The organism is Achromobacter arsenitoxydans SY8, from assembly GCF_000236785.1.
Classification (GTDB): domain Bacteria; phylum Pseudomonadota; class Gammaproteobacteria; order Burkholderiales; family Burkholderiaceae_B; genus Achromobacter; species Achromobacter arsenitoxydans.
In genome coordinates this window covers 1-56951 of sequence record NZ_AGUF01000064.1, presented here as the reverse complement: position 1 = coordinate 56951, position 56951 = coordinate 1, and the positions used below count along the sequence as shown (strand labels likewise).

The window sequence follows — 56951 nt, the reverse complement described above, 5'->3', positions numbered from 1 at the left end:
AACGCTATTGCATGGGGTCGATCCGCGCCGTCAAGGGCAACCAGCTCGAAGACGCCTTTGCGCCCGCCGCCGAGTGCATTGCCCGCCTGAAGGCGCGCGGCGCCGACGCCGTGGTGCTGGGCTGCACCGAACTGCCGCTGGCCGTGCCGCACGCGCTGCGCCCCAGCCTGGGCGTGACGCTTACGGACTCCATCGACGCCCTGGCCCGCGCGGCGATCGCCCACTACCAAGCCGACCAGCCCGAACAGCTGATCGCGGCATAACGGAAGGCCTGCTGGCGACGGCCCGGCGACGGGACCGACCCCTCAAGCAAACGGGGCGCATCGAATGATGCGCCCCGTTTTTTTTGCCGCCAGGGGATCAACCGCCCAGATACGCCTTGCGGACCTTGTCGTTCACCAGCAGATTGGCGCCCGTGTCCTGCAGCACCACACGGCCGTTTTCCAGCACATAGCCGCGGTCGGCCACGCCCAGCGCCTTGTTGGCGTTCTGCTCGACCAGGAACACCGTGACGCCCTGCTCGCGGATTTCGCGGATGATGTCGAAGATCTGCGCGATCACCAGGGGCGCCAGGCCCAGCGTGGGCTCGTCCAGCAGCAACAGGCGCGGACGCGTCATCAGCGCCCGGCCGATCGCCAGCATCTGCTGCTCGCCGCCCGACATCAGGCCGGCGCGCTGGCTGGAGCGTTCCTTCAGGCGCGGGAACAGCCCGTAGACGTGGTCGATGCCGGCCTGGATCTCGTCGCGCTTGGAGAAAAATCCGCCCATCATCAGGTTCTCGGCCACGGTCAGGTCCTTGAACACCCGCCGCCCCTCGGGCGAAATGGCGATGCCATTGCGCATGATGTGGTGCGTGTCCTTGTGCGTGATGTCCTCGCCCTCGAACGTGATCTTGCCCTCGCGCGCCCGGGGGTTGCCGCAGACCGTCATCAGTAGCGTCGTCTTGCCCGCGCCGTTGGCGCCGATCAGCGTGACGATCTCGCCCTTGTTGACTTCCACCGACACGCCGTTCAGCGCCTGGATGGCGCCGTAGTACGTGTGTATGTTTTCCAGCTTCAGCATCATTCCTCCCCCAGGTACGCCTTGATGACGCGCTCGTCGTTGCGCACCTGCTCGGGGGTGCCGGTCGTGATGGGCTTGCCGTGCTCCATGACGAGAATGCGGTCCGAAATGCCCATGATCAGGCTCATGTCGTGCTCGATCAGCAGCACCGCGACGCCGAACTCGCGCCGCAACTGATCAATCAGGGACTGCAGATCGCGCTTTTCCTGGGGGTTCAGCCCCGCGGCCGGCTCGTCCAGCATCAGCAGGCGCGGCTTGGTGATCATGCAGCGCGCGATTTCCAGGCGCCGCTGGTGGCCATAGGCCAGGTTGCCGGCTTCGCGGTTGGCGAATTCGCGCAGACCCATGAAATCCAGCCATTGCGCGGCGCGCGACAGCGCGTCCGCTTCGGACTGGCGGTAGCCCTTCAGCTTGAGCAACCCTGGCAGCAGCCGCGCCTCGACCTGCGTGTGCTGCGCCACCAGCAGGTTTTCCAGCACCGTCAGCTGCTTGAACAGGCGCACGTTCTGGAACGTGCGCACCAGGCCGTGACGCGCCACCTTGTGGCTGGGCAGACCGGTGATGGACTTGCCGTCCATGATGATCTCGCCCGCCGTAGGGGCGTAGAAGCCGCCCACGCAGTTGAACACGGTCGTCTTGCCCGCCCCGTTCGGGCCGATGATGGCGAACACTTCGTCGGACTTCACCTCAAAGGCCACGCTGTCGACGGCCAGCAGGCCGCCGAAACGCATGGTGAGTCCGGATACTTTCAGCAATGCCTCGCTCATTTAGACAGCTCCACGTGGGGACGCTTCATGGGCAACAACCCCTGCGGACGCCACATCATCATCAACACCATCACCAGGCCGAACATCAGCATCCGGTACTCGGCGAACTCGCGCGCAAGTTCCGGCAGCACGGTCAGCAGGATGGCGGCGAGAATAACCCCGACCTGCGACCCCATGCCGCCCAGCACCACGATGGCCAGGATCAGCGCGGACTCGATGAAGGTGAAGGATTCCGGATTCACCATGCCTTGGCGCGCGGCGAAGAACGCGCCGCCGAAGCCGGCGAACATGGCGCCCAGCGTGAACGCCGACAGCTTGATCCGCGTGGGATTCAGACCCAGCGAGCGGCAGGCGATCTCGTCCTCGCGCAGCGCTTCCCAGGCGCGGCCGACCGGCATGCGGATCAGGCGCGTGGACACGAACAGCGTGATCAGCGCCAGAAGCAGCGCCATCATGTACAGATAGATCACCATGTCCTGGTTCTGGAATGTCAGCCCGAAGAATTCGTGGAACGTCGTGCCCCCTTCCGTGCTGGGACGGCGGGTCATTTCCAGCCCGAAGAACGTGGGCTTGGGGATCCCCGAAATGCCGTCCGGACCGCCCGTCAGCGTGTTCAGGTTGATCAGCAGCAGACGGATCATTTCGCCGAAGCCCAGCGTCACGATGGCCAGATAGTCCCCGCGCAGGCGCAGCACCGGAAAACCCAGCACGAAGCCGAACAGCGCGGCCATCGCCCCGGCGAACGGCAGCGCTTCCCAGAAGCTCCAGCCGCCCCAGTGATAGAGCAACGCGTAGGTGTAGGCGCCCACGGCGTAGAAGCCCACGAAGCCCAGGTCCAGCAGGCCAGCGAAGCCCACCACGATGTTCAGCCCCAGGCCGAGCATCACGTAGATCAGCACCAGCGTCGCGATGTCCACCGAACTGCGGCCCGCGAAGAACGGCCAGATCACCGCGATGGCCAGGACCAGCACCATGAGCGCCTTGTTGTTCTTGGCCGGCGCGGACGGCAAAGTCGGCAGTCCCGTCTTGAGCTTCTGGAACGGGATCGCCAGCCAGGGCCGCAGCAGCTGGAAGACAAACACGATCGCGGCGGCAATCGCCACCAGCGACCAGTTCGACTCCATCGTCGTGCGGGCGCCCTGGCGGATCAGTTGCAGGCCGAAGACCGGCGTGACGATGACCGCCGTCAGGACGGCCGCCATCGTGGCGTTTTTGAGATTGTTCTTGGACATCAGACTTTTTCCACCTCAGGTTTGCCCAGCAGCCCGGTGGGACGGAACAGCAGAATCAGGACCAGCAGCGAGAACGCCACGATGTCCTTGTACTGTGACGATATATAGGCGGCCGCAAAGGTTTCGGCCAAGCCCAGCAGCACGCCGCCCAGCATGGCGCCGGGGATGCTGCCAATACCGCCCAGCACCGCCGCCGTGAAGGCCTTGATGCCGGCCAGGAAGCCGATGAAGGGATTGAGCTTGCCGATGGTGATGGCGATCAGCACGCCGCCCACCGCCGCCAGGATCGCGCCCATCACGAACGTGAACGAGATCACGCGGTTGGTGTCGATGCCCAGCAGGTTGGCCATGTGCATGTCCTGCGAGCAGGCGCGCGACGCGCGGCCCATGCGGGAATACTTGATGAACAGCGTCAGCGCGATCATCAGCACCACCGTCACCACGATGATCATGATGCGCGAATACGGGATGGTGACGTCGAAGTCGGTTCCCATGTGGAACTGCACGGCGCCCGACACCAGCGAGGGCACGGCCATATCGCGCGCGCCCTGGCCCAGGGCCACCCAGTTCTGCAGGAAGATCGACATCCCGATGGCCGAGATCAGCGCCACCAGGCGGGGGCTGCCTCGCACGGGCCGGTAGGCGACCCGCTCGACCGAGAAACCGTAGATGCCGGTGACGGCAATGGCCACCAGCAGCATCGTCGCGATGATGAAGGGGGTCGGCAAGCCGCTGCCGGTGCCGATGGCGGTCAGGGTGACCAGGCCCACATAGGCGCCGATCATATAAATTTCGCCGTGGGCGAAGTTGATCATACCGATGATGCCGTAGACCATTGTGTAGCCGATGGCGATCAGCGCATAGATCGCTCCCAGGGACAATCCGTTGAAGAATTGCTGGGTAAGTTGGGGTATGAGGTCAGACATGATTCTCTTGCTCCAAATGGTTCCGGCCCCGGTTGAAAGACCCGGAGCCGGAAACCTGGGCGTATTTTATAAGGGCCTGCGGCCGCTGCCTTGCCGGCCGCACAGCGCTTTTGGCGCATCGCTACGCGGATTACGGCAAGACAGAGACGACAGGCCCTACACGCCGGCGGCATGCCGGCGGGATCGCGAGTTTACAGCTGGGTCTTCTTTCCGTCCTTGTCCCACTTATAGACGGCGAATTCAAAGTCCTTCAGATCGCCCTTGGCGTCGTATTCGACCTTGCCGATGCCGGTGTTGAACGTGGTCTTGTGCATGTAGTCGGCGACCTTGGCGGGATCCTCGCCCACGGCGTTGATGCTGTCGGCCAGGATCTGCACCGCCGCGTAGGCCGGCATCTGGAAGGCGCCGTCCGGATCGCGCTTGGCGTCCTTGAAGGCCTTGACGATGCTTTCGTTGCCCGGCAGCTTGGTGAAGTCGGCCGGCAGCGTGACCAGCAGGCCGTCGATGGCCGGGCCGGCGATGGCCACCAGATCCTGGTTGGCGGTGCCTTCCGGACCCATGAACTGAACCTTCAGGCCCTGTTCACGCGACTGGCGCAGCAGCAGGCCCAATTCGGGGTGGTAGCCGCCGAAGTAGACCAGGTCCACGCCCGCGGACTTGAGCTTGGTGATGATGGCCGAGTAGTCGCTGTCGCCGACGTTGATGCCTTCGAACAGGGCGACGTTGACGTTTTCCTTGGCCAGCGCGTCCTTGACCTGCGTGGCCACGCCCGAGCCGTAGGTCTGCTTGTCGTGCAGGACGGCGACCTTCTTGGGCTTGAGCGTCTTGGCGATGTAGCCGGCGGCGTACGGGCCTTGCTGGTCGTCGCGGCCGATCGTGCGGAAGAAGAAGTGCGGCTTGATGGTGTCGGTGACCAGCGGCGACGTCGCGCCCGGGGTGATGCCGACGATGCCCTCTTCCTCGTAGACCTTCACGGCGGCGACGGTCACGCCCGAGCACGCGTGGGCCACGGCGAACTTGGCGCCGGAATTGACCACGCGGTTGGCGGCGGGCACGGCCTGCTTGGGTTCGCAGCCGTCGTCGATCAGGATAGGTTCGAGCTTCTTGCCCTTGACGCCGCCCTTGGCGTTGATGGTTTCGATGGCGGTCAGCGCGCCGGCCTGGATCTGGTCGCCATATTGCGTGTTGGGACCGGTCATGGGCTGGGGAATGCCGATCTTGATCGTGTCGGCGGCGTGCGCGGCGCCAGCCAAGGCAAGTGCCCCAAGCGCCATGGCTACCGGGGTAAGGCGATTCAGAAACTTCATGCGGAGTTCTCCAGCGAGGTTTTGAGCGGCTCTGTCCAACGCGGTTTATCGGGAGAGTACCCCTGGGTCCGCATTGCCCGTCGCCGGCTTCTTGGGCAAAAACACGTGTGGGCGGTATTCTGAAAGCTAGCCGTCATACTGTCACTGCGTGTAATCCCCAATATTTTCCGAGACGCCATAAATCGTGACGCATGGGCGCCGCAAACCCGTGAAAACATGGGAGAAATCGCAAATTCAACGGCATTGAAGACTGGCGCCGGGCTGGGATTTGTGCTTGTCCATTTATATGAACAATCATTAATACGGCGTTTAAGTACGCATTTAAATACAGTACTTACACAGGTCTTACGGATAATCGCGGCGCATTAATAATTGGAATATTCGCCCCGCGACTTTTTGTGTTGTCCCAGGCGCAAAACTCGCCTTGCCGGGCAAGACGCCGGTGTCCGCCGGCGTCTGCGCCCCTCAAACGCTGGCCGGCCTGGCCAGGTTCCACATCAGCGCGCGGAACGGCGCCAGCATGCTGATATTGACGACCAGCTTGATCGCCAGATCGCCCATCATCCAGGTCACCCAGGGCGCGCCGCTGGCGGCGAAGGCCACGCTGAAGAACACGGCGGTATCCAGAATGGCCCCGAGCACGCCCGACGCCAGCGGCGCGCGCCACCAGCGCTGGTCGCGCAGCCGGTCAAACACCTGGATATCGACGAGCTGCGCGCAGATGTAGGCCAGCCCCGAGGCCAGCGCAATGCGCGGCGACGCCACCCACACCGACACCGCCAGCGCAGCCGCAAAGCCGAACCACACCACGCGACGCGCGGCGGCCGGGCCGAAGCGGCGGTTCAGCACGTCGGTGACCAGGAAAGCCACCGGATAGGACAGCCCGCCCCAAGTCAGCCAGTCATTGAGCGGCACCTGGACCAGGATGTTCGAGCCCACCACGACGACCAGCATGCACAGCACGGAAATTCCGAACTGCGTGCGCGTCATGGCCGGAAAGCGCGAGGTCGACGCATTCATTTGCCGAACTCCTCGGCCAGCTCGCGCGATCGGCGCGCGGCGGCCGCCATGGCGTCCTGCACGATGTCCGCAAAGCCGGCAGCCCCGAAGGCGTCCAGCGCGGCGGCGGTGGTGCCGCCCTTGGACGTGACGCGCTCGCGCAGCACCGACAGCGGCTCGGGCGATTCCGCAGCCAGCTGCGTGGCGCCGGCCAGCGTGCCCAGCGCCAGCGCCCTGGCCTGCTCCGCGGTCAGGCCGACCTTCTGTCCGCCGGCCACCAGCGCCTCAAGGAACAGGAATACATAGGCGGGCCCGCTGCCCGACAAGGCCGTCACGCCGTCCAGCGCCGCGTCGTCGGCCACCCAGACCACCTGCCCCACGCTGGACAGCAGCCGCGCGGCAAGTTCACGATCTTCCTGGCTGACACCCGGCAGCGCCGCCAGGCCGGTCGTGCCCGCGCCCACCAGGGCCGGCGTGTTCGGCATGCAGCGCACCAGGCGGCCGAACGGCGCCTGCGGCGAACCCAGCCAGCCGGCCAGCGTATCGGCGCGCAGGCCGGCGGCCACGCTGATCACCAGGGTGTCGTCTTGCAGCCACTGACGCGTGGAAGCCACAACGTCTTTCATGTTCTGTGGCTTGACCGCGAACACCCAAACGCGGCACCGCGCCAGGGCCTCTCCGGGGGCCGTCGCCGTGGTCATGCCGCGGGCCTGCCAGGCGGCGTGCGCATCCTGGTTTATGTCAATGACATGAATGTCCCCGGCGGCGCATACTTTGCCCGCCAGGCCAGCGGCCAGGGCGGCTGCCATATTGCCGCCGCCGATGAACGCAATCGAAAGTTCGTTTTTCATAGGCTGCGATTGTAAACGCTAGGCTTCCCAGGGAAGGATCGGGAAAATGTTCGTTCGCGCCTGAAACGCGCAATTTGACAGGCGTTTAGACTGATGTGAAAGTCACGGTTTTGTCACAAACAATTCATAAGGTGACGTGTTTCTGCGCCCGGACACCCCGGACGCAACACGCCCAACTGGAGAACCTTCATGCGATCCCACCGTATTGCCCTGACCTTTGCCGCCATCATGACGGCTTTCGCCGGCGCTTCCGCGCAAGCAGCCACCGAGATCCAGTTCTGGCATTCGATGGAAGGCGCCCTGGGCGACCGCGTCAATGGCCTGGTCGAGGAATTCAACAAGAAGAACCCCGACTTCGTGGTCAAGGCCGTCTACAAGGGCAACTACGGTGAATCCATGAACGCCGGCATCGCCGCGTTCCGCGCCGGCAATGCGCCGGACATCCTGCAAGTCTTCGAAGTGGGCACCGCCACCATGATGTACGCCAAGGGCGCCATCAAGCCGGTGCAGCAGATGTCCGAAGAAGTCGGCAACCCGATCGATCCGAAGGAATTCATCGGCGCCGTGGCCGGCTACTACTCGTCGGCCGACGGCAAGCTGGTGTCGATGCCCTTCAACAGCTCGACCGTGGTGTTCTACTACAACAAGGACGCCTTCAAGAAGGCCGGCCTGGACGCCGACAATCCCCCCAAGACCTGGGAAGAGCTGGCCGCAGCCGGCCAGAAGCTGAAGGCCGCCGGCCAGGAATGCGGCTACACGACGTCGTGGCCGTCCTGGACCCAGCTTGAAACCTTCTCGGCCTGGCACAACGTGCCGTACGCCACCAAGGACAACGGCTTCGGCGGCCTGGATGCGCGCATCGCCATCAACACCCCGCTGCACGTGCGCCACCTTGAAAACCTGGCCAAGCTCGGCAAGGAAGGCGTCTTCATGTACGGCGGTCGCGGCGACGAGCCCAACTCGCTGTTCATCAGCGGCAAGTGCGCCATGATCACCGGTTCGTCCGGCCTGCGCGCCAACATCGCCAAGAACGCCAAGTTCGAATTCGGCACCTCCACCCTGCCCTACTACGCAGACGTGCAAGGCGCGCCGCAGAACACCATCATCGGCGGCGCTTCGCTGTGGGTCTTCGCCAACAAGAAGCCGGAAACCTACAAGGGCGTGACCGCGTTCTTCAAGTTCCTGGCCAGCCCGGAAATCGCCGCCCGCTGGCACCAGCAGACCGGCTACGTGCCCGTCACCAAGGCCGCCTATGAGCTGACCAAGAAGGACGGCTTCTACGACAAGAACCCCGGCACTGAAGTCGGCGTGAAGCAGCTCAACGTCGAAACCACCGCGCAATCTCGCGGCCTGCGCCTGGGCTTCCTGCCGCAGATCCGCGAAATCGAGGACGCTGAAATCGAACGCATCGTGTCCGGCAAGGTCGCCCCCAAGGACGGCGCCGAAAACATCGTCAAGCGCGGCAACGAACTGCTGGAAAAGTTCGAGAAGAGTGTAAAGTAACGCCCTTTCCCGCGGTCTGACCGCTGCCTTGTCAATCGGCATTTTCCATGCCTGGGCAAGGACTTATGAGGCTTAAAGCCCTGGTTTTTTTAGGGCTTTAAGCCTATCGTGTTTTTATGAGTGCCGGAGCTTTCGGTCTCCGGGCGCCTGCGCGCGATGCGCGCGCGGGCAGTTTCAGGCGGCGGTTATTCCAACCGCCGCTTTTCTGTACCTTGGGTTCCCCCTATGGAAAAACGCGTTGTATTCGGGCACAAGACCTTGCCCTATCTGCTGCTCCTGCCGCAGCTGATCATCACCGTGGTGTTTTTCTTCCTCCCCGCCGGACAAGCCATGTGGCAGTCCATGCGCCTGGAAGACGCCTTCGGACTGTCCTCCGAGTTCGTCGGACTGGACAACTTCTACGAATTGTTCTCGCAGCAGGCCTACCTGGATTCCTTCCGCGTAACGGCCTTCTTCTCGGTCATGGTGGCGGGCGTCGGCCTGGCCGTGTCCCTGGTGCTGGCCGTCATGGCCGACCGCGTCATCCGCGGCGCCGGACTCTACAAGACCCTGCTCATCTGGCCGTACGCGGTCGCGCCCGCCGTCGTGGGCGTGCTGTGGCTGTTCCTGTTCTCGCCTTCCGTCGGCATCCTGGCCGTGGCCCTGCGCAAATCGGGTGTGGACTGGAATCCGCGCCTGGACGGCAACCAGGCCATGACGCTGGTGATCATCGCCGCCGTCTGGAAGCAGGTGTCGTACAACTTCCTGTTCTTCCTGGCCGGCCTGCAGTCGATCCCGCGCTCGCTGATCGAAGCCGCCGCGATCGACGGCGCCAGCCCCTCGCGCCGCTTCTGGACCATCGTCTTCCCGCTGCTGTCGCCCACCACGTTCTTCCTGCTGGTGGTCAACATCATCTACGCCTTCTTCGACACCTTCGCCGTGATCGACACGACGACGCAGGGCGGCCCGGGCACGGCAACCTCGATCCTGGTCTACAAGGTGTACAGCGACGGCTTCCGCGGCCTGGATCTCGGCTCGTCCGCCGCCCAGTCCGTCGTCCTGATGTTCATTGTGGTTGCCTTGACGGTCGCGCAGTTCCGCTACGTCGACCGCAAAGTGCAGTATTGATTTTGTTCGAGGCTAATAACAATGGTTGAACGCCGTCCCTGGCTGGATATTCTGGCCCACGTCATTCTGCTCTGCGGCGTGGCGATGGTGGCATTTCCGCTTTACGTCACTTTCGTCGCGTCGACCCAGACCGCGCAGGAAGTGGCGCAGGCGCCGATGTCCCTGATTCCCGGTCCGCATTTCGTGGACAACTACATGCAGGCTCTGTTCGGCGGATCGTCGGGCGGCGCTTCCGGCGCGCCGGTCGGCCGCATGATGTACGTCAGCCTGATCATGGCGCTGGCCATCTCGATCGGCAAGATCGCGATCTCGCTGCTGTCGGCTTTCGCGGTCGTGTACTTCCGTTTCCCGGGCCGCATGTTCTTTTTCTGGATGATCTTCGTCACGCTCATGCTGCCCGTCGAAGTCCGGATCGCGCCCACCTACAAGGTCGTCGCGGACCTGGGGCTGCTCAACAGCTACGCGGGCCTGACCCTGCCGCTGATCGCGTCGGCCACGGCCACGTTCCTGTTCCGCCAGTTCTTCCTGACGGTGCCGGACGAACTGATCGAAGCCGCGCGCATCGACGGCGCCGGCCCCGTGCGCTTCTTCCGCGACGTGCTGCTGCCGCTGTCCAAGACCAGCATCGCCGCGCTGTTCGTGATCCAGTTCATCTACGGTTGGAACCAGTATCTGTGGCCGCTGCTGGTCACCACCCGCGAAGACATGTACCCCGTCGTCATCGGCATCAAGCGGATGATCAGCGGCGGCGACAGCGTCACCGAATGGAACATCACCATGGCTACCGCCATGCTCGCGATGATCCCGCCGGCGCTGGTCGTCATCCTGATGCAGAAATGGTTCGTCAAGGGCCTGGTCGACACTGAGAAGTGAACCCCGCCCCCCGCCCTGGCCCACCCGAACACGACTCCGAACACGAATAACTCATGGCTACTCTCAGCTTCCGTAAAGTCAAGAAAACCTACGCCGGCAACGTGCCTGTCATCCATGGCATCGACATGGACGTCAAGGACGGCGAATTCATCGTCATCGTCGGCCCGTCCGGCTGCGGCAAATCCACCCTGATGCGCATGGTCGCGGGCCTGGAAACCGTCACCAGCGGCGAAATCGTGATCGACGACAAGGTCGTGAACAACCTGGAGCCCGCTGAACGCGACATCGCGATGGTGTTCCAGAACTACGCGCTCTACCCGCACATGACCGTGTTCGAAAACATGGCCTACGGCTTGAAGATCCGCAAGTTCTCCAAGGAAGAAATCAAGAAGCGCGTCGACGACGCCGCGCAGATCCTGGAACTGGGCCACCTGCTCGACCGCCGTCCGCGCGCGCTTTCCGGCGGCCAGCGCCAGCGCGTCGCCATGGGCCGCGCCATCGTGCGCGAACCCAAGGTGTTCCTGTTCGACGAACCGCTGTCGAACCTGGACGCCAAGCTGCGCGTGGCCATGCGCCTTGAAATCATGAAGCTGCACCGCCGCCTCGGCACCACCAGCCTGTACGTGACGCACGACCAGGTCGAGGCCATGACGCTGGCGCACCGCATGATCGTCATGTACCAGGGCGTGCCCGAGCAGATCGGCACGCCGATGGAAGTGTTCGAAAAGCCCGCCTCCACCTTCGTGGCCGGCTTCATCGGCTCGCCCCCGATGAACCTGATGGAAGTGGTGGTGGCCGGCGACGGCACCGTCCAGACCGCCGACGGCAACGCGCTCGACATCTCGCCGCTGCAGGTCCCGTCGCAAGTGCGCGGCCGCAAGGTCATCATGGGCCTGCGCCCCGAGCACATGCTGCTGAACACGCAAGGCGTGCCGGCCGAGGTCGAGATGGTCGAAACGCTTGGTTCCGAGCAACTGGTCCACTGCCGCTGCGGCAAGAGCACGCTGGTCGTGCGCTGCACCACGCGCCAGCTGTCCGAGTCCTCGGCCAAAGTCGGCGACCGCGTCAATGTCGGCCCGGACGGCCGCCATGCCCTGCACTGGTTCGAGGCCGACACCGGCCGCCGCGTGCAAGGCCTGTAACGCCTAGCCTTCGGGCGCTCAAATGCAAACCGGGCCGCAAGCTGATGCTTGCGGCCCGGTTTTCTTTCAGGCGGCGGGCCGGCGGCCCGCCCCGCGGCTTACTTGAAGACGGTCTTGGAGCCGTCCTTGTGCCAGACGAAGACGTCGAATTGGAAGTTCGTCAGGTCGCCCTGCTTGTTCCACGACACCTTGCCGATAGGCGTCTCGAAGGAATTGGCGTGCAGGTACTTGGCGACCTTGGTCGGGTCGTCGGTGCCGGCGCCCTTGATGCCGTCCGCGATGACCTGCGTGGCCGCGTAGGCAGTCATCTGGAAGGCGCCGCTGGCGTTGCGCTTCTTGGCTTCGAAGGCTTTCACGATGTCGGCGTTGGCGGCGTTCTGGGTAAAGTCGGCCGGCAGCGTCAGCAGCATGCCTTCGACGGCGTCGCCCGCAATGGCGTTGATGTCCGGATTGCCCGTGCCTTCCGGACCCATCCACTTCGCCTTCACGCCCTGCTCGGCCGCCTGGCGCAGCAACAGGCCCATTTCAGGGTGATAGCCGCCGTAGTAGACGAAGTCCACGCCCTGGCTCTTGAGCTTGGTGATGACGGCCGAATAGTCGCTGTCGCCGGCGTTGATACCTTCGAAGATCGCGACGGCCACACCACCCTTTTCCAGGTCGTTCTTGACCGCCGTGGCGATGCCCTGGCCATACGACTGCTTATCGTGCAGCACGGCGACCTTCTTGGGCTTGATCTTTTCAAGGATGAACTTGGCGGCGGCGGGGCCCTGCTGGTCGTCGCGGCCGATCGTGCGGAAGATGAACTCGTAGTTCTTGCCGTCGGTCACGGCCGGCGACGTGGCCGACGGTGTGACCATGACCACGCCTTCGTTGTTGTAGACGTCGGCGGCGGCGATGGTGGCGCCCGAGCACACGTGGCCCACCACGAATCCGATCTTGCTGTTGACGACGCGGTTGGCGGCCACCGGCCCCTGCTTGGGTTCGCAACCGTCGTCGATCACGACGGTTTCCAGCTTCTTGCCGTTGATGCCGCCGGCGGCGTTGATGCGCTCGACCGCGGTATCGACCCCTTCACGGACCATATCGCCATACTGCGTGACCGCGCCCGTGGTGGGGCCGACGACGCCGATCTTGATGGTTTGGGCCTGCGCGGCGGCGCCAAACGTCAAACCAGCGGCGACGCCCAGCGCTGCGATGACCGGGGTCAGACGAAATACTGGCTTCATGAGTGGACTCCTCGAATGACTTGTAATCGTTGATACGTCGGCCGGGCGGACTGCCGGATATTGCTGATGGCCACGCCCCGCGACGGTGCATTTGCACGGCAAGCATACACTGAAATATCTCGGCAATCGGCCGCTCCGGGACGGGTTTTCCGGACGTTTGATATTGCACCGCGCCATTGCCTGGACGGGTCCGCTTTATTCCGAACGTCGTATATGCAAAAGACGATTAATTCGTTTGAGTAACTAAAGCGCGGCGGCATCATTGCCGCATGAGACTCCAACCGATAATCGTCCCGGGCTGGAAAAACTCCGGCCCCGACCACTGGCAATCCCGGTGGCAAGCCCTGCTGCCGCATGCCTGCCGCATCGCTCAAAGCGACTGGCAGAATCCGCGCCCCGCCGATTGGATAGCCCGCCTCGCGGCCGACGTCGACGACGCCCGCAGCCCGGTCCTGCTCATCGCCCACAGCCTGGGATGCCTGATCAGCGCCGCGCTGCCCGTGCCTTTGCGCGCCAAGGTCGCTGGCGCCCTGCTGGTCGCGCCCGCCGACATCGAGCGGCCGGACGCGCCCGAGTGCCTGCGCGCCTTCGCGCCCATCCCCCGCCAGCCGCTGCCCTTCCAGAGCGTGGTGGTGGCGAGCGACGACGATCCCTATTGCGCGCTGGAACGCGCGCGCACGTTCGCGGCGGACTGGGGCAGCCGCGTGGTCGTCCTGCCCAACGCCGGCCACATCAATGCCGATAGCGGCCTGGGCGACTGGCCGCAAGGACTGAAGCTGCTGGGCGCACTGCGCCGCCGCGCATCGTGGCGCATCCCCACACCGGCCAAACGCATTCCCCCCATCCCGCTCCACGATCCCGCCTAGGCCCCTGTCTGCTTGAGAACATAGCCGCCTGCGGGCGGCGCTTGACCGTGCCCGCAAAAAAAAAGGCCGTCTTCCCTGGCTGGGAAGACGGCCGGCTGGTCAAGCGGCCTGCGATTACAGGCTTACTGCAGCAAGCTGCGCAGCATCCAGGCGTTCTTTTCGTGCACGTCCAGGCGCTGCGTCAGCAGGTCGGCCGTGGGCTGGTCGTTGGCGGCGTCCGCCTTTTCGAACGCGGCGCGCGCGGTCTTGGCGACGGATTCATTCGCGTCCACCAGCAGACGCACCATTTCCAGGGCTTCCGGCACCGAGTCCGGCTCGGAGATGGACGAAAGCTTGGAGTATTCGCGGTACGTGCCCGGCGCGTAGTGGCCCAAAGCGCGGATGCGTTCGGCCACGCTGTCCAGGGCGTTCCATTCTTCCGTGTACTGCGTCATGAACATCAGGTGCAGCGTGTTGAACATTGGCCCCGTGACGTTCCAGTGGAAGTTGTGCGTCATCAGGTACAGCGTGTACGAATCGGCGAGCAGCTTGGACAGTTCGCCGGCGACTGCGGCGCGGTCCTTGTCCGAAATACCGATGTTGATGCGCGGAACGCTCGAGGTCTTCTTGGTGGACTTGGCCATTGCTAGCTCCTATGGAAAGAGGGACAAAATAAGGATACCACTGCAAACCTGACAGAATGGTGGCCGCGGGCAGGTCAGGCTCAATCCGCCGTGCGACCTTTTGACACGCCTCAAGCCGGCCCTTCGACGGCCGGCATGCGCGCGCGGCGCCGTCAATCCTGCACCGCCGCCACCTCGCCCGCCAGCATTTTCACGCCGGGCAGCTCGCATTCGTAAACGGCCTGCGCCAGCGCCTCGATCGCGGCCAGGCGCGGGAAGCTGCGGCGCCAGGCCAGCACCACGCGGCGTTCCGGCACATGTCCTTCGAAAGGCAGGTATCGCAGCAGGCTGTTCGCGGGTGGATGCTCGGGCACGGCGGTGACCGGCAGCACGGTGACGCCGATACCGGCGGCGACCATATGGCGAATGGTCTCCAGCGACGATCCTTCGAACGTGCGCTGGATGCCGTCGCTGGCGGCCGAAAAGCGCGACAGTTCGGGGCAGACTTCCAGGACCTGGTCCCGGAAGCAATGGCCGCTGCCCAGCAGCAGCATGGTCTGCTGCTTGAGGTCCTGTGCATCAATGGCCTTGTGCTGCGCAAGCTCGTGATCGTTGGGCACCGCCACAACGAAAGGCTCGTCGTACAAGGGCTGCATCACCAGCCCGGCTTCGGGCAGCGGCAAGGCCATGATGGCGCAGTCGATCTCGCCCTGGCGCAGCAGCTCGACCAGCCGCACCGTGAAATTCTCTTGCAGCAGCAACGGCATCTGCGGCGTGCGTCCGATCTGCACCGGCACCAGCTTGGGCAGCAGGTACGGGCCGATGGTGTGGATGACGCCCACGCGCAGGGGCCCGGCCAGCGGATCATGGCCCTGCCTTGCGATTTCCTTGATGCTCGCGCTTTCCTCCAGCACCTTCTGCGCCTGGGCGACGATGCGCTGGCCGATGGGCGTCACTCCGACCTCGGCGCCTCCGCGCTCGAACAGCGTCACGCCCAATTCGTCTTCCAGCTTGCGGATGGCCACCGACAGCGTCGGCTGGCTGACGAAACAGGCCTCGGCCGCGCGGCCGAAATGCCGCTCGCGCGCAACGGCGACGATGTACTTCAGTTCGGTGAGAGTCATGGTGGACTACGCCCCCGGGGTTATGTGCCGGCCCCATGGCCGGCGCTTGCAGGATTAAGGTTCGTGGCGGGCCGCATGGTCAGGTCCGCAAAAAGTCTTCGCGGCCGCGCATCCAGCGCGCCAGGTGCGCCTCTACGGCGGCGGGATGTTCGGCGCGCAGCCAGACCGCCGCATCGCGAGCGTCTTCCGCGATCGCGGCGTCGGTCTCCAGGTCGGCAAAGCGCAGCAGCGCCATGCCCGACTGACGCGTGCCCAGGAATTCCCCCGGGCCGCGCTGTTCCAGGTCGCGCCGGGCGATTTCAAAACCGTCCGACGTTTCAAACATGGCGCGCAGGCGTTCGCGGGCCACCTGCGAGAGCGGGGTCTGGTAAAGCAGCACGCACACCGATTCGGCGGTGCCGCGGCCTACCCGCCCGCGCAGCTGGTGCAACTGGGCCAGCCCGAAGCGTTCGGCGTGTTCGATCACCATCAGCGACGCGTTCGGCACGTCCACGCCGACCTCGATCACGGTGGTGGCCACCAGCAGGTCCACTTCGCCGTCGCGAAAGGCCTGCATCACGGCGGCCTTCTCGGCTTGCGGCAGGCGCCCATGGACCAAGCCGATGCGCAGGTCCGGCAGGTCTGCCCGCATGCCTTCGTAAGTGTCCACGGCCGTCTGCAATTCGAGGGCCTCACTTTCCTCGACCAGTGGACAGACCCAGTAAGCCTGCTGCCCGCCGCGCGCGGCCTGGGCAATGTGCGCGATGACTTCCTCGCGCCGCGCGTCCGAGACCAGCTTGGTCAGCACGGGGCTGCGGCCCGGCGGCAGTTCGTCGATGACGGACACGTCCAGATCGGCGAAGAAGGTCATGGCCAGCGTGCGCGGGATGGGCGTGGCGCTCATGTTGAGCTGGTGCGGCACGATGCGCCCGCGCACGGTTTCACCCTTGCGCGTCAGCGCCAGGCGCTGCCCCACGCCGAAGCGGTGTTGCTCGTCGACGATGGACAGACCAAGCCGGTGGAATTCCACGTGGTCCTGGATCAGCGCCTGCGTGCCGACCACGAGCTGCACGCTGCCGTCGGCCGCCGCCGCCGCGGCCTCGCGGCGGGCCTTGGCGCTGAGGCTGCCGCTGAGCCAGGCGACGTTCACGCCCAGCGGCTGAAGCCAGGACACCAGTTTGCGGAAATGCTGCTCGGCCAGGATTTCGGTGGGCGCCATCAGCGCCACCTGCGCGCCGCCGGCAATGGCCTGCGCCGCCGCGATGGCGGCCACCACGGTCTTGCCGCTGCCGACGTCGCCCTGCAGCAGACGGTGCATGGGATACGGCTTGGCCAGGTCGGCGGATATTTCCTGCACCACGCGCTCTTGCGCGCCCGTCAGCTTGAACGGCAGCGTTTCGTATAGCTTTTCGACGAGACCGCCCCGCCCCGTCTGGATGGGCAGGGACTCCGCTTCCTTGATGCGCCGCGCAGCTCGCGCCGCCGCCAGCGACAGTTGCTGCGCCAGCAGTTCGTCAAACTTGATCCGCCGCCAGGCGGGATGCACGCGGTCCAGCAAGGCCTGCTCCGACTCGCCCTGGGCCGGCGTGTGCAGGGCGCGGATGGCGGGCTCGAAGGGCGGCAGGTCGTAGCGGGCCCGCGCTGCGTCAGGCAGAGTGTCGGACAGGTCCGCGCGATCCAGCGCCTGCGCAATGGCGCGGCGCAGGGTGAGCTGCGGCAGACCCTCGGTCGTGGGATAGACGGGTGTGAGCGCCGTCGGCAGCGGCGCGTCGGCGCTGGTCATGCGCGGATGCACCATCTCGCGGCCGAACAGGCCGCCGCGCACTTCGCCGCGGGCGCGCAGACGCTTGCCCACCGTGACCTGCTTCTGCTGGCTGGGATAGAAATTCAGCCAGCGCAATTGCAGTTCGCCACTGTCGTCCGCCAGCGTGGCGGTCAACTGGCGCCGGGGCCGGTACAGCACCTCGGACTTGGTGATCTCGCCTTCCACCTGGCCGGCAAAGCCAGGGCGCAGCGAACTGATCGGGATGACGCGGGTTTCGTCTTCGTAGCGCAGCGGCAGGTGCAGCACGAAGTCCTCGGGCAGCACCAAGCCCAGATTACGGAGCTTGCGCTCTGTATCCGTCATTGGTTTGCCGGCGCCGTTCTTGTCGGCGCCGGTTCGCTTGGAGGCCACGGCCGCGGCCGGCATGAAGGAACGAACCCCTGGGTATGAAACGTCCGGGCGCGCCTTACAGGACCAGGATGGCCTCGACCTCGAACTGCGCGCCCTTGGGCAGGCTGGCCACGCCGATGGTGGAGCGCGCCGGGAACGGCTGGGGGATCAATTCGGCCATGATGGCGTTGGCCGCCGTGAACTTGCCCAGGTCGGTCAGGAACAGCGTCAGCTTGACTACGTTATCCAGCGTGCCGCCGGCCGCCGTGATCACTTCCTGCATGTTGGCGAAAGCCTGACGCACCTGGGCGTCGAAGTTTTCGGAAACCAGGTCGCCGGTGCCCGGCTCCAGGCCGATCTGGCCCGAGAGGTAGACAGTCTTGGTGCCGCTGACGGCAACCGCTTGCGAGTAAGGGCCGACCGCGGCGGGCGCGGTGTCGGTATGAATGATTTGCTTGCTCATGGGCGGAATCCTTCTGGTGACGGATAGAAGCTACAACTATCGAAGTTTAAACAGCAATAGACATTTGCGAAAGTGGCGGTTGGCCGTAGAGATGATCTAGGGCATGTCCCGGACATCCGCCTCATGACCTGCGCCGCCGATATCCCCCCGATGTGCGATGAGCAGATCGGCCAGCGCCTGCGCCGCGACGGACAGCCCGCGGCCCTTGCGCCGCACCAGGTAAAGCGGCCGGGTCAGCGCGCGCCCTGCGAGCGGCACGACGCGCAGGTCGTCGCTGCGGAAATGGAACAGCGTCATGGCGGGCACGACGGACACGCCCAGGCCGGCACGCACCAGGCCGGTTACGGTCGCCAGGTGTTCCACCTCGAACACCGGCAAGGGCGCTTCGGCTCCCAGCGCCTCGTCCAGATGTTTGCGCACACTGCTGCCGCGCGCAAGCTGTATGACGGGATGCCGCAATACATCTCGCAGCCGCACCCGCGCCTGCCCCGCCAGCGGATGATCCGCGCGGCACACCAGGAAATAGCGATCGGCGTGCAGGAATTCGCTATCCAGGTCCGTCATGTCGGGCCGGCGCGAGGCCACTGCGAAATCCACCACCCCGTTCTGCACCATATCCAGGCAGGGATCCAGCAAGGCGTCGCGCAGGTCGAGCACGATGCCCGGATGCACGTCGCGGAACCGCGCCAGCAGGTCGGGCAGCCACCCCGCGGCCAGCGACGGCAGTGCGGCCAGCGTCACGCGGCCGCGCCGGCGGGCCGCAAGATCGCGCAGGTCGCCCATGGCAAGGTCCATGTCCGCCAGCAAGCGGCGCGCCGAGGCGTCCAGCACCCGGCCTTCCGCGGTGAGCTCTACATGGCGCGTATTGCGGTCGAACAGGCGCAGGCCGGCGCTGTCCTCCAGCGACCGTATGAGGGCGCTGAAAGCCGGTTGTGTCAGGTGGCAGCGCTGCGCCGCGCGCGTGAAGTGCCGTTCGTCGGCCAGGGCCACGAAAGCGCGCAGTTGGCGGGACGATAGATTCATGGCTTTCCTGGATTAATTGATCCGATTTTTCTATTTTACGGATGAGCGGCGCTTGCCTATAGTGGCCTGGAACAATTCCGTACGCGCCTGGATCATCCATGTCTCAAACTCCCCTGCTCATCGGCTGCGCCTCCGGCTTCTCCGGCGACCGCAGCGACGGCGCCGCGGCCGTGGTCCGCACTCTCGCCGCCCAAGGCGGCGGCACGCTCATCTTCGAGACGCTGGCCGAACGCACCCTGGCGCTCGCGCAGCTGGCGCGCAACGACGACCCGCGGCGCGGCTATGAACCGCTGCTGGACGAACTGGTGGGCCCGATCCTGGCCGACTGCCTGCGCCACGGCATCCGCATCGTCAGCAACTTCGGCGCGGCCAATCCACCCGCCGCCGCCAGGCGCATCGCCGAACTGGCGCGCGAACAGGGCCTGCCCGCGCCGCGCATCGCCGTCGTGCACGGCGACGCGCTGAACACGCCTGCCCACCGCGACCTGCTGGCGCAGCGCCTGGGCGCGGCGCTGGACGGCCTGGACATCGTCAGCGCCACCGCCTACCTCGGCGCTACCGAAATCGCGCAGGCGCTGGCCGCAGGCGCCCAGATCGTGGTGGCCGGCCGCGTGGCCGACCCGTCGTTGACGCTGGGCCCCGCGCTGGCCCACTTCGGCTGGGACCCGGCGGACTGGCCCCGGCTGGGACGCGCCACCATGGCCGGCCACATGCTGGAATGCGGGCTGCAAGTGACAGGCGGCTATTTCTGCGTCCCGGGCCTGAAGGAAGTGCCGGACGTGCATGCCGCGGGCTTTCCGATCGCCGAGATTCACGCCGACGGCGAGTTCGTGATCGGCAAGGCCGAAGGCACGGGCGGCGCCGTCGACGCCCGCACCGTGAAGGAACAATTGCTTTACGAGGTCCACGACCCCGAGCGCTACCTGACGCCGGACGTGGTGGCCGACCTGAGCCAGGCCACCGTGGTGGAGCTGGGCGGCAACCGCGTCGCCGTCCACGGCATCACCGGCCACGCCCGTCCTCCCGAACTCAAGGTGAATGTCTGCTACCGCGGCGGCTGGCTGGCCGAAGCCGAGATCTCGTACGCGGGCGTGCAGGCCGAGGCGCGCGCCCGGCTCGCCGCCGACATCGTGCAAAAGCGCCTGGGCCCGGCGTTCAAGCTGCGCGCCGACCTGATCGGCGCCATCAGCATCCTGGGCGACGACGCGGGCGAAATGCGCCGCGCCCTGCCCGATGGCCACGCCCGCGACGTACGGCTGCGGCTGGCGGGCGAACACGCCGATCGCGCGCAGGCCGAACGCATCCTGCGCGAGGTGACCGCGCTGTACACCTGCGGCCCGGCCGGCGGCGGCGGCGTGCGCACCGCCCTGCGTCCGCGCCTGAACATGATGTCCTGCACCATTCCCCGCGAGGCCGTGGACAGCGGCTGGAACTTCCTGGAGGAAATCGCGCCATGACCCAGACTTCCGCCCCGATCGCCGTGCCGCTGTACCGGCTGGCCCACAGCCGCTCCGGAGACAAGGGCGACATCTCGAACCTGAGCCTTATCGCCTGGGACCCCGAATGCTATGACGTGCTGGCCGCGCAAGTCACCGAGTCGCGCGTCGCGGCGTGGTTCGCCTACCGCCACCCCGCGCGCGTCACGCGCTATGCGCTGCCCACGCTACACGCCATGAACTTCGTGCTCGAAGGCGTGCTGGACGGCGGCGTCAACGACGCGCTGAATCTCGACACGCACGGCAAGAGCCTGTCTTTCAGATTGCTGGACATGACGGTGGAGGTCAGCCCCGCGCTGGCGAGCCGGCTGCCAGACATACCCGGCGACTGCCCTGCGGCCGCCTGACTTCCACACCCATAAGAAAACACCACAGGAGACACACCCATGCGCATCGCTACCAAAGGCCGACTGGCCTTGCTGCTGGCCGCCCTGCCCTTCGCGGCCATGGCGCAATTCCCCGCCAAGCCCATCACGTTCATCGTGCCCTTCGCGGCGGGCAGCGCCACCGACCAGATCGGCCGGGCCATCGGCCAGGGCGTCACCGAACAGACGGGCCAGGCCGTGGTCATCGAAAACAAGCCTGGCGCCAGCGCGATGATCGGCGCCGCCGCCGGGGCGCGCGCCGCGCCGGACGGCTACACCGTGCTGATCACCACCAACACGACGCACGCCGCCAACGAACACCTGTACAAGACGCTGACCTACGATCCGGTCAAGGACTACGCCCCGCTGACCCTGCTGGGCAAGGGCGGCCAGATCATGGTCGTCAATCCGAATTCCAAAGCCAAGACCGTGGGGGACTTCCTGGCGCAGGCCAAGCAGTCTCCGGGCAAGCTCAGCTTCGGCAGCGGCAGCTCCAGCAGCCGCATCGCGGGCGAACTGCTGCAGCAGATGGCGGGCGTGCAGTTGCTGCACGTGCCGTACAAGAGCAATCCGCTTGCAGTCACCGACCTCCTGGGCGGCCAGATCGACATGATGATCACCGACACGGCTACCGGCCTGCCGCAGGTCAAGTCGGGCAAGCTGCGCGCGCTGGGCGTCACCGGCCAGGCGCGTTCCCCGCTGGCGCCAGACGTGCCCACCATTGCCGAGGCCGGCGTCCCGGGCTACGAGATGGGCTACTGGTTCGCGGCCTACGCGCCGGCCGGCACGCCTCCTGATGTGGTCAAGCGCCTGAACGAATTGCTGGTCAACGCCACCAAGACCAAGCCTGCGCTGCAGTTCTACTCGCAGACCGGCACGGACGCGGCCACGTCCACGCCCGACGAACTGGCGAAATTCCAGCAAGCCGAATCCAGGAAGTGGGGCGACATCATCAAGAAGGCCGGCATCCAGCCGGAATGAGGCCTGCCAATAGCGGCGCATCAATTGGCATGTAGGAGCGGCCTAGAATCCGCTCCTACTGCGCAACCCAGCATTTGGGTACTCGCCGCCTGACGGCGCGTCGGGATTTTCCTTGGAGGCAGTCGCCTATAGTCGGGCGAAGAAATCTTCTCGGGTCTCCACCCGTTCAATCTTCGCCCCAGGGCCGATGTACACCTCGACCCGGCTAAAGGGCTTTGCAAGCACCAGGCGATCAGGACTCTCGCCCGGAAATGTCAGCAGTATCCACATGTCGGGCTTTGCGAACATCGCAGTGCGAAACTCCACGGTTTGCCCTGGCTCCATGCCCTGCTTTGCTGTGTCGTCGTTGTCATTAAAAAACACGCTGATCCGGGCTGTAGCATCTTTCGAGTAATGCAGATAGACAACGGGCGAGAATGCCCCCCACAGTGCGATGACCAGCCAGAGGCCTCCGAGCAAGCCGGCGGCCCAGCGGAAGGCCTTCAACAGAGATCGCATTACTTCCAAGATCCACGATTGCAGTTATGCAGTTCTTTCGCTTTGTCATGACCCACGCCCCAAGGCAATGGCACTGCCGCGATTGCCTTCAACAATGCAAGCGCCGTCAGTTCGTGCGGTTTGACGGCCGAGTACAGGTCGCATCCCAACTTGATGGACAAATGGTCAGGCACGTCGTCCGCGCTCGCCGGCCAGCGACCATTGCTCTGATCATCCTGCATCGTCGGGAAGTTGCCTTTTGAAATAGCGCCATAGGCGTCATCCATTGCCTGCGCCAGGCCCGCCCCATTTATCAGCTCCGCGACACTGAAGCCCAGCGCCACACCTACGTATCCATAGTGGATATTGGACCAAATGTCATAGTAATAGTCGAAATCGCCATACCTCTGCCATCCGTCATTAAAAATTCCCTTTGTAATCAGGCTTTTACGCAGATAGGCCTTGTGATCCCACGGCTGACCCGGCCCAACAATATCCGCCCACAATGCGTACGCGGCAAGCTTCTGCTCTATGGCCGCCTCTGAGTAGCTCTTGCCTGCCATTGCCCTGGAGTACCACGGCAGCTTTTCCAATTGACGGGCATGGGCAGCCAAGTCGTACTGGTTCGCATCAGAAATTTCCCGCCCGCGAATGGTGAAGGGATTGGTCTTCATTTCCCTCACCATGTATTCGGCGATTTCAAATGCCGTATCGGCATGGTTGCACGTAGTCCGCCTCACCGTGCTGGATAGCGTGCGATCGTCTCGTTCGCTGCCATCCACAAGACTGCTTGCTAGATGTTGTGTAACGTCCCCGGCCTGACCGACGCCCCCAGGACCGGGATCCAGCACCGCCAAGCGTTGACTGGCTATCAACTCCGCGCCGCACGATGTCCGCATGCCTTCGACCGCCAAAGAAATCCCATCCACCGTGAAACTAGCCACTCCTTGCACGATGGGGAACGTTCCCTTGCACTTCGGGCATCTGACCAGATGCCCCACTCCGGAAGCAACCCTGCCATCAATGGTGTAGACACTGACTCCCTGCAACACCGTCCCGCCGTGGGTAGTGCTGTCGCCAATTCGAATGATGGGATGGCCGGCCATGTTCGCTCCAGGCAATTGCGATGATGCACAGCCTATTCAAAAGAGTGAATGTCGGACCATCAGAAGAATCCGAAAACTGCGATTGATAAGCTCAACACTGCAGCATGCGCAATCAATTCATGACAATGGCGCGGCCATGCCGCGCGCAGTGCAAAAAAAAACCATCGCAAACGCGATGGCTTTTTTGGAATCGAGGCGTCGCCAGCGGATCGGATTACTTGTCCACGAACGCCCGTTCCACCACGTAGTCGCCCGGCTGGCCCACGCCCGGCGACACCGTGAAGCCGCGGCTGTCCAGCATGGCGCTGATGTCGGCCAGCATATGCGGGCTGCCGCAAATCATGGCGCGATCGGTTTCCGGATTGATCTGCGGAATGCCGATGTCGGCGCACAGCTTGCCGTTTTCGAGCAATTCGGTAATGCGGCCCTGGTTGCGGAAAGGCTCGCGCGTAACCGTGGGGTAGTACACCAGCTTCTCGCGGACGATGTCGCCGAAGAATTCGTTGTTCGGCAGTTCGCTTTCAATGAAGTCCGCGTAGGCAAGTTCGCTGACCCAGCGCACGCCGTGCACCAGGATGACTTTGTCGAAACGTTCGTAGACGTCCGGATCCTTGATGATGCTCATGAAGGGAGCCAGACCCGTGCCCGTGCCAAACAGGAAAAGGTGCTTGCCGGGCTTGAGGTCGTCGACGACCAGCGTGCCCACCGGCTTGCGGCTGACGAGGATGGTGTCGCCTTCTTTCAGGTGCTGCAGCCGCGAGGTCAACGGGCCGTTCTGCACCTTGATGCTGAGGAATTCGAGGTTTTCTTCGTAGTTGGCGCTGGCGATGCTGTAGGCCCGCAACAGGGGCTTGCCTTCAACTTCCAGGCCGATCATCACGAAGTGGCCGTTGTGGAACCGCAAGGCCGCGTCACGCGTCGTGGTGAAGGAAAACAGGGTGTCGTTCCAGTGGTGCACGCTAAGTACGCGCTCAGTGTTGAAAGCAGCCATGTCGTATTGAGTAAGGGCGGACAGGGACCGGGCCAGGAGGTCCGGCTTGCGCCGCGAGGTCATTCCGAGCCGCAGAAAAGGCGCGGCCGGCATTAGGGTTGACCCTATTCTACAGGGTCTTGATGATAACTGCTCTCATTATTCCGTAATACCCTTATGCCATATTGATGGGGATCAACGGTCCGAGCCATAGGCTTACGAGTAGTTGAACGGCGTTACGCTCTCTGTTATCGTCGCTCTCTCACTTGATAATCATTTTCGTTAGCAGACCGTTTTTAGCGGCGAGGCGTGTTGCGCACCACCGCTATCCTGGTTTCAGCCCTAGCTGGAGTTCCTTCATGATCAAGCGTCCCCAATTGAATTCGCTGCTTCGCGCCCTTGCGCTGGCCGGCGCCGCCGCCTTCACCGTATCGGCCAACGCGGCCGAGGAAGTCAGCCTCTACACCACCCGGGAACCCAAGCTGATCCAGCCGCTGCTGGATGCCTTCACGAAGGAAAGCGGCATCAAGGTCAACACCGTCTTCGTCAAGGACGGCCTGCTTGAGCGCGTCAAGGCCGAAGGCGCCAAGTCGCCCGCCGACGTGCTGATGACCGTGGACATCGGCAACCTGCTGGACCTGGTGGACGGCGGCGTCACGCAATCCATCAAGTCGAGCACGCTGGAATCCGTCATTCCCGCCAACCTGCGCGGCGCCGACGGCAAATGGTACGCCCTGTCGCTGCGCGACCGCGTGCTTTACGTGGAAAAGGACCTGAAGCTGGAATCCTTCCGCTACGAAGACCTGGCCGATCCCAAGTGGAAGGGCAAGGTCTGCATCCGCTCGGGCCAGCATCCTTACAACACCGCGCTGGTCGCTTCCATGATCGCGCATGACGGCGCCGAGGCCACTGAAAAATGGCTGCGCGGCGTGAAGGCCAACCTGGCGCGCAAGGCCGCCGGCGGCGACCGCGACGTGGCGCGCGACATCCTGGGCGGCATCTGCGACATCGGCCTGGCCAATGCGTACTACGTCGGCCACATGAAGAACGCCGAACCCGGCACCGACGCGCGCAAGTGGGGCGACGCCATCAAGGTGATCCGCCCGACCTTCGCCAACGCCAAGAGCGGCGGCACGCACGTGAACGTCAGCGGCGCCGCCGTCGCGGCCCACGCGCCGAACAAGGCCAACGCGGTCAAGCTGCTGGACTTCCTGGTTTCCGAACCGGCCCAGGCCCTGTACGCCCAGGCCAACTATGAGTATCCCGTCCGCAAGGGCGTGAAGCTGGACCCCGTGATTGCCAGCTTTGGCGAACTGAAGGTCGATCCCCTGCCCCTGACCGAGATCGCCAAGCATCGCAAGCAAGCCAGCGAACTGGTGGACAAGGTCGGCTTCGACAACTGATAAGCCGCCGGGCCGCCATGCCCGCGGGCATGGCGCAAGCCTGCGGCAGTGACACGCGCGCGCCCTGACACCGGGGCCGTGCGTAGGGCCTGTTCCCTCTTTTTGGGGGAACAGGCCTTGCCTTTGATGCAATCGACTTTGAAGCATGCATACAGAATCCTTGCCCCGGCCGCTGCGTCTGCGCTGGTCTGAACGGGGGGCCGGCTGGCTGGCCGGCGCCGCCCTGATCGCGCTGGCCGTGCTGGCGCCGGTGCTGACGCTGGGCTGGTGGGCGCTGGGCGGCAGCCTGGCCCATTGGCAGCACTTGGCCAGCTACGTGCTGCCGCAGGCGCTGGCCAACACCGCCATGCTGCTGGCCGGCGTGGGCGTCGTGGTGACGCTGCTGGGCACGGGCGCCGCCTGGCTGGTGACGGCCTACGACTTCCCCACGCGCCGCATCCTCACCTGGGCCCTATTGCTGCCGCTGGCGGTGCCCACCTACATCATTGCTTTTGCCTACCTGGACCTGCTGCACCCCATCGGCCCGATCCAGACCGCGATCCGGGCGCTGCTGGGCTACGACAGTCCCCGCCAGTTCCGCCTGCCCGACCTGCGCTCGATCTATGGCGCGATCTTCGTCCTGGGCTTCGTGCTGTATCCCTACGTCTACCTGAGCACCCGCGTGATGTTCATGACGCAGGCCGCCAGCCTGCTGGAAGCCGCCCGCACGCTGGGCGCCGGCCGCGTGGCGGTGTTCTGCCGCGTCGCCCTGCCCCTGGCGCGCCCGGCCATCGTCGTCGGCGTGAGCCTGGCGCTGCTGGAAACGCTGAACGACATCGGCGCGTCCGAATTCCTGGGCGTGCAGACCCTGACCGTCTCCGTCTACACCACGTGGGTTACGCGCTCGGACCTGGCGGGCGCCGCGCAGATCGCGCTGACCATGCTTGCCATCGTCATCGGACTGATCCTGCTGGAACGCCATGGCCGCAAGCGCCAGCGCTACGCCAACACGCAGCGCATGCGCCCGATGCAGCCGCGCCGGCTGCATGGCGTACCCGCCTTGGTCGCCGCCGTGCTGGGCTGGATCCCGGTCCTGGCCGGATTTGCCGCGCCCGCGCTGTACCTGGTCGTGGAAACCTACAAGCGCCTGCATCTGGTGGGCGGCGTTTCGGACCAGCTTGCCCGGGGCTTGAGCAACACCCTGATCGTGGCGTTCAGCGCCACAGTGGTCACGCTGCTGTGCGGCCTGGTGGTCGCCTGGGCCGGGCGGACCCTGCGCGAAAGCGCCGGCTTCAATCCCGGACGCGCCTGCGCCCGCATCGCCAGCCTGGGCTATGCCGTGCCCGGCACCGTGCTGGCGATCGGCCTGCTCACGCCTTTCGTCTGGATCGACACCGCCGTCGCCCGCGTGTTCGGCGGCGCGGGCCTGTTCATGATGGGCTCGATGGGCGCGCTGGTGTGCGCCTATGCGATCCGCTTCCTGGCGATTTCGACAGGCGCGCTGGAAGCGGGCCTGGCGCGCATTCCGCCGTCGCTGGAGCAGGCCTCGCGGCTGCTGGGCGAGACCTCGGCCGGCACGCTGCGCCGCGTCCACCTGCCGCTGCTGCGCCCCGCCCTGGCCGCCAGCGCGCTGCTGGTGTTCGTGGACGCCATGAAGGAACTGCCCGCCACGCTGCTGCTGCGGCCCATGAATTTCGACACGCTGGCCACATGGCTTTATGCGGAAGCCGCGCGCGGCACGTACGAGGAAGGCGCCGTGGCTGCGCTGGCGATCGTGCTGGCCGGCCTGCTGCCCGTCATCCTGCTGGCGCGCACCAATCTGAAAATGGGACATTGATCACCGTGCCCGATCTGCTAGAAATCGAACACATCTCCCTGGCCTACGACACGCCCGCGGGCCTCAAGCCCATTGTGCAGGACCTGTCGCTGGGCCTGCCCGCAGGTCACATCGGCTGCCTGCTGGGCGAGTCCGGCTGCGGCAAGACCACGGTGCTGCGCGCCATCGCCGGCTTCGAGCCGGTGCGCGCCGGCCGCATCCTGCTCGACGGCGCGGTCATCTCTTCCCCGGCCGAACAGGTGGCGCCGGAGCTGCGCCGCGTGGGCATGATGTTCCAGGACTACGCGCTGTTTCCGCACCTTACCGTGGCGCTGAACGTGGCGTTCGGGCTGCGCAAGCTGGCCCGCCCCGAGCGCGCCCGCCGCGTCGAGGAAATGCTGGAACTGGTGGGCCTGGCGCACGCCGCCAACAGCTATCCGCACGAGATCTCTGGCGGCCAGCAGCAGCGCGTGGCGCTGGCCCGCGCGCTGGCGCCCTCGCCCGACCTGCTGCTGCTGGACGAGCCGTTCTCCAATCTGGACGTGGACACGCGCGAACGCCTGGCCTTCGAGGTGCGCGAGATCCTGAAGACCACGGGCCACACCGCGATCCTGGTGACGCACAACCAGGCCGAAGCCTTCGCCATTGCGGACCGCATCGGCGTGATGTCCAAGGGCAGGATCGCGCAGTGGGATACGCCCTACAACCTGCACCACAATCCGGCCGATGCTTTCGTGCGCGACTTCATCCGCCGCGAGGCGCTGGAAGAACAGCGCGAGCAGGCCCTGGCGCGCGGCCGCTAGACCGGCGTGCCGATCAACGCCCCAGTACATCGAGGATGCGCTCCCGATGTACTGGCCGAGCGGATCACACTCCCGGCTGCGGCAGCGGGATGAACTCGGTTTCGTCGCCCGGCACGGTCTGGTTGAAGCGATTGCGCTGCCAGTCCTCCTTGGCCTGCTCGATGCGGTCCTTGCTGCTGGACACGAAGTTCCACCAGACAAAGCGCGGACCGTCCAGCGGCTCGCCGCCCAACACGGCGAAGCGCGCCGCCGTCTTGGCCCGAATCTGCACGGGCTTGCCCGGCGCAAACACCACCAGGCGCCCGCTTTCGTAGGTCTGGCCTTCGATTTCCACAGTGCCCTGCGACAGGTACGCAGCGCGTTCCTCGTGTTCGGCCGGCAGCACCATCGTGGCGCCCGCCTGCAATTGCAGGTCGCCGTAGAACAGCGGCGACAGCGTCTTCACCGATGAGGTCTTGCCGAACAGTTCACCCGCCACCACCTGGGCGCGCACGCCCTCGCCTTCGATGACCGGCTGCGCATCCAGTCCGTAATGCGTAAAGCCCGGATCGGTTTCCTCGTGGGCCTTGGGCAGGCCCACCCAGATCTGCAGTCCACAGAGGCGCTGCGGCGCCAGGCGGCTTTCCGGCGAGGAGCGTTCGGAGTGGACGATGCCGCGGCCCGCGGTCATCCAATTCACTTCACCCGGCAGAATGGTCTGCGTGTGGCCCGCGCCATCGCGATGGACCATGGAGCCTTCGTACAGGTAGGTAACGGTGGACAGGCCGATGTGCGGGTGCGGACGCACGTCGATGCCTGCGCCCACGTCGAAGTCGGCGGGACCCATGTGGTCCAGGAAGACGAACGGACCGACGGTGCGGCGTTGCGCGGACGGGATCGCGCGCAGGACCGAAAAGCCCCCAAGGTCGCTGGTGCGCGGCACCACAACGGTTTCAATCTGGCTTTCGCCGGCTTCGGACAGGATCGACATGGTGCAGTGCTCCGCATGAATGGGCCAACGGCCATCTTAAGGCCTTGCGGCCTGTTGAAAGTAGAGCCGGGCGGATTAGGAAATCCGCCCGGCGGCTGGCGTCAGGCCAGGTCGAACACCAGGACTTCGGCGTTCTTGCCGCCCGACAGCTCGACACGGCTTTCGTCCGTGATCGCCAGGGCGTCGCCGGCCGACAGCTCGACGCCGTTGGCGACGATGCTGCCGCGAGCCACGTGGACCCAGGCGCGGCGGCCAGCGGTCAGCGTCAGCGCGGCCGACTCGTCGCCGTCGAACAGCCCGGCATAAAGGCGCGCATCCTGATGGATCTTCATCGACCCGTCGACACCGTCGCCCGACACCAGGGCCTGCAGCCGGCCGCGTTTCTGCGCGTCGGAGAAACCGCGCTCTTCGTATTCCGGCGCGATCCCGGCGACGTCGGGTTCGATCCAGATCTGCAGCATGTGCGTTTCCGTATCCGGCAGCGGGTTGAACTCGGAGTGCATCACGCCGCGGCCGGCGCTCATGCGCTGCACGTTGCCCGGCTGGATGGTCGAGCCGCTGCCCATGCTGTCCTTGTGGGCGATGGCGCCGTCCAGCACATAGGTGATGATTTCCATGTCCCGGTGGCCGTGGGTGCCGAAGCCGCGTCCGGCGGCGATGCGGTCGTCGTTGATCACGCGCAGCGCGCCGAAGCCCATGTGAGCCGGGTCGTAGTAGTTGGCGAAGGAGAAGGTGTGAAACGAATCGAGCCAGCCATGGTTGGCGTGACCCCGTTCGGCGGCGCGGCGGATCGTAAGCATCTTGAACTCCTGTTTCAATAATATGAATGATTAGGGCTGCTTCGTGGCTGGGGCTTCCTGCCCGGCCGGTTTCGCTGCAACCCCGGCATGAGTGATATTCTGCGCGTGCCGGCGCCGGCGTTTGGCGCTATATTTTGACGACTTCGTTCAATTATTTTGAATGGCCATCTCGATGTCTCTTCCCCCACAGCCCATCACGCCTGAACTGCTCGTCCTGGTGGATGCCATCGCCCGGCATGGCAGCTTTGCCAAGGCGGCCCGCGAACTGGGCAAGGTGCCGTCAGCTGTCACCTATTCCATCCGCAAGCTGGAAGACGGCCTGGACGTGCTGCTGTTCGACCGCTCGGGGCACCGGGCGCTGCTCACGCCCGCGGGCGAGGCGCTGCTCAAGGATGGACGTTATCTTCTGCAGTCGCTGGACGACCTGGCCTGCCGCGTCAAGCGCATCGCCACCGGATGGGAAGTGCAATTGCGCATCGCCGTCAGCGCCGTGCTGCCGTGGCGTCCGCTGTATGACCTGATCGACGAGTTCAATGCGCTGGGCAGCGCCACGACGCTGCGCTTTTCCAGCGAGGTCCTGAGCGGCAACTGGGACGCGCTGACCTCGGGCCGCGCGGATCTGGTGATAGGCGCGGGGGCTGCGGGCGAGCCCACCGGGCCCTACCGGTCCCAGGCCATCGGCGTGATGCAGTTCGGTTTCTGCGTGGCGGCGCACCACCCGCTGGCATCCCTGCCCCAGCCGCTGTCCCGCGCCGACATCACGCGCTATTGCGCCGTGGTCGTCGCGGACACGTCGCGCAACCTGCCGGCGCAGTCGCGCGGCATTCTGTCCGAGCAGCCCACGCTGGTGATGCCGACCATGCAGGCCAAGATCGACGCGCAAGTGCGTGGCCTGGGTTGCGGTTACCTGCCGCTGACCCTGGCCGCGCCATACCTGGCGCAGGGCCTGCTGGTGGTGTGCGAGACTGATGAAGGCATGTCCCTGACGGAACACGTCGCTTACGCCTGGCGGGCGGAACCGCCGGGCGAAGCCCTGAAGTGGTGGCTCAAGAAGCTGGAATCGCCCAGGCTGTGCGAAAGCCTGCTGGGGTTGTAGCAGCGCGGCCGCTCCCAAGAGAAGGCGCCCGCATTGCGCGGGCGCCCTGCCTCATTCGTCCTCGATGCCCAGTTCGCGCAGTTTGCGCGTAATGGTGTTGCGGCCGATACCCAGGCGCGACGCCGCTTCCACGCGGCGGCCGCGGCTGGCGTCCAGCGCGCTTTGCAGCAGGATTTTTTCGAACTGGCGCGTCAGCGTGGCCATCACTGCGGGCTCGCCGCGCTCCAGGCGGTACTGCGCATCGCGCAGCAGCGAATCCTGCCAGTTGCGCGGCGTGCCGTCGTCCGCGACGGACGCTCCGGCCTGCACCACGGTGCCCATGCCGGCGGCCGGCGCCGCGGGACGCAACGGCGCGGACCCGGCGGGCGGCTGATGCTCCATGGCGCGTATCTCGGGCGGCAGGTCCGCACGCTCCACCGTCTGGCCCGGCGCCATCACCGTCAGCCAATGGCAGAAGTTCTCAAGCTGGCGAACGTTGCCGGGGAAGTCGAACTTGGTCAGCACGGCCAGCGCCTCGGGCGTCAGCCGCTTGACCGGCACACCCAGCGTCCGCGCGCTGGCGGTCAGGAAATGCTGGGCCAGCGCGGGAATGTCTTCGACGCGCTCGCGCAGCGGCGGCAGGCGCAGCCGGATGACATTCAGGCGGTGGAACAGGTCTTCGCGGAACAAGCCCTGTTCGACGCGCTGCTCCAGCGGCTGGTGAGTAGCCGCGACGATCCGCACGTCCACGCGCACGGGCTGCGCGCCGCCCACGCGGTAAAAGCTGCCTTCGGCCAGCACGCGCAGCAGGCGCGTCTGCAGCTCGATGGGCATGTCGCCGATTTCGTCCAGGAACAGAGTTCCGCCGTGGGCTTCCTCGAAGCGGCCGCGGCGCAGGTTGTTCGCCCCGGTGAAGGCGCCCCGCTCGTGGCCGAACAGCTCGGCTTCAAGCAGATCGCGCGGGATGGCGGCGGCGTTCAGCGCCACGAACGGTCCGCTTGCGCGCACCCCGTGGCCGTGCAGCGCGCGGGCCACCAGCTCCTTGCCGGTGCCGGATTCGCCCGTGATAAGGACGGTGACCTTGGATTGCGCCAGCCTGCCGATTGCGCGGAAGACTTCCTGCATGGCGGTGGACGACGATTGCGTCATCATCCAGCGCTCGTTGTTCTGCGAGCCCTCGCCCTGCCCTTCGGGCGTTTCCGGCTGCGTGGACTCCTGCATGGCGCGCTGGATCAGCGCGACGGCCTCGTTCACGTCGAACGGCTTGGCCAAGTAGTCGAACGCGCCGCCCTGGAAGGCGGACACAGTGCTGTCCAGATCCGCAAACGCGGTCATCACGATGACCGGCAGGCCCGGATGGCGCTCCTTGAGCTGGCGCAGCAGTTCAAGGCCATTGCCGCCCGGCATGCGGATATCCGACACCAGGGCCACCGGCGTTTCGCGCGCCAGCGCTTCCAGCACGTCGGCCGATTGGGAAAAGCTGCGGGTGGGGACGCCAGCGCGGGCCAGGGCCTTTTCGAGGACCCAGCGGATGGCCTGGTCGTCATCGACGATCCATACGGGTTTCATCAGTTTGCGGGCTCCATCGGGAGGACCAGGCGGAACTCGGTGCGCCCTGGCCGGGATTCAAATTCGATGATGCCGCCGTGCTGTTGCACGAAATCCTGCGCCAGGCTCAAGCCCAGGCCGGTGCCTCCAGCCCTGGCCGTGACCAGCGGATGGAAGATGCGGTCGCGGATGTGGTCCGGCACGCCGGGACCGTTGTCAATGATGGACAGCACCAGCGCCAGGCGGTGCTGCCGATGCGCCAGCATGACCTGCCGCGCGACGCGCGTGCGCAGCGTCACCACGCCAGGTTCGGTCTGCGGGCCCTGGGGCCGCGCAACAAGTTCCTGCGCTGCGTTGCGCGCCACGTTCAGGACCGCCTGCATCAGGCGGGCGGCGTCGCCCTTCAAATCCGGAACCGATGCGTCGTAGTCGCGCTGGATGGTGACGTCGTTGCGGAACTCGGCCTGGATCAGGGCGCAGACGCGCTCGCAGATCTCGTGGATGTTCACCGGCCGCGCGTTCAACGGCACACGTTGCGGGCCGCTCAGGCGGTCCACCAGCGCCTGCAGGCGGTCGGCTTCGGAAATAATGACCTGGGTGTACTCGGCCAGGGCCGCGCTGGGCAGCTCGGCTTCCAGCAGTTGCGCGGCGCCGCGCAGGCCGCCCAGGGGATTCTTGACTTCATGCGCCAGGTTGCGCAGCAGTTCGCGGTGGGCTTCGATCTCGTCAACCAGCCGGTGGTTGCGGTCAGCCAGCACGCGCTGCTCGATCTCGCGGGTTTCGATCAGCACCGGCCAACGCTGGCCGGTCAGGCCCACGGTCGTCACGGCGACTTCCACGGATTCGGTGGCGCGGCGCAACGAGGCCAGCTGCCTCACGTCGGCGTACCTGCCGCCCGCGGCGCGGTCGATTGATGACTGGATATTCTCAGGGGTGTCGAACAGGGTGGCGGCGGATTGCCCGCCCAGTTGTTTGCGCGAGCGGCCGAACAGATCCTCGGCGGCCGCATTGGCGTATTCGATATGGCCTCGTTCGTTGACCAGGAAAACGGACGTGGCAAGCAGATCGAGAGCTTCTACATTCATTTTTCAACGTACCCGAATGGACAGGGGGAAAAGCGGAACGCGTACGCGACGGCGGCGCCGGAACCCGGCGCCCTGCCCGGCAGGCGCGAAGCCTGCCGGACAATTCGTCGAGCCGCGACCTGGCGGTGCGCGTGGTGTGGGCCCTGGTTTCTGCCTACATCATCGCGCTCCCCCAGCCACAGCCTCAAAGCATCAGAGGCTGTAGTACATGTCGAATTCGACCGGGTGCGTCGTCATGCGCAGGCGCGTCACGTCGGCCATCTTCAGGTCGATGTAGGCGCTGAGCATGTCGTTGCTGAACACGCCGCCACGGGTCAGGAACTCGCGGTCGTTGTCCAGAGCTTCCAGCGCTTCTTCCAGCGAGGCGCAGACGGTCGGGATCTTCGCGTCTTCTTCCGGCGGCAGGTCGTACAGGTTCTTGTCGGCCGGATCGCCGGGGTGGATCTTGTTCTGGATGCCGTCCAGGCCGGCCATCATCAGGGCCGAGAAAGCCAGGTACGGGTTGGCCAGGGGATCCGGGAAGCGCGTTTCGATGCGGCGGCCCTTCGGGTTGCCCACGTAGGGGATGCGGATCGAGGCCGAGCGGTTGCGGGCCGAGTAGGCCAGCTTCACGGGCGCTTCGAAGTGCGGGACCAGGCGCTTGTACGAGTTCGTGCCCGGGTTGGTGATGGCGTTCAGCGCGCGAGCGTGCTTGATGATGCCGCCGATGTAGTACAGGGCGAATTCGGACAGGCCGGCGTAGCCGTTGCCCGCGAACAGGTTCTGGCCGTCCTTCCAGATGGACTGGTGGACGTGCATGCCGGAGCCGTTGTCGCCGACGACGGGCTTGGGCATGAACGTGGCAGTCTTGCCGTAGGCGTGGGCCACGTTGTGCACGATGTACTTGACGATCTGCGTCCAGTCGGCGCGCTGGACCAGCGTGCTGAACTTGGTGCCGATTTCGAGCTGGCCGGGAGCGGCCACTTCATGGTGGTGCACTTCGACCGGCACGCCCATCTGTTCCATCAGCAGGCACATTTCCGAACGCATGTCCTGGAACGAATCGACCGGCGGAACGGGGAAGTAGCCGCCCTTCACGCCCGGACGATGGCCGGTGTTGCCGCCTTCGAATTCCAGGCCGGTGGACCAGGGAGCTTCTTCGGACTTGATCTTGACGAACGTGCCCGACATGTCGGTGTTCCAGGTCACGCCGTCGAACACGAAGAATTCGGGTTCCGGACCGAAGTAGGCGGTGTCGCCCAGGCCGGAGGACTTCAGGTAGGCTTCGGCGCGCTTGGCCAGCGAACGCGGGTCGCGGTCATAGCCCTTCAGGTCGGACGGTTCGACGACGTCGCACGACAGGATCAGCGTCGGCTCTTCGCGGAACGGATCCAGGTTGGCGGTCGAGCAGTCGGGGATGAGCAGCATGTCGGAGGCTTCAATGCCCTTCCAGCCCGGGATCGACGAACCGTCGAAAGCCTGCCCGCTTTCCAGCTTGTCTTCATCGATAGCCGTGGTGGGCACGGAAACGTGGTGCTCACGGCCAACCGTATCGGTAAAGCGGAAATCCACGAATTTCACTTCGTTATCGGCGATCTGTTTCAGGACGTCTTTCGGGCTTGCCATGTCATCTCCATTAGATAAAAGGGTCGAGGGCTTTGCCCGTCGACTGGCATAAAAGAGGGAAGCAATAAGCGTGCCAGGTTTTACCCCCGGGATTCCCCGGGGAAGGCGGCACAGTCATGGAAAAATGTAGCACCAAGTTGGTGCAAAAGGTGGGGCACGATTGCCCCACTGTGGTGCTTGCACACTACAGGAACATTTCCTGCAGGTCATTGAGGAAACTCCAGCCCAAGGGCGTCGCCCTGAGACGGGTCGGATCGGCGTCCAGCAGGCCCCGTTTCGATGCTGCCTCCAATTGGTGCGCAATGACGGCCAGCGACAAACCGGTGCGTTCATTGAAGGACGTGGCGGCCACGCCATCCTTGAGCCGCAGCGCGTTGAGCATGAACTCGAACGGCAGCTCTTCGGGCCCGACCTGCCGGCTTTCGGCCAGATGGCTGCCATCGCGGGCCATTGCGGCCTGCATCCAGGAGTCGGGACTGCGCAGGCGCGCTTCGCGCACGATGCGGTCGTGGAACGACAGCTTGCCGTGCGCGCCTGGTCCGATCCCCAGGTAATCGCCGAATTCCCAGTAGTTCAGGTTGTGGCGGCAGCGCGCTCCCGGCCGGGCGTAGGCCGAGACCTCGTAGCGGGCCAGGCCCGCCGCGGCCAGCTCGGATTCCACCAGGTCCTGCATGGCGGCGCTGGTATCGTCATCCGGCAGGTCCTCGGGCGGAAATTTCGCGAAGACTGTGTTGGGCTCCATCGTCAGGTGATACAGCGACAGATGCTCCGTGCCGAACGACACGGCCTGTCGCAGATCGGTCCGACAGGCCTCCAGCGTCTGCCCGGGCAGCGCGAACATCATGTCCAGATTGACGCGCGGCGCCGCGCGCTGCGCCATTTCTATGGCGGCGCGGGCCTGTGCGGAATCATGGATGCGGCCCAGCTTTTTCAGCTGCGCGTCGTCGAAACTCTGGATGCCCAGCGAAAACCGCGTTACGCCGCTGGCGGCATAGTCGCGAAAGCGCCCGGCCTCGGCGGTGCCGGGGTTGGCCTCCATGGTGATCTCGGCATCCGGCCAGACGTTCAGGTACGCCCGCAACACGGCCAGCAGTTCGTCCAGGCCAGCCGACGACAGCAGGCTGGGCGTGCCGCCGCCGATGAAAACCGTGGTCACCTGGCGCCCCCAGATAGACGGCAGCGACTGCTCCAGGTCGCTGCGCAGCGCGTCCAGGTAGGCGCGCTCCGGGATCTCTCCCGGCGCGGCGTGCGAATTGAAGTCGCAATAAGGACATTTGCGCACGCACCAGGGCACGTGGACATAGACCGACAGCGGCGGCAGGCTGGTCAGCGCGGCGCCCGCCGGCACGATCAGGCGCGACTTGGGCGCGCCCATTTCGTTGCGGATGGGTATGGTGATGGACATGCGGAATTCCTGGCGCACGAGGCGCCGTCGTCAAGCCTGGCTGAGCTTGCTCAGCAGCTCGCGCAATGCGCGGGCCCGGTGGCTGACCCGGTTCTTTTCGTCGGGATCCAGCGATGCGGCGGTCAGCGCCATGTCGGGCAGGTAAAAGTGCGGATCGTAGCCGAAGCCGTTGGCGCCCTCGGGCTGGTCGATGATTTCGCCGTGCCACAGCCCTTCGCCGATGAGCGGGCGCGGATCGTTCTCGGCGCGCACCAGCGCCAGCACGGCCACGTACCAGGCGCTGCGGTCGGCCACAGCGGCCAGGTTGCGCACCAGCAGCGCATTATTGGCCGCGTCGGATTTTTCGCCGCCATGCATCTTGGCGTAGCGCGCCGAATACACCCCGGGCGCGCCGTCAAGCGCGGCCACGCATAGTCCGGAATCGTCGGCCAGCGCCGGCAGCCCGGTCAGGCGGCTGGCATGGCGAGCCTTGGCCAGCGCGTTTTCGACAAAGGTGACGTGCGGCTCTTCGGCTTCGGGCACGCCCAGTTCGCCCTGGGGCACCAGTTCGATGCCCAGAGGCGCGAACAAGGCGGAAAACTCGCGCAGCTTGCCGGCGTTGTTGGACGCCAGGACGACGCGGCGCAGGGAATCTGGAATCTTGGGGGAAGTCATAGCGCAAATTGTATAGGGGCGCAGCGCCGCCAGGCGATCCGCCCCGCCGTGTTGGCATGCGTCCACGGCCCGACAAATGTTTGTTGACACTTTTGTAACAGCGCTTGAAGATTGCTGGTCACGATTCGGCGCAACAACGCAGACATATTTTGTTGTCAATATGACCTATCTTGTCACTGATCGTATCTGAATACCCTGGCGATGAACTCACTTCACGCTTTGCCACGGCCAGCCGCCCGCGCACCCCATTCCCCCCTGGAAGGCGCGGCCGCGCCCCCCAACCTGGCGGGAATCCTGCGTGAAAGGCTGCTGCGGCCACGCTTCCAACCCGTCGTCGACCTTTCCCAAAGCCGCATCTACGGCCACGAAAGCCTGATCCGCGGCCCTGCCGACACCCCCCTGCACTTTCCCGACGCACTGTTTGCCGAAGCCCGGCGCCAGGGGCTGCATCCGCAGCTTGAACTGGCCAGCTTCCGGGCCGGCGCCCAGGGCTTTCACCAGAACGACGCCCCCGGCAAACTGTTCCTGAACCTGTCGGGCTCGGCCCTGCTTCATTACTGGACCCTGTGGGCCGATGAAATGCCGTCCCGGCTGCTCAAGGACTGCTCGCTGGAACCCGCCAGCATCATCGTCGAACTGACCGAACAGGATCCCCTGTCGGACCGCATGGCCGAAGTGCAGGACGCCTTTTCCTGTCTGCGCGAGGCCGGCATGCGCATCGCGCTGGACGACTACGGCGTGGGCAATTCCAACCTGCAGCTGTGGGCTGAAATGCAGCCCGAGCTCGTCAAGATCGACCGCTATTTCTTCGACGGCATTGGCCAGGACGACCGCAAGCAGAACATGGTCCGCGCCATCCTGAAGGTGGCGCAGCACCTGGGCACGTCCATCGTGGCCGAAGGCATCGAAACCGCCGAGGATCTGGCCGTGGTGCGCGAGCTGGACATCCGCTACGCGCAGGGCTGGTTCCTGGGCATGCCCGACGAGACCCTGCTCACGGAACTGACGCCGCCCCTGCGCGACTCCCTGCGCCTGCGCACGGCCGCCCCGCTGTCGCAGCGCTCCGCCGGCGGCACCGCAGCCAGCCTGCGGGTCCAGGCGCCGGCCGCGCTGCTCAACCGGGACACCAACGACGACGTCCACCGGCTGTTCATCGAACACAAGAGTCTGCACGCTGTGGCGGTGGTCGACGCGGACAACCGCCCGGTCGGCATCATCAATCGGCGGGACTTCTCCGAACACTACGCTCAGCGTTACACGCGTGAACTGTTCGGGCGCGACGCCTGCTCCACGTTCATGAACGGCGAGCCGGTGCTGGTGGACCTGAATGTGTCCATCGACCAGCTCAGCCACGTGCTGATTTCCGAAGACCAGCGCTACCTGATGGACGGCCTGATCATCACCCGCGAAGGCCGCTACGACGGCCTGGCTACGGGCGAAACGCTGGTGCGGTCCGTGACCGAAATGCGGATCGAGGCCGCGCGCTACGCCAATCCCTTGACCTCGCTGCCGGGCAACATCCCCATCAGCCGCCATATCGCGACCCTGCTTGAAGACGCCGCGGATTTCGCCATCTGCTATGGCGACCTGAACAACTTCAAGCCCTTCAACGATGTCTATGGCTACTGGCGCGGCGACGACATGATCATGCTCACCGCCGAAGTCATCAAGCGCCACTGCGATCCGCAACGCGACTTCGTCGGCCATGTCGGCGGCGACGATTTTGTGGTGCTGCTGCGCAGCCCCGACTGGCACGATCGTATCCAGCGCATCATCGCCGAATTCAACGAAGCCGCCGTGACCCTCTACGACGACCAGGGGCGGCGCAATGGCGGCATCGAAGCCGAGGACCGCTACGGCGTTCCCCGCTTCTTCCCCTTCGTGACGCTGGGCGTTGGCGCCCTGACCGTCACGCCCTCTTTATGCGAGCGCATCCGCCCGGAGGACATCGCGTCGGCTGCCGCTCACGTCAAGCACAAGGTCAAGCACGGCAACCTGTCGCTCGTGACCGAGCGCTACACCGGCGCCGTCCTGCCGCAGCTTACCGGCTGAAACCCCGGCCGCCTGCGCCCCCCGGGCAATCTGGAACACCGCCACGGCGCGCTGCAGGCCTTGCGCCTGGGTTTCCAGCGCGGCAGCGGCGGCGGCGGTCTGTTCGACCATGGCGGCGGTTTCCTGCGTCGAGCGTTCAATATCCGCCACCGCGTCGTTCACCGACGCAATGCCGGCCGCCTGTTCGGCCGTGGCGCTGGAAATCTCGGCCACGATCTGCGTCACCCGATCCACCGACGCCACCATGTCGCGCATCGCGTCGCCCGCCAGGGTCACGTGGCGCACGCCGGCATCCACGCGCGCGCCGGAGTCCTCGATCAGGCCCTTGATCTCCCGGGCGGCCTGGGCGCTGCGCTGGGCCAGCGAACGCACTTCCCCCGCCACCACAGCAAAGCCCTTGCCCTGCTCGCCGGCGCGCGCGGCTTCCACCGCCGCGTTCAGCGCCAGGATGTTGGTCTGGAACGCAATGCTGTCCACCACACCCACGATCTCGCCGATGCGGCGCGCGCTGTCGGCGATGCCCTGCATGCTCTGGACGACTTCTTCCACCGCCTGCCCGCCGCGCTGAGCCAGCTGCGTCGCGCTCAAGGCCTGGCGGCTCGCCAGGTCGGCGTTGCCCGCCGTCAGCTGCACCGTATGCGCCAGTTGCGTCATGTTGGCCGCGGCCTCCTGCAGCGAACCCGCCTGGCGCGCCGTGCGGTCCGACATGTCGGCGCCGCCGGCCGCGATTTCGCCCGACCCCGTATGGATTTCCTCGACGCCGTGGCGCACCGAGGCCACCGCGGCGGAAAGCCCCGTCTGCATGCGGCGCATGGCCGAATACAGCACGCCGATCTCGTTGTCGCCGCGCAGGGCGATGGCGCCTGTCAGGTCGCCGTCCGCGATACGGTCGAAGTGCGCGCCGGCCTCGTTCAGCGGCCGCAGGATGCTGCGGCGGAACGCCAGCCGGATCAGCACGGCCAGCAGCAGCACGAAGCCCAGCATGCCGGCCGCCACCAGGATGACGTTTTCCAGCGTGCGGCTGGCGCCCGCCACCGCGGACTGGCCATGCTCGCGCGCGTAGGCCTGGTAGGCCTCGGCCTGCTTGACGTAAGCCGCAGCGCTGGCGGGCAGGACCTTGTCCGTCAGGCGGTTCACCTCAATGCCGTTCCAGCCCTGGATCGCCTTGCTCATGGGCAACAGCGCCTGGTCGGCGAACGCCGCGTAGGCCGTCAGCATCTGCGCGAACAGGGGCGCGCCCAGTTCGCTCTCGTCCGCATTGCCGCGCAGCCGCGCCTGGCTGGCGGCCGCCTGCTTGAGCAGCGCCTGCGCCTGCGCCAGGGATTCGTTGCGCGCCTCTTCCAGCCCGCCCTCCATGGCGGTCTTGGCGTCGGTCAGCGCGGCGCGCGCCTGGAACAGCCGGCTGCTCATGTCGGCAAGATCGCTGGCCCGCTCGATGCTGCCCCGGCCCAGCGCCTCGATATCCGCGCGATTGTCGCGCAGCACCGTGATGCCCGCCGCCGCCGCGACGGCGAACAGCACCACAAACAAGGCAAGAATGGCCGACAGCGCCGTTGTGACCCGTAAATTTTTCCGCATATCCGTCCGTGTATGGCCTCGCCGCCATTGCGGCAATGCCCCGGATTATGGACACCCAGTTTGGCAATTTCTTGACACAACCTGGGCGCCCACATGACGCACGCCGGTCATGAAAGCGCGCTTTTGCGAACAGGAACCCCGTATTAACGAATTGTGAATTGGCACGTCTGCGGCCTTGCGGCACATTCGATCCTATACCGAACCATTCCTTCAATCAGAACAGCAGCCCTATGCCTCACGCCTCCCACGCCTACCAGGACATCCGCGAAGCCGTGCGCGACCTTTGCGCCCAATTTCCCTCCGAATACTTCCGGAAGGTCGACGAAGAACGCGGCTACCCCGAAGACTTCGTCCGCGCCCTCACCGAAGCCGGCTGGCTGGCAGCGCTGATCCCGCAGGAATACGGCGGCTCCGGCCTGGGCCTGACCGAGGCCTCGGTCATCATGGAAGAAATCAACCGCAGCGGCGGCAATTCAGGCGCCTGCCACGGTCAGATGTACAACATGGGCACGCTGCTGCGGCACGGCTCCGAGGCCCAGAAGCGCGAATACCTGCCTCGCATCGCCGCCGGCGAACTGCGCCTGCAGTCCATGGGCGTGACCGAACCCACCACCGGCACCGACACCACCAAGATCAAGACCACCGCAGTCAAACGCGGCGACCGCTACGTCATCAACGGCCAGAAGGTCTGGATCTCGCGGGTCCAGCACTCCGACCTGATGATCCTGCTGGCGCGCACCACGCCCTTGGACCAGGTCACGCGCAAATCGGAAGGCATGTCGATCTTCCTGGTGGACCTGCACCACGCCGTCAAGCACGGCATGTCGATCCGACCGATTCCCAACATGGTCAACCACGAGACCAACGAACTCTTCTTCGACAACCTGGAAATCCCCGAGGAAAACCTGATTGGCGAAGAGGGCAAGGGCTTCAAGTACATCCTCGACGGCCTGAACGCCGAGCGCACCCTGATCGCCGCCGAATGCATCGGCGACGGTTACTGGTTCGTGGACAAGGTCACGGCCTACGCCAAGGAACGCATGGTGTTCGGACGCCCCATCGGCCAGAACCAGGGCGTGCAGTTCCCCATCGCCCGCGCCCACATCAACGTCGAAGCCGCCAGCCTGATGCGCTACGAAGCCTGCCGCCTGTTCGACGCCCACGAGCCCTGCGGCGCGCAGGCCAACATGGCCAAGCTGCTGGCCGCGGACGCGTCCTGGGAAGCGGCCAACGCCTGCCTGCAGTTCCATGGCGGCTTCGGCTTCGCCACCGAATACGACGTGGAGCGCAAGTTCCGCGAGACGCGCCTGTATCAGGTTGCGCCCATCTCCACCAACCTGATCCTGTCCTACGTGGCCGAACACATCCTGGGCCTGCCCCGTTCCTTCTGACACGCCTGACTCCATGACCGCAGACCAAGACACTCCCCACTTGAGCGCCGAACTCGCGGCCTTTGCCGCCAACCTGCGCTACGAAGACATCCCCGCCCCGGTGCTGCGCCGCGCCGAAGACCTGCTGCTCGACTGCCTGGCGTCCATTTTGGCGGGCGCATCCGCGCGCGCGGTCCAGGCCATCGACCGCTATGCCGCCGCCATGGGGCCCGCCGACGGCCCCAGCGAAGTCCTCATCAACCGCCGCCGCACGACGCCGCTGTTCGCCGCCATGGTCAACGCCGCCGCCGCGCACGTAGTCGAGCAGGACGACGTGCACAACGGGTCCGTATTCCATCCCGCAGCCGTCGTGTTCCCCCCTGCCCTGGCCGTGGCGCAGGCGCTGGGCAGCTCCGGCCGGGATCTCCTCACCGCCGCCGTGGCCGGTTATGAAGTCGGCATCCGCGTGGGCGAATTCCTGGGCCGATCGCACTACAAGATCTTCCACACAACCGGCACGGCGGGCACGCTGGCGGCGGCCGTCACCACCGGCCGCCTGCTCGGGCTGTCGGCCGAACAGATGCTGCACGCGCTTGGCTCGGCCGGCACCCAGGCCGCGGGCCTATGGGAATTTCTGCGCGACGCCGCCGATTCCAAGCAACTGCACACCGCCAAGGCGGCGGCCGACGGCATCACCGCCGCCTATCTGGCGCGCGAAGGCTTCACCGGCGCCCGTCACATTCTGGAAGGCCCGCAAGGCATGGCCGCCGGCATGTCCACCGACGCGGACCCCAGCCGCCTGTGCGACCGCCTGGGCCAGCGCTGGGCCCTGGCCGAAACCTCGTTCAAGTTCCACGCGTCCTGCCGCCACACCCACCCCGCGGCCGACGCGCTGCAGCAGGCGCTGCGCGACAACAACCTGACCGAAGCCGACGTGGAGCGCGTGGTGGCACATGTCCACCAGGGCGCCATCGACGTCCTCGGGCCGGTCGTCAATCCGCAGACCGTGCACCAGTCCAAGTTCTCGATGGGCACCGTGCTGGCGCTGATCGCCCGGCAAGGGCGCGCCGGGCTGGCGGAATTCGATGCCGGCCTGGACGACCCGGGCGTGGCCGCCTTCCGCGGCAAGGTGGAAATGGCGCTCGACCCCGAAGTCGACGGCGCCTATCCGCAGCGCTGGATCGGCAAGGTCACGGTCCATACCCGCGACGGCCGCACGCTGCACGGCCGCGTGGACGAACCCAAGGGCGATCCGGGCAACACCCTGAGCCGCCCCGAAATCGAGGACAAGACGCTCAGCCTGGGCCGCTATGCGGACGCCGCGACGGAACAGGAACTGCGCGGGCTGATCGGTACGATCTGGGGGCTGGAGGGCGTCGGCAAGGTGCAGGCGCTGCTACCGCGCTAAGCGGGCTGTTCGACAAAAAAAGCCGCGGAAGCGGCTTTTTTTGCGACGGTTCGGTATCTGCGGACAGTGTCAGACACTGGCGGCGCGCTGCTCCCGCACCAGGCTGGCAATACCGCCTTCGGCCAGCTTCAGCATCGCGTCCAGCTCAGCGCGGGTGAAGGTGGCCCCTTCGCCCGTGCCCTGCACTTCCACGAATGCGCCGCTGCCCGTCATGATCACGTTCACGTCGGCGTCGCAGGCCGAATCTTCCTGGTAGTCCAGGTCCAGCACCGCCCGCCCCTGCACCAGGCCCACGGATACGGCCGCCACCGCATCGCGGATGGGGTTGACCGCCAGATCGCCGCGCTTCATCAGCAGCGCGACCGCGTCGGCCGCGGCCACCCAGGCGCCGGTAATGCTGGCGCAGCGCGTGCCGCCATCGGCCTGCAGCACGTCGCAATCCAGGTGCAGCGTGCGCTCGCCCAGCGCCTGCATGTCGAACACGGCGCGCAGGCTGCGGCCGATCAGGCGCTGGATTTCTTGGGTGCGCCCGCTCTGCTTGCCGCGCGCGGCCTCGCGGTCGCCGCGCGTGTGCGTGGCGCGCGGCAACATGCCGTATTCAGCCGTTACCCAGCCTTCCCCCTTGCCCTTCAGGAAAGGAGGTACCTTGTCCAGGACGCTGGCCGTGCAGAGCACATGGGTGTCGCCGGCCTTCACCAGCACCGATCCTTCGGCGTAGCGCGTAAAACCGCGCTCCAGGCTGAACGGGCGCAATTGGTCGACGGCTCGGCCCGAGGGACGGGCAATGGCGGGGGTAGTGGTCACGGACAGGCTCCAGACGTGGCTTCGATTCGCGGCATTGTACGGGCTGGCGCCACGGGGATACCGCGCTTGGAGTATCCTGCCGCGATGTATCCGGTTGAAAACACAGACCCGCGCGCCAGCACCCTGGCGCCGCGGGCCCCGGCGCAACCGGCTCTTATTCCAAGAATCACCAGGACACGCACATCATGATCCGCAGCATGACCGCCTTCGGCAACGCCCGCGCAGATATAGAACAAGGCACGCTTGCCATAGAACTGCGCAGCGTCAACAGCCGCTTTCTGGACCTGTACTTCCGCCTGCCCGACGAGCTGCGGCACGTCGAAACGCCTCTGCGCGAACTGCTTACCGCCAACCTGGCGCGCGGCAAGGTCGAAATCCGCGTGTCCTTCACGCGCGCGGCCAATGCCGACCTGTCCAAGCTGGACCCCGCCTGGCTGGAAAGCCTGGCCGAACAGCTTCAGGCCGCCCGCCGCATCGTCCCCGACATCGCGCCCCCGCGTCTGGCCGAATTGTTCAACTGGCCCGGCCAGCGCGGCAACGACGCCCTTGATCCGCAGATCTGGGGAGCCGCCTGCCTGCAGGCGGCCCAGCAAGCGCTGACCCAATTGCAGGAAGGCCGCGAGCGCGAAGGCGAGCGCCTGGCCGGCATGATGCGCGAGTGCGCCGACGGCGTGGCGCGCGTCGTCGACATCGTCCAGGCCCACCTGCCCCAGCTGCTGGCCGACCACCGCGAAAAGCAGGCTGCCAAGCTGCGCGAAAGCGTCGAATCCGCCTTCCCCGGCGGTTTCACCCATATCTCGGGCGCGGAGCTGTCCGAACGCCTGTCGCAGGAAGCCAATCTGTTTGCCCTGCGCATCGACGTCGCGGAAGAACTGTCGCGCCTGCGCTCGCACCTGGAAGAACTGCGCCACCTGCTGACCGACGGCGGCGGCAAGGCGGCGGGCGGCAAGAAGAACGCCGGCAGCGCCGGCAAGCGGCTGGATTTCCTGTTCCAGGAAATGAACCGCGAGGCCAACACGCTGGGCTCCAAGGCCGGCAGCATGGAGGTCACCCGCGCCGCCATGGACCTGAAGCTGCTGATCGAGCAGATGCGCGAACAGGCCCAGAACATCGAGTGACGGCTGAGGGAAGCTCGTAGCACCTCAACACCTATCTAGACCGTTGGATTTCTAATGAATGGCAGTGTCGCTAGGTATCGAGCAGTTTCAGCCTAGCGCACGGCTTCTGTGTGGTAGATCTTCGGAAAATCAAGTCATCTGCGTTGGGCGTCGCCTAGGTCACGGAAGCGTCGTATGCCAAGGACTTCCGCCTTGACCGTGCGATGGAACCGCTCATCCTTGCCGTTCGTCTGCGGATGTGCCGGCCGGCTGCGCAAGAGTTCGATGCCCAGTCGAATGAACCAGATTCCCAACCGGGTCAACGTGTCCACGCCCGCGGCCACCCAAGGCATGCCGTTGTCGGTATTGATGCGCCTGGGCAGACAGTAGCGAGTGAACGCCCGCAACAGGCTGGCCTGTACGGGCTCAAAGCGTTCGGCAGCCGACACCTGCAGGACGATGTTGTAGCGGAAGTGGTCGTCGATGACCGCTAGGGAATGGCACCGCTGCTGATCCGGGGCGAAGTGGCCCAGTCCATCTGCCACAAGTCATTGGGTGCTTCGTGTTCGAACTTCTGCCAGGTCTTGCCCGCTCCGCGCTCGGCAAGGCAGCCATGGTGACGCAGCACCTCCGTGACCGTACTCGGTGCGAGCTTCACAGCCTTATCACGCACCAGCACATGGGAGATATTGCGTCCACCCCAAGCAGGATGGCGCTGACGCATCTTCAGGACCCGGACCTCAATGGCCGCCGAAGTACGGCCCGGCGTATGCCGAGGACGCCTCGACAAAGACTCCAGCCCAACTTGTCCCTGCCGCTCGTAGCGGCCAAACCACTTGTACCCCGTCTTGCGACTGACGCCGAAACGCCGGCACAACTCGCTCACATTGGCATTGGCCTGACCGGCCAACTCCACAAACGCCGTTCTCTAATCGTTCACGGTAACCGCAATCCAAGGCACGCGACTCTCCCGGGCACCTAACCCAGGAAAGTGTCACCCATGTCCTCGTACACCTGTCACCTATCTGTCCGGTCCATACACAATATCCCCTCCCCTGAGGAGATACTTACAAATTTCGATCAATCGCTCTGGCAAAGGAGATACGGTCACCGAATGCGCCGACATTGGCTTGCCCCGAGGATCGAGGTCTGTCGCGCATCGAACTTCTCGACAATTGATATTTATGTACGGACGAGTGTACGCTTTAATGAATTCAACGAGAACGCCTGCCACTGACTGACTACTTACACGGATCTCAGCTAACTCTGATTCCCCGGCGGTACAAAAAAGTAGACAATACTAGGAGACGTCCAACACATAAATCCAACCTGGATAGCGCCGCGAGCCAAATTCAACCTCGGCACTGTTGAGCAATTGAAGCTGCGGTTGTCGCGACTACGCTGCAATCCTTCGAACCCGACGACCTGATACCTTCGTCGCTCGCGGTAATCGATGCTGTGGCATCTGTAGGCTCCTTCGACCGACCCAGGCGCGGCATGCACCACACCTTCTGTGACTTTACCATCGGCCATTGAAATCGCGACCGCACAAAAAAATTTGGGTGGCGCAGGCACCGGCGACAATGAGCGGAACGCCTTAACCGCGCCCAAGTCCCAACTCAACATAGGCTTACTTCACAAGAAGCGCGTCCTGGCTAGTAGTAGCGAGTACGGCCTGTATCCTAATAACACTTTCGCTTGTTCCATGAAAAACGCAAAAACCAGCGGGCATTTAGGCGCAATAAGCACCCCCCCGCCCTTTTGTGGTGCCAAGCTCTGTTATTAGAAACAATAACAGGACAGCAAGAAGGACCTGCACTTATCGAGGGCCCATGCGAGTACTTATAGTCAAGCACAAGCCGCTCACTTCTACGGAAACGTTCATTAGGCTGCATCGAGCAGCACTCAATGCGGATCTTTACGCAGAATGTGTGCCAACAAAGCCGTTACCAACCGCTGCATATTCGACCTATTGCACATTATTGCGGGAACGCTCCCCTGATGTGATTCTGGCAGAATACGCCAAAGCTGGCGTCCTCATGATGAGAGCGGCGGAGTCGCTGGGAATACCGCTGGTCGTTCACTTTCACGGTGTTGATGCATACCACGAAGCCGTGCTCGGTACGTTTGGGCGTCATTATGGCGAACTCTTTTCAATCGCCGATTCGATCGTGTCTGTATCGCAGCATATGACGCATCAATTGGCGATGCTTGGTGCCCCCGCTCGCAAAATCATCACCATCCCTTGCGGTGTAGATGACGGTTGGTTCCACGTTTCACGAACAACGCCTGCGACACCAGTTGTTCTTACCGTGGGGCGTTTAGAATCGACTAAAGGGACGCTTGAGTCAATTCGGGTGTTTTCACAGGTCAGGAACAAGCACGACAGCGCTATACTCAGGATTGTTGGATGTGGGTCGCTACTCACTAACGCCCAAGCACTGGTGCAGGAACTTGATTTGGAAAAGGCCGTGCGCTTCGTGGGCAGCGTATCTCATGCAACCGTACGAGCCGAGATGAGCGCGGCAAGCGTGCTCCTACATTGCGCACAAGTAACTGAGAAAGGCGACATGGAAGGAACGCCGGTGGCATTGTTGGAGGCGGCCGCAGTGGGGCTTCCAATCGTATCGACAAAGGTGGGGGGCATTGTCGAAGCGGTGATCGATGGCGTGACCGGCTTACTTTGCGATGCTGACAATCTCCCTTCAACAGCAAATGCTCTCTGCGGTTTGATAGAAGATGAGACGTTGGCCAGAAACCTCGGCGCAAATGGTAAAAAGCACGTTTTCTCAAACTACTTAGCATCGCATCAGTGTGCCCTACTTTCGAGCGTTCTTGCGTCGGCTATATTGATGAACACCGGCAGGCTAGCGAGCTGACTTCACATGTCAAGCCCCACGTTCCCATTCATCGAAGGACAAGGGGGGGCGATCACATCGCTTGTTTCGAGTTCACACCCGGAAGCGGGCATCCTCATCGTGTACGCCGCAGTTCGAAAAGATTGCTCGCTGACGATTCGAGAAGTGGGCAATATTCAAGAGAGCGCCACATTTTGGAGTAGTGAAAATTTTTCAGGATTCGGAGATTATAAATTTGTCCTAATATCGAAGGCTGCATCCGCTCTCGATGCCGAATTGCTACCCATAGCCAGCCTATCACTAACTCTGACGCGTATTGACTCGAGCGTGACCATCTACGGCGAGCCAGAGCATACATTTTCAGTTGTACTTATTCTTTCCACGAACCGCTCCTTGAACTGCGGGTGGAACTTACAGACGCGGCGGTTGATCGTATCCAATTGGTTTGATGTTTCATCTCCGGTCGACGTGTTTGGATACTTGGCTATGGGCCAGGTTTACGACCCACGGCCGTCACCTTTAACGAATCGCAAATTCGCATGTCAGCAGTGTGCTTCAGCTTGGTGGAAATACTTTGACTATCTGCATAGCATCACGAGCCACAAGCTATTCAGCGCCCTCAGAACGGAAATGTTCCGTTCGGTGAGCCGGATTCCGTTGGAACAACTGGGTCACGGTTACTGGACTGATAGGAACGAGGTCCACGCGCGTTTCCACATGGCTGGGATACATATGATGCTCTCAGAATTCTGCAGAGCCGGAGATTTTTTCGCTTTAAAATCCGCAAAACTGCATCTCAATTATGCGGTGAGCACCCTATGGGAGGAAATGAATGAGGGCCTTGGATGGTTTCTACATGACAGCGAGGAGCAAGACTCCCAAACTCAAAAAATCACCTCATCCTGGCTGGGAAAGACTCCGCGCAACTCGATAACACTCAACACACATATTTACGCACTTGCCGCAATCCGACGTCTCGCAGAATTGGACCCTGATGACGCGGTGAGAAATTATTGGATAAAGGGTTATCGCGCCCTCAAATTGGCGCTTATGTCGCAGCCGGGACAGGCTGCCTATCAATTACTGTGTCTTGGTAGGCAGTTGCATCGCCAAACCAAATCAGAAAGCCTTGCTAGATGGCTAGTTCGCTTAAATTCCCTCGAGAAAATTGAGTGGAGCGCGAGGGCGATTTTTCCGAGACTCGTGATGCCAGACGGCTTTATTTCCCGGGACCTTACAATTTCCTTGCGATCCGAGAAGTACATGATTATCAACCTCAAGGATCTATTAACTCTGTATCGAGTACACCCCGACGAGCAGCTCGAATCAGTAATTTTGCGGGGAGCACAGTACGTGCGAGCGCAGGATCTCGCAAAAGCTCTTCGGAAGAGCGCGTACTTCCTTGAGTGGGCAGACGTACTTCGTCTGTTGCAGGTTTGTAAACTGCAGGAAACCGATGTTGAAAGAGGGGCATTTCTCAACCTCTGCCGTTCGATCCGGGACGGTGAGCCCCTCGACGCATATTCATTGCAAGATGTAAGGTATTAAGGCGCTCAGGCGGGCCTACCAGAATTATGCGCGTGCCAACCACACTGCCTTCCGTGCGGAGTTCTTCTTTCGTGCTGCAATAGCAGCACAAAGCACATCCTCAGCGCTCAACGATCGGAGTAGCTCCGTAATTGACCGGAGGCCCCAACTCGCATAATCTGAAAATTCCGTTCCCAGAGGTTCCATCATTGCAATTTCGCTCGCCAAAGCTGCCGAGCAAAGCACATGATCGAGCGTTTCGCAACCATGCAGAAAAACTGCTTCCGCGTTTTCAATGTGGGTACGGGAACGTTTGAAATCCCCTCGTTCAGCGGCTATGCGCGCCTTCGCGCCACGATGGAGCCCAAAGCGCACTGCTTGGACAAGCGATGGATTGAAGCAATGCTTCGCTGCCGGCGCTAGAACTGTTGCGTCATACAGAACCTCACTGTCGGTGAGCGGAACTCGATCTGTGAATGTGGTGTCAAGAGTTGTAGGCCAAACCACACCGGGTCGATAAAAGTGGAGTGCTCCTATATTTTTTCGCGTCATGTAGTCGAGCACTGGCACCTGAAGGCTATGAATGGTAGTCAGACGAGATAGTACGAGATGTGCCTCAAAGAAGAGGTCGTTTCTTATGATCTCCATATCAGCATCGATCTTTGCCAGTAAATCATAAGATCCCACCGCCGCAGTAAATTGCAGGTAAAGTTCTCGATGGGCATTTAGCTTTGTACGCCCTGCTATAAGCACAATGGTGATGCTACACTTGCGCTGCATTGCAATGGAATATAGACAGTGATTCAGCTGCGGCTCACCTGCATAAATTAGACCTACTAATACTCTCGGTCCGGATAGCACTTACCTTCCCCATAGACAAGACTCGAGAACTCGCGACGCAAGCAACTTCCGTCTAGCAGAGCTCAGTTGAAGAGCTTGAGCGCTACGAATCAATTCCGACAACACTTTCATCTGGAGCCGATGCTTTTCTATCGCTGGCACGAAGCACCTATTATTTTTGTGAATATAGCGGACACTGACCGGCCTGCCCAGTTCCCCTGCGTATAGGTCTGTTGTTGCCGCAAGTTTCAACCACATAAGGGAATCTTGTGCGAGTGGAAATTCTTCTGAGAATAAGCCCGTTCGCAAAAAGGCGTCACGTCGAATCGTAATGGCGCCAGTGTGAAAATGGCCACACTCCCCACTCAACAATGCTTCAAATAACCGCTCCGGCGCCACCGGCACCCTTACGCCATATACAGTTGACATGGTCTTCGTCCGCCATTTCGCAAGAGCCTGATTATCTTCAAATCTTGCTATAACTGCTTCATGCACTCCTCCCACTTCGGACCTCTCCAGCAGCTTCACCGCCTCCCTGAACCGTCCGGGCAAATAGTAATCATCCGCATCGAGAAAGGCAATTACCGGCCGTCGCGCTGCTAGTATTCCCAGATTCCTCGAGGCTGAAGGACCTCGATTCTTTCCCCCTGGATGGGACAAAAGGCGAACTCCTGCTATACGTGCGATCCGCTCCAAATAGCGTCCGGTGTCATCCGTCGATTGATCATCTACCACAACCACTTCACCAACCTCTGGCTGTTCAAGTGCACTTTCCACCGATCTAATCACCAAGTCTCCCGAATTATAGACAGGTATCACTACTGAGACATCGCCTCTGGCTTTTACTATCATTAGGGTGCCTGCACAGTAAGGATCTGCGAACGGAAAAATAATTCAGGTAACGCTCTGCTGCAGAGAGACCTAGGCATACGCGGCAAGGACTTGTTCTGGCCCAGTTCGTTCCATCCGCCGATCGTACGCATAGTGCCTGCAATGAAAGATGTGCTGCGATAATAAACACGGTTGGCCAGATATGATTCGAAGCGATCCGCCCTCTGCTGGAATGTCAGATGCTCTAATTCCGACCATCTTGGTCCTCCGCCCAAGTAGCAGGCAGCTAATATCATCCACCTTCGAAGTCTTCCTGGACGTACCCAATGCACCCCCGCAAAGTGCAGATGGGGCTCGAAAATGCGAGCTTTGGTAGGGAACACGTGAACAGCAATTGCGCGTGACGCGGCGACTGCCGAAAGTTGTCTCACAGCTGCAGGCAGGTCTGCGACATGCTCCAACACTTGGTTGGACAAGATTAGTCCAAAGGACCATCGGGCTTCAACAGGGAATTCTGGGCCAATAATTCGATACATCTCACCGCAAGCTGTTAGTCTCGTTCGCGCACTTTTTAGACGGTCGGGATCAATATCAAAGCCGAATGCATCGAATCCATTGCGCACTAGTTCGAGAACAAGTGTTCCGTCCCCGCATCCAAAATCGAGCACCTTAAGCGGACGGCTCGGCTCTGTTGCGAGTACAAATTGGATAGCGCGTTCAACCCTGAAAGGAATTCCCATAGCAACCTCACCAATGTTGTTGGCGCTTAAAGTAATGCTAGGCAGTACCTTACAATAATCCGACCGTAGAGCTGCTCGTTCGAACAACGATAACAGCCCCAAATTGCGTCACAGAGCCGCGGCCCAGGTTTCGACCGGTGTTCTAAAATTCAGATAGAAGTCGAGAAATATCGCTGGGTAATTTTTAAAATACCCTAAGAAAACTTGCGCAGCGCGAGCCAGGCGTCTAACGCCATTAATATCCAAAGCGCCTTAACTCTGCCCTGAGACAACAGCAAATCGACGAACGCCGCAATTTTGCCACTGTGGAAGATCATCCTGAGTTCCGAAGAACTTTTTAGCCTGTCAATTCTGCGCCTGAAATTGCTGCGTTCGATCGCAGCCCATGCAAATAAAGGGCAATTAAAACCAATCTTCGCTGGAGGTGGAATCGCGCTCAGGCACCGCTGCCAAATCGAAACCAAAATAGCCTTCTCCACAACTCCCCCATCAATTAATCTGAGCAAACTAGAATCGTCGCACTTAAGTGCGATACGTGCCACCTCGCTCGACAGATACGGCGGGCGGGTTTCGATTGAATGGAACATGAATGCAGCATCCATCTTTCGAAGCATTATGTCCGGTAATGTGTGGGTCAATCGCACCAATCTTGCAACAGACAAGTGCCCAACATCACGATTTGACGAAAACGTCCTACCCTCGTGTACGTTGGGCGAGACGAGCTGAGGTGAAAACTGTGGATTCATAGCGCCGGCTAGTTGCGTTAGATCGAAGTACTTGTTGCTAACCCGAGCCCAAGCATCAAGCCCACTATCTCCACGATCGCATGACGCAAGCCATCGCTTGAAAAGGTCATATCCGGCGAACAGTTCATCGGCGCCGTCACCTGATATGGCGACGTGAAACCGATGTCTCTTAACCTCCTGAGCTAACATGAAAGTTGGCAGAAGGGAATCATCTCCAAATGGCTCACCGGTGATATCGGACAGGTCGTCCAGGGCGTCCATGTCCGAGTCGCGCAATCCTACAAAATGCAGATCAAGTCCGGAGGCGTTAGCAACGGCAACAGCCCGCTTAGGATCAGAACTTTCTATCTCAGGGAAATGCACGCAGAAGGCCTGCCGTTTGCCTGGAAGCTGCGCGCCGATTGCGGCGAGCACACCAGAATCTAAGCCGCCAGAAAGGAGGATCGCGCTACCCTGATCGTCCGGCTGGCGAGCACGAAGCGACCGCCGGATCGCAGCTTCTAAAATTGATGAATCCGTGCACTGGGAGTGTGAAGGTACCTCTATGCCCGCCCACCTTGCCACTTCATAATGATCTGGATTATCTAAGTTCACGCGAACGAAATGTCCCGGCAGCAGTTTCTCGACGCCTTTATAGATGGTTCGCGGTGCAACAGTCGCTTGATTCAGCAGGTAGTCGCAAAGTGCACCCGTATCAAGCTGAGGATACTGGGGCAAAAGCGATCGTAACGCAACAAGGCTAGATGAGAAGGCGAAACGGCGTCCCATATTGCTAAACACTGCAGGCTTTATGCCGAACTGGTCCCGAGCGAACAAGGCGCGGCGTGTCAACCAATCCAAAAATAATAGCGAGAACATCCCGTCGAATCGACGGAGACATTCGTCTCCCCATTGAATCCAAGCCCGGAGCGCCACTTCTGTATCGCTGCCTGAAATGAAAACGTGGCCCAGCCCGATGAGCTCCCGCCTGAGTGACCAGTGATTAAATATCTCACCGGCGAAACAGATCGTGTACCTGTCTCCGTCCACGGACATTGGCTGCCGACCATTTACACCGTCAACCAATGCAAGACGACGATGAATGATATACACAGGAGGGCGATGTAATTCGCCTCGATCGTCTGGCCCATGGCTCACAAGCGGAGCTTCCGCCGCGGCCAAAGCTCGCGTGTGTTTCTCCGGTGCGCCGCTGGCAATCAATGCTGCGAAACCGCACATGATTTCGTCCTAGCAGGTGGTGTGAGTAGCCCTTTTCAGCTGTTCCATCAATCGTTGAATGAACAAGCCGGGGCTGCATTGCTCTAGGGCTGTTGCTTGTGCTGAAGCTTCAATGCCACGCCGAGAACTTGAGACCAGCTCTCTCGCGCGAACTAAAGTGGACAATATAGCTGCGGGCTCAGATGATTCAATCACAAGCCCATTCTGGCTGTCGACAATCAGCTCGTCCATACTGCTGTTCTTTGTGATCAAGACTAGTTTGCACAAGCACATTGCTTCAAGCAACACGTTTGGCAGATTGTCCACTTGAGACGGTAGAAGCACAATTGTTGCTGCCGCCAGTTGTTTCAAGAATTGATCACGGCGCAGCAGCGGGAGTTGTATTACCCGCTCCTTGAACGTGGAGAGATGCTCCTCCAGGTACTCGCTCATTGGACACCCGTCAGGAGCTAACGATTGTCTTCCGCCGGCAAACAAGAAGGAATCGTTGACATATCTACTCAAATATTCCTTGGCCGCCAGGATCGCGTGATGAACACCTTTTGAACCTTCACGCGCACTGGACACTATGATTGTTTCGCCGACTTCAACCCTTTCCGTATGACTCGCCTCGAGCAATAATGCAGGTACGGGGGAGCGTACAACGTGCACTCGAGCCCCGTCCTCGCCAAGCAATTTAGTAATCCTCTCGGAGGGAGCAATAAGGAACTTCGCGCGGCTTAGGCACTGCAACTCGAGCTGATCGATTGCAGCATCGCGGACGTCTAGCGAAAAGTTTTCGTGTGACCACACCTTCGTCCGACTTGAGATCCGAATCACGGTGGGAATACTTGTATCGCCTACCAAGTCGTGGCTCATCGCCAGATTGTTAGTAGCCAAGAAGACTTCGCACCGACCCGCCCAATACAAAGACCGGCATGCTTCGTATGTTGCGACCGACAAATCGTGGAGATGCGGCACTTCAGCCCAGGGACTTTCGCCTGAGATCGACCTCTTCGCAACCGGCTTGCGAACAGAAATGATATTAAATCGATCTGAAGAATAAGGGACGTACTGCGACCTTTGCCTAACTATGACGGTGACTGAGTGGCCGGCCTCCACAAGCAGTTCCGCGGCACGCGAGAAGAATACGGCGATGCCGCCATCAAAATAGCCGCTGCTGGTGGGGAACTGCGTAGTGACCAACCCGATCTTCATACTTGCTAGGAAATCTAAAGTCAGGAACGCATTCGCATGCAGGCTAGGTTAAACAACAACCAACGTACGACGCAAGTTGCACGAGGGCAGTCCTTCAAAAAATTACCCCGATACCCGCCGGTGGAGAGGGAGGAGTTGCTTACTAGGTCGCGCTCATCTGATAATCTATGAAGGTAGCCCGCCTGCTGGGTAAGGAAGCCTGCCGATAGTGACAACGTCCCCGCTAACTACTCAAAGGCACGTAGCGATTGGGAGTCTTCGCCCCGATCTGGGCCACCTCGAGCGTTTGGCGCTGCCTCGTGTCGGTAATGAGCATGTCGCGTTCGCGCTCTCCCACGCCAGAAGTTTCTACTATTCGATCTTATCCACTAGCCAGCGCTGCTCATGCGACCCTTGAAGGTGCCCACCGTCGTACAGTACCTTTCTCATGCTAATCCTCTAAAGTGGTCGACATGCTTGCTCCCTAAGCCCTTACGCGCGCGGTCCCTCGAAGCCGCCCCAAGTGCCGTTTGCCGAACGCCAAGTCAGAGTTACCTCTCGACGGTGCTGCGGCACAGTCGCCCCGTCGTTGGGCGCTCTGATGCACCACTTGAAGGTGGTACCGCATGCTCATCGGCAACTCCTCTTCTTTCCTGATTCACCACCGCATGAAGTGCCTGCTGAAGCCCGAAGCCACCAGAGCTTGTAGCGATCGTCCTTGCCGCAAGGAATCGGACACGGACATATAACTCCCGGTCGGGCAAACAACAAGGCGACCCGTTCACGCCGATCAGGCGGCACGGTCCCGCCCCCCCCCCCCCGCAGGGGTGCGCATGGTACGAAAATCGCGCCGTTGTAGGCTCGCACAACGTCGAAGTGGCCCTGTTGCAGGCGATCGAACGATTGAACACTTCCCGCGGCTGCGCAACGACGATACGGCGCAGATCATTTGATACCGGTC

50 protein-coding genes and 1 pseudogene (1 of these 51 running past the window's edge) are annotated in these 56951 nt (G+C 63.2%); 20 read left to right on the top strand and 31 right to left on the bottom strand.

Annotated elements, in window-relative coordinates; genetic code table 11:
- On the top strand, positions 1–263 hold the final stretch of the coding sequence (cuyB, locus tag KYC_RS20105; RefSeq protein WP_043519004.1) for a cysteate racemase. 481 nt of this gene lie to the left of the window's left edge; the window shows 263 of its 744 coding nt (coding positions 482–744); its start codon lies beyond the left edge, outside the window; it ends in the stop codon at positions 261–263.
- Positions 264–360: 97 nt separating this feature from the next.
- Here cuyB and KYC_RS20100 read toward each other — a convergent pair whose 3' ends face one another.
- The 7 genes from KYC_RS20100 to proC form a co-directional block, all read right to left on the bottom strand.
- Entirely contained in the window at positions 361–1062 is a 702-nt protein-coding gene (locus KYC_RS20100; RefSeq protein WP_008165786.1) for an ABC transporter ATP-binding protein, read from the bottom strand.
- A complete protein-coding gene (gene livG, locus KYC_RS20095; RefSeq protein WP_008165784.1) occupies positions 1062–1829 on the bottom strand; it encodes a high-affinity branched-chain amino acid ABC transporter ATP-binding protein LivG in 768 nt (255 codons plus the stop codon). The genes KYC_RS20100 and livG overlap by 1 nt, the downstream gene beginning before the upstream one ends.
- Positions 1826–3061, bottom strand: coding sequence for a high-affinity branched-chain amino acid ABC transporter permease LivM (locus KYC_RS20090; RefSeq protein ID WP_008165782.1), 1236 nt, complete (start codon positions 3059–3061; stop codon positions 1826–1828). The genes livG and KYC_RS20090 overlap by 4 nt, the downstream gene beginning before the upstream one ends.
- The gene (livH, locus tag KYC_RS20085) at positions 3061–3987 is read right to left on the bottom strand and encodes a high-affinity branched-chain amino acid ABC transporter permease LivH (RefSeq protein WP_008165779.1); all 927 of its coding nucleotides are present in this window, start codon (positions 3985–3987) and stop codon (positions 3061–3063) included. The genes KYC_RS20090 and livH overlap by 1 nt, the downstream gene beginning before the upstream one ends.
- 191 nt (positions 3988–4178) lie before the next feature.
- Entirely contained in the window at positions 4179–5294 is a 1116-nt protein-coding gene (locus KYC_RS20080) for a high-affinity branched-chain amino acid ABC transporter substrate-binding protein (RefSeq protein WP_008165777.1), read from the bottom strand.
- A gap of 465 nt (positions 5295–5759) precedes the next feature.
- Positions 5760–6314, bottom strand: a complete 555-nt coding sequence (locus KYC_RS20075) for a queuosine precursor transporter (RefSeq protein WP_008165775.1) — start codon at positions 6312–6314, stop codon at positions 5760–5762.
- Positions 6311–7144 carry a pyrroline-5-carboxylate reductase gene (proC, locus tag KYC_RS20070; protein WP_008165773.1) on the bottom strand — a complete coding sequence of 278 codons (834 nt, stop codon included), beginning with the start codon at positions 7142–7144 and terminating at the stop codon, positions 6311–6313. The genes KYC_RS20075 and proC overlap by 4 nt, the downstream gene beginning before the upstream one ends.
- A gap of 189 nt (positions 7145–7333) precedes the next feature.
- Here proC and ugpB point away from each other — a divergent pair, with 189 nt between their 5' ends.
- From ugpB to KYC_RS20050, 4 genes are all read left to right on the top strand, one after another.
- On the top strand, positions 7334–8647 hold the full coding sequence (ugpB, locus tag KYC_RS20065; RefSeq protein ID WP_008165771.1) for a sn-glycerol-3-phosphate ABC transporter substrate-binding protein UgpB: 1314 nt from the start codon (positions 7334–7336) through the stop codon (positions 8645–8647).
- Between the two features lie 225 nt (positions 8648–8872).
- Positions 8873–9754, top strand: coding sequence for a sn-glycerol-3-phosphate ABC transporter permease UgpA (gene ugpA, locus KYC_RS20060; RefSeq protein ID WP_008165768.1), 882 nt, complete (start codon positions 8873–8875; stop codon positions 9752–9754).
- A 21-nt stretch (positions 9755–9775) separates the two neighbouring features.
- Positions 9776–10627: a sn-glycerol-3-phosphate ABC transporter permease UgpE gene (gene ugpE, locus KYC_RS20055; protein ID WP_008165766.1), complete on the top strand. Its 852-nt coding sequence runs from the start codon at positions 9776–9778 to the stop codon at positions 10625–10627.
- Positions 10628–10680: 53 nt separating this feature from the next.
- The gene (locus KYC_RS20050) at positions 10681–11769 is read left to right on the top strand and encodes a sn-glycerol-3-phosphate import ATP-binding protein UgpC (RefSeq protein ID WP_008165764.1); all 1089 of its coding nucleotides are present in this window, start codon (positions 10681–10683) and stop codon (positions 11767–11769) included.
- A gap of 98 nt (positions 11770–11867) precedes the next feature.
- Here the strand turns inward: KYC_RS20050 and KYC_RS20045 are convergent, their stop codons facing one another.
- Positions 11868–12995, bottom strand: coding sequence for a branched-chain amino acid ABC transporter substrate-binding protein (locus KYC_RS20045; protein ID WP_008165762.1), 1128 nt, complete (start codon positions 12993–12995; stop codon positions 11868–11870).
- 269 nt (positions 12996–13264) lie between these two features.
- On the opposite strand from KYC_RS20045, the gene KYC_RS20040 reads away from it, so the two are divergent.
- Positions 13265–13861, top strand: a complete 597-nt coding sequence (locus KYC_RS20040; RefSeq protein ID WP_008165759.1) for an RBBP9/YdeN family alpha/beta hydrolase — start codon at positions 13265–13267, stop codon at positions 13859–13861.
- 122 nt (positions 13862–13983) lie between these two features.
- Here the strand turns inward: KYC_RS20040 and KYC_RS20035 are convergent, their stop codons facing one another.
- The 5 genes from KYC_RS20035 to KYC_RS20015 all read right to left on the bottom strand — a co-directional run bounded on the left by KYC_RS20035 (position 13984) and on the right by KYC_RS20015 (position 19207).
- Entirely contained in the window at positions 13984–14484 is a 501-nt protein-coding gene (locus KYC_RS20035; protein ID WP_008165757.1) for a Dps family protein, read from the bottom strand.
- A 152-nt stretch (positions 14485–14636) separates the two neighbouring features.
- The gene (locus KYC_RS20030) at positions 14637–15587 is read right to left on the bottom strand and encodes a LysR substrate-binding domain-containing protein (RefSeq protein ID WP_008165754.1); all 951 of its coding nucleotides are present in this window, start codon (positions 15585–15587) and stop codon (positions 14637–14639) included.
- Positions 15588–15666: 79 nt separating this feature from the next.
- Positions 15667–17757: an ATP-dependent DNA helicase RecG gene (gene recG / locus KYC_RS20025; protein ID WP_008165752.1), complete on the bottom strand. Its 2091-nt coding sequence runs from the start codon at positions 17755–17757 to the stop codon at positions 15667–15669.
- A 40-nt stretch (positions 17758–17797) separates the two neighbouring features.
- Positions 17798–18184: a Rid family detoxifying hydrolase gene (locus KYC_RS20020; RefSeq protein WP_008165751.1), complete on the bottom strand. Its 387-nt coding sequence runs from the start codon at positions 18182–18184 to the stop codon at positions 17798–17800.
- Positions 18185–18280: 96 nt separating this feature from the next.
- Complete coding sequence (locus KYC_RS20015) at positions 18281–19207, bottom strand: LysR family transcriptional regulator (RefSeq protein WP_008165749.1); 927 nt, start codon at positions 19205–19207, stop codon at positions 18281–18283.
- Positions 19208–19305: 98 nt separating this feature from the next.
- Here KYC_RS20015 and KYC_RS20010 point away from each other — a divergent pair, with 98 nt between their 5' ends.
- The 3 genes from KYC_RS20010 to KYC_RS20000 are packed head-to-tail and all read left to right on the top strand — an operon-like array spanning position 19306 to position 22049.
- Positions 19306–20664 carry an acyclic terpene utilization AtuA family protein gene (locus tag KYC_RS20010; RefSeq protein WP_008165747.1) on the top strand — a complete coding sequence of 453 codons (1359 nt, stop codon included), beginning with the start codon at positions 19306–19308 and terminating at the stop codon, positions 20662–20664.
- Complete coding sequence (locus tag KYC_RS20005; RefSeq protein ID WP_008165746.1) at positions 20661–21050, top strand: AtuA-related protein; 390 nt, start codon at positions 20661–20663, stop codon at positions 21048–21050. The genes KYC_RS20010 and KYC_RS20005 overlap by 4 nt, the downstream gene beginning before the upstream one ends.
- Positions 21051–21089: 39 nt before the next feature.
- On the top strand, positions 21090–22049 hold the full coding sequence (locus KYC_RS20000) for a Bug family tripartite tricarboxylate transporter substrate binding protein (protein ID WP_008165744.1): 960 nt from the start codon (positions 21090–21092) through the stop codon (positions 22047–22049).
- Between the two features lie 126 nt (positions 22050–22175).
- Here the strand turns inward: KYC_RS20000 and KYC_RS19995 are convergent, their stop codons facing one another.
- The 3 genes from KYC_RS19995 to KYC_RS19985 all read right to left on the bottom strand — a co-directional run bounded on the left by KYC_RS19995 (position 22176) and on the right by KYC_RS19985 (position 24623).
- Positions 22176–22547, bottom strand: a complete 372-nt coding sequence (locus tag KYC_RS19995; protein WP_008165742.1) for a hypothetical protein — start codon at positions 22545–22547, stop codon at positions 22176–22178.
- Positions 22547–23632: a polymorphic toxin type 44 domain-containing protein gene (locus KYC_RS28435; protein WP_008165741.1), complete on the bottom strand. Its 1086-nt coding sequence runs from the start codon at positions 23630–23632 to the stop codon at positions 22547–22549. The genes KYC_RS19995 and KYC_RS28435 overlap by 1 nt, the downstream gene beginning before the upstream one ends.
- A gap of 214 nt (positions 23633–23846) precedes the next feature.
- Positions 23847–24623 carry a ferredoxin--NADP reductase gene (locus KYC_RS19985; RefSeq protein WP_008165739.1) on the bottom strand — a complete coding sequence of 259 codons (777 nt, stop codon included), beginning with the start codon at positions 24621–24623 and terminating at the stop codon, positions 23847–23849.
- Positions 24624–24961: 338 nt separating this feature from the next.
- Here KYC_RS19985 and KYC_RS19980 point away from each other — a divergent pair, with 338 nt between their 5' ends.
- The 3 genes from KYC_RS19980 (at position 24962) to KYC_RS19970 (ending at position 28603) form a co-directional block, all read left to right on the top strand.
- Positions 24962–26005, top strand: coding sequence for a Fe(3+) ABC transporter substrate-binding protein (locus tag KYC_RS19980; protein ID WP_008165738.1), 1044 nt, complete (start codon positions 24962–24964; stop codon positions 26003–26005).
- A gap of 145 nt (positions 26006–26150) precedes the next feature.
- Positions 26151–27821, top strand: coding sequence for an ABC transporter permease (locus tag KYC_RS19975; protein ID WP_008165737.1), 1671 nt, complete (start codon positions 26151–26153; stop codon positions 27819–27821).
- 5 nt (positions 27822–27826) lie between these two features.
- On the top strand, positions 27827–28603 hold the full coding sequence (locus KYC_RS19970) for an ABC transporter ATP-binding protein (RefSeq protein ID WP_043519014.1): 777 nt from the start codon (positions 27827–27829) through the stop codon (positions 28601–28603).
- Positions 28604–28667: 64 nt separating this feature from the next.
- Here KYC_RS19970 and KYC_RS19965 read toward each other — a convergent pair whose 3' ends face one another.
- A complete protein-coding gene (locus tag KYC_RS19965) occupies positions 28668–29573 on the bottom strand; it encodes a pirin family protein (protein ID WP_008165735.1) in 906 nt (301 codons plus the stop codon).
- 101 nt (positions 29574–29674) lie between these two features.
- Positions 29675–30373 carry a pirin family protein gene (locus KYC_RS19960; RefSeq protein ID WP_008165734.1) on the bottom strand — a complete coding sequence of 233 codons (699 nt, stop codon included), beginning with the start codon at positions 30371–30373 and terminating at the stop codon, positions 29675–29677.
- Positions 30374–30545: 172 nt separating this feature from the next.
- Here KYC_RS19960 and KYC_RS19955 point away from each other — a divergent pair, with 172 nt between their 5' ends.
- Complete coding sequence (locus tag KYC_RS19955) at positions 30546–31469, top strand: LysR family transcriptional regulator (RefSeq protein ID WP_238531969.1); 924 nt, start codon at positions 30546–30548, stop codon at positions 31467–31469.
- A 51-nt stretch (positions 31470–31520) separates the two neighbouring features.
- Here the strand turns inward: KYC_RS19955 and ntrC are convergent, their stop codons facing one another.
- From ntrC to rdgB, 5 genes are all read right to left on the bottom strand, one after another.
- Positions 31521–33017, bottom strand: coding sequence for a nitrogen regulation protein NR(I) (ntrC, locus tag KYC_RS19950; RefSeq protein ID WP_008165731.1), 1497 nt, complete (start codon positions 33015–33017; stop codon positions 31521–31523).
- Entirely contained in the window at positions 33017–34081 is a 1065-nt protein-coding gene (gene glnL, locus KYC_RS19945; RefSeq protein WP_008165730.1) for a nitrogen regulation protein NR(II), read from the bottom strand. Before glnL ends, ntrC begins: the two co-directional genes overlap by 1 nt.
- Before the next feature lie 192 nt (positions 34082–34273).
- Entirely contained in the window at positions 34274–35686 is a 1413-nt protein-coding gene (gene glnA / locus KYC_RS19940) for a type I glutamate--ammonia ligase (protein ID WP_008165729.1), read from the bottom strand.
- Positions 35687–35870: 184 nt separating this feature from the next.
- A complete protein-coding gene (gene hemW / locus KYC_RS19935; protein ID WP_008165728.1) occupies positions 35871–37091 on the bottom strand; it encodes a radical SAM family heme chaperone HemW in 1221 nt (406 codons plus the stop codon).
- A 30-nt stretch (positions 37092–37121) separates the two neighbouring features.
- A complete protein-coding gene (gene rdgB / locus KYC_RS19930; RefSeq protein ID WP_008165727.1) occupies positions 37122–37745 on the bottom strand; it encodes an RdgB/HAM1 family non-canonical purine NTP pyrophosphatase in 624 nt (207 codons plus the stop codon).
- Between the two features lie 201 nt (positions 37746–37946).
- Between rdgB and KYC_RS19925 the strand changes: the two genes are divergently transcribed.
- Entirely contained in the window at positions 37947–39797 is a 1851-nt protein-coding gene (locus tag KYC_RS19925) for an EAL domain-containing protein (protein WP_081478077.1), read from the top strand.
- A gap of 144 nt (positions 39798–39941) precedes the next feature.
- Here the strand turns inward: KYC_RS19925 and KYC_RS29005 are convergent.
- A pseudogene (locus KYC_RS29005) lies at positions 39942–41375 on the bottom strand (methyl-accepting chemotaxis protein); the annotation flags it as partial.
- A gap of 230 nt (positions 41376–41605) precedes the next feature.
- Between KYC_RS29005 and KYC_RS19920 the strand changes: the two are divergent.
- Positions 41606–42766 (top strand): acyl-CoA dehydrogenase family protein, encoded by a 1161-nt coding sequence (locus tag KYC_RS19920; protein WP_008165724.1) that lies wholly within the window; start codon positions 41606–41608, stop codon positions 42764–42766.
- Between the two features lie 13 nt (positions 42767–42779).
- A complete protein-coding gene (locus KYC_RS19915) occupies positions 42780–44153 on the top strand; it encodes an MmgE/PrpD family protein (RefSeq protein WP_043519001.1) in 1374 nt (457 codons plus the stop codon).
- Positions 44154–44222: 69 nt separating this feature from the next.
- On the opposite strand, the gene rph is transcribed toward KYC_RS19915, so the two are convergent.
- Positions 44223–44957, bottom strand: coding sequence for a ribonuclease PH (gene rph / locus KYC_RS19910; RefSeq protein ID WP_043518999.1), 735 nt, complete (start codon positions 44955–44957; stop codon positions 44223–44225).
- A 185-nt stretch (positions 44958–45142) separates the two neighbouring features.
- Here rph and KYC_RS19905 point away from each other — a divergent pair, with 185 nt between their 5' ends.
- Positions 45143–46075 (top strand): YicC/YloC family endoribonuclease, encoded by a 933-nt coding sequence (locus KYC_RS19905; protein WP_008165720.1) that lies wholly within the window; start codon positions 45143–45145, stop codon positions 46073–46075.
- 134 nt (positions 46076–46209) lie between these two features.
- Here KYC_RS19905 and KYC_RS28430 read toward each other — a convergent pair whose 3' ends face one another.
- Positions 46210–46599: an IS481 family transposase gene (locus tag KYC_RS28430; protein WP_008165718.1), complete on the bottom strand. Its 390-nt coding sequence runs from the start codon at positions 46597–46599 to the stop codon at positions 46210–46212.
- The gene (locus tag KYC_RS30155; protein WP_420796125.1) at positions 46545–46940 is read right to left on the bottom strand and encodes a helix-turn-helix domain-containing protein; all 396 of its coding nucleotides are present in this window, start codon (positions 46938–46940) and stop codon (positions 46545–46547) included. The genes KYC_RS28430 and KYC_RS30155 overlap by 55 nt, the downstream gene beginning before the upstream one ends.
- Before the next feature lie 946 nt (positions 46941–47886).
- On the opposite strand from KYC_RS30155, the gene KYC_RS28995 reads away from it, so the two are divergent.
- The 3 genes from KYC_RS28995 (at position 47887) to KYC_RS29710 (ending at position 50862) form a co-directional block, all read left to right on the top strand.
- Positions 47887–48933: a glycosyltransferase gene (locus KYC_RS28995; RefSeq protein ID WP_081478075.1), complete on the top strand. Its 1047-nt coding sequence runs from the start codon at positions 47887–47889 to the stop codon at positions 48931–48933.
- A 6-nt stretch (positions 48934–48939) separates the two neighbouring features.
- Positions 48940–50460, top strand: a complete 1521-nt coding sequence (locus tag KYC_RS29525) for a hypothetical protein (protein WP_139026532.1) — start codon at positions 48940–48942, stop codon at positions 50458–50460.
- 225 nt (positions 50461–50685) lie between these two features.
- Complete coding sequence (locus tag KYC_RS29710) at positions 50686–50862, top strand: hypothetical protein (RefSeq protein ID WP_008165714.1); 177 nt, start codon at positions 50686–50688, stop codon at positions 50860–50862.
- 438 nt (positions 50863–51300) lie between these two features.
- Here KYC_RS29710 and KYC_RS30150 read toward each other — a convergent pair whose 3' ends face one another.
- From KYC_RS30150 to KYC_RS19890, 4 genes are all read right to left on the bottom strand, one after another.
- A complete protein-coding gene (locus tag KYC_RS30150; protein WP_008165710.1) occupies positions 51301–52131 on the bottom strand; it encodes a glycosyltransferase family 2 protein in 831 nt (276 codons plus the stop codon).
- A complete protein-coding gene (locus KYC_RS30145; RefSeq protein ID WP_081478074.1) occupies positions 52131–52850 on the bottom strand; it encodes a class I SAM-dependent methyltransferase in 720 nt (239 codons plus the stop codon). The genes KYC_RS30150 and KYC_RS30145 overlap by 1 nt, the downstream gene beginning before the upstream one ends.
- 194 nt (positions 52851–53044) lie before the next feature.
- Positions 53045–54814, bottom strand: a complete 1770-nt coding sequence (gene asnB / locus KYC_RS28980) for an asparagine synthase (glutamine-hydrolyzing) (protein WP_081478073.1) — start codon at positions 54812–54814, stop codon at positions 53045–53047.
- A gap of 9 nt (positions 54815–54823) precedes the next feature.
- Positions 54824–56011 (bottom strand): glycosyltransferase family 4 protein, encoded by a 1188-nt coding sequence (locus tag KYC_RS19890; protein WP_008165704.1) that lies wholly within the window; start codon positions 56009–56011, stop codon positions 54824–54826.
- Positions 56012–56951 lie beyond the last annotated feature (940 nt).

Bases quoted from the DNA above. Each gene is read 5' to 3' on its own strand.
- KYC_RS20100 (WP_008165786.1), bottom strand. From the start codon at position 1,062: ATGCTGAAGCTGGAAAACATACACACGTACTACGGCGCCATCCAGGCG.
- livG (WP_008165784.1), bottom strand. From the start codon at position 1,829: ATGAGCGAGGCATTGCTGAAAGTATCCGGACTCACCATGCGTTTCGGC.
- KYC_RS20090 (WP_008165782.1), bottom strand. From the start codon at position 3,061: ATGTCCAAGAACAATCTCAAAAACGCCACGATGGCGGCCGTCCTGACG.
- livH (WP_008165779.1), bottom strand. From the start codon at position 3,987: ATGTCTGACCTCATACCCCAACTTACCCAGCAATTCTTCAACGGATTG.
- KYC_RS20080 (WP_008165777.1), bottom strand. From the start codon at position 5,294: ATGAAGTTTCTGAATCGCCTTACCCCGGTAGCCATGGCGCTTGGGGCA.
- KYC_RS20075 (WP_008165775.1), bottom strand. From the start codon at position 6,314: ATGAATGCGTCGACCTCGCGCTTTCCGGCCATGACGCGCACGCAGTTC.
- proC (WP_008165773.1), bottom strand. From the start codon at position 7,144: ATGAAAAACGAACTTTCGATTGCGTTCATCGGCGGCGGCAATATGGCA.
- ugpB (WP_008165771.1), top strand. From the start codon at position 7,334: ATGCGATCCCACCGTATTGCCCTGACCTTTGCCGCCATCATGACGGCT.
- ugpA (WP_008165768.1), top strand. From the start codon at position 8,873: ATGGAAAAACGCGTTGTATTCGGGCACAAGACCTTGCCCTATCTGCTG.
- ugpE (WP_008165766.1), top strand. From the start codon at position 9,776: ATGGTTGAACGCCGTCCCTGGCTGGATATTCTGGCCCACGTCATTCTG.
- KYC_RS20050 (WP_008165764.1), top strand. From the start codon at position 10,681: ATGGCTACTCTCAGCTTCCGTAAAGTCAAGAAAACCTACGCCGGCAAC.
- KYC_RS20045 (WP_008165762.1), bottom strand. From the start codon at position 12,995: ATGAAGCCAGTATTTCGTCTGACCCCGGTCATCGCAGCGCTGGGCGTC.
- KYC_RS20040 (WP_008165759.1), top strand. From the start codon at position 13,265: ATGAGACTCCAACCGATAATCGTCCCGGGCTGGAAAAACTCCGGCCCC.
- KYC_RS20035 (WP_008165757.1), bottom strand. From the start codon at position 14,484: ATGGCCAAGTCCACCAAGAAGACCTCGAGCGTTCCGCGCATCAACATC.
- KYC_RS20030 (WP_008165754.1), bottom strand. From the start codon at position 15,587: ATGACTCTCACCGAACTGAAGTACATCGTCGCCGTTGCGCGCGAGCGG.
- recG (WP_008165752.1), bottom strand. From the start codon at position 17,757: ATGCCGGCCGCGGCCGTGGCCTCCAAGCGAACCGGCGCCGACAAGAAC.
- KYC_RS20020 (WP_008165751.1), bottom strand. From the start codon at position 18,184: ATGAGCAAGCAAATCATTCATACCGACACCGCGCCCGCCGCGGTCGGC.
- KYC_RS20015 (WP_008165749.1), bottom strand. From the start codon at position 19,207: ATGAATCTATCGTCCCGCCAACTGCGCGCTTTCGTGGCCCTGGCCGAC.
- KYC_RS20010 (WP_008165747.1), top strand. From the start codon at position 19,306: ATGTCTCAAACTCCCCTGCTCATCGGCTGCGCCTCCGGCTTCTCCGGC.
- KYC_RS20005 (WP_008165746.1), top strand. From the start codon at position 20,661: ATGACCCAGACTTCCGCCCCGATCGCCGTGCCGCTGTACCGGCTGGCC.
- KYC_RS20000 (WP_008165744.1), top strand. From the start codon at position 21,090: ATGCGCATCGCTACCAAAGGCCGACTGGCCTTGCTGCTGGCCGCCCTG.
- KYC_RS19995 (WP_008165742.1), bottom strand. From the start codon at position 22,547: ATGCGATCTCTGTTGAAGGCCTTCCGCTGGGCCGCCGGCTTGCTCGGA.
- KYC_RS28435 (WP_008165741.1), bottom strand. From the start codon at position 23,632: ATGGCCGGCCATCCCATCATTCGAATTGGCGACAGCACTACCCACGGC.
- KYC_RS19985 (WP_008165739.1), bottom strand. From the start codon at position 24,623: ATGGCTGCTTTCAACACTGAGCGCGTACTTAGCGTGCACCACTGGAAC.
- KYC_RS19980 (WP_008165738.1), top strand. From the start codon at position 24,962: ATGATCAAGCGTCCCCAATTGAATTCGCTGCTTCGCGCCCTTGCGCTG.
- KYC_RS19975 (WP_008165737.1), top strand. From the start codon at position 26,151: ATGCATACAGAATCCTTGCCCCGGCCGCTGCGTCTGCGCTGGTCTGAA.
- KYC_RS19965 (WP_008165735.1), bottom strand. From the start codon at position 29,573: ATGTCGATCCTGTCCGAAGCCGGCGAAAGCCAGATTGAAACCGTTGTG.
- KYC_RS19960 (WP_008165734.1), bottom strand. From the start codon at position 30,373: ATGCTTACGATCCGCCGCGCCGCCGAACGGGGTCACGCCAACCATGGC.
- KYC_RS19955 (WP_238531969.1), top strand. From the start codon at position 30,546: ATGTCTCTTCCCCCACAGCCCATCACGCCTGAACTGCTCGTCCTGGTG.
- ntrC (WP_008165731.1), bottom strand. From the start codon at position 33,017: ATGAAACCCGTATGGATCGTCGATGACGACCAGGCCATCCGCTGGGTC.
- glnL (WP_008165730.1), bottom strand. From the start codon at position 34,081: ATGAATGTAGAAGCTCTCGATCTGCTTGCCACGTCCGTTTTCCTGGTC.
- glnA (WP_008165729.1), bottom strand. From the start codon at position 35,686: ATGGCAAGCCCGAAAGACGTCCTGAAACAGATCGCCGATAACGAAGTG.
- hemW (WP_008165728.1), bottom strand. From the start codon at position 37,091: ATGTCCATCACCATACCCATCCGCAACGAAATGGGCGCGCCCAAGTCG.
- rdgB (WP_008165727.1), bottom strand. From the start codon at position 37,745: ATGACTTCCCCCAAGATTCCAGATTCCCTGCGCCGCGTCGTCCTGGCG.
- KYC_RS19925 (WP_081478077.1), top strand. From the start codon at position 37,947: ATGAACTCACTTCACGCTTTGCCACGGCCAGCCGCCCGCGCACCCCAT.
- KYC_RS19920 (WP_008165724.1), top strand. From the start codon at position 41,606: ATGCCTCACGCCTCCCACGCCTACCAGGACATCCGCGAAGCCGTGCGC.
- KYC_RS19915 (WP_043519001.1), top strand. From the start codon at position 42,780: ATGACCGCAGACCAAGACACTCCCCACTTGAGCGCCGAACTCGCGGCC.
- KYC_RS19905 (WP_008165720.1), top strand. From the start codon at position 45,143: ATGATCCGCAGCATGACCGCCTTCGGCAACGCCCGCGCAGATATAGAA.
- KYC_RS28995 (WP_081478075.1), top strand. From the start codon at position 47,887: ATGCGAGTACTTATAGTCAAGCACAAGCCGCTCACTTCTACGGAAACG.
- KYC_RS29525 (WP_139026532.1), top strand. From the start codon at position 48,940: ATGTCAAGCCCCACGTTCCCATTCATCGAAGGACAAGGGGGGGCGATC.
- KYC_RS29710 (WP_008165714.1), top strand. From the start codon at position 50,686: ATGATCGAGCGTTTCGCAACCATGCAGAAAAACTGCTTCCGCGTTTTC.
- KYC_RS30150 (WP_008165710.1), bottom strand. From the start codon at position 52,131: ATGATAGTAAAAGCCAGAGGCGATGTCTCAGTAGTGATACCTGTCTAT.
- KYC_RS30145 (WP_081478074.1), bottom strand. From the start codon at position 52,850: ATGGGAATTCCTTTCAGGGTTGAACGCGCTATCCAATTTGTACTCGCA.
- asnB (WP_081478073.1), bottom strand. From the start codon at position 54,814: ATGTGCGGTTTCGCAGCATTGATTGCCAGCGGCGCACCGGAGAAACAC.
- KYC_RS19890 (WP_008165704.1), bottom strand. From the start codon at position 56,011: ATGAAGATCGGGTTGGTCACTACGCAGTTCCCCACCAGCAGCGGCTAT.